The 57,671-nt window shown below is 64.7% G+C and carries 48 protein-coding genes, 2 tRNA genes and 1 pseudogene (1 of these 51 only partly in view); 17 read left to right on the forward strand and 34 right to left on the reverse strand.

From position 1 onward, the window contains the following. Positions 1–18: 18 nt before the first annotated feature. Entirely contained in the window at positions 19–318 is a 300-nt protein-coding gene (locus tag KIH73_RS00225) for a type II toxin-antitoxin system YafQ family toxin (RefSeq protein WP_219079512.1), read from the reverse strand. Beyond that, positions 318–590, reverse strand: coding sequence for a type II toxin-antitoxin system RelB/DinJ family antitoxin (locus KIH73_RS00230; protein ID WP_219079513.1), 273 nt, complete (start codon positions 588–590; stop codon positions 318–320). Before KIH73_RS00230 ends, KIH73_RS00225 begins: the two co-directional genes overlap by 1 nt. A 405-nt stretch (positions 591–995) precedes the next feature. On the opposite strand from KIH73_RS00230, the gene KIH73_RS00235 reads away from it, so the two are divergent. From KIH73_RS00235 to KIH73_RS11150, 4 genes are all read left to right on the forward strand, one after another. Beyond that, positions 996–1,349 carry an MmcQ/YjbR family DNA-binding protein gene (locus tag KIH73_RS00235; protein WP_219079514.1) on the forward strand — a complete coding sequence of 118 codons (354 nt, stop codon included), beginning with the start codon at positions 996–998 and terminating at the stop codon, positions 1,347–1,349. Between the two features lie 403 nt (positions 1,350–1,752). Beyond that, entirely contained in the window at positions 1,753–2,196 is a 444-nt protein-coding gene (locus KIH73_RS00240; protein WP_219079515.1) for a zinc ribbon domain-containing protein, read from the forward strand. Between the two features lie 167 nt (positions 2,197–2,363). After that, entirely contained in the window at positions 2,364–3,347 is a 984-nt protein-coding gene (locus KIH73_RS00245; RefSeq protein WP_236022471.1) for an aldo/keto reductase, read from the forward strand. Further along, positions 3,277–3,594, forward strand: a complete 318-nt coding sequence (locus KIH73_RS11150; RefSeq protein ID WP_420830203.1) for a DUF6920 family protein — start codon at positions 3,277–3,279, stop codon at positions 3,592–3,594. Before KIH73_RS00245 ends, KIH73_RS11150 begins: the two co-directional genes overlap by 71 nt. A 536-nt stretch (positions 3,595–4,130) precedes the next feature. On the opposite strand, the gene KIH73_RS00250 is transcribed toward KIH73_RS11150, so the two are convergent. The 4 genes from KIH73_RS00250 to KIH73_RS00265 all read right to left on the reverse strand — a co-directional run bounded on the left by KIH73_RS00250 (position 4,131) and on the right by KIH73_RS00265 (position 7,938). Continuing rightward, on the reverse strand, positions 4,131–4,382 hold the full coding sequence (locus KIH73_RS00250; protein ID WP_219079516.1) for a DUF3781 domain-containing protein: 252 nt from the start codon (positions 4,380–4,382) through the stop codon (positions 4,131–4,133). Between the two features lie 176 nt (positions 4,383–4,558). Continuing rightward, positions 4,559–5,464, reverse strand: a complete 906-nt coding sequence (locus KIH73_RS00255; RefSeq protein ID WP_219079517.1) for a MerR family transcriptional regulator — start codon at positions 5,462–5,464, stop codon at positions 4,559–4,561. Positions 5,465–6,168: 704 nt separating this feature from the next. Then, a complete protein-coding gene (locus KIH73_RS00260; protein ID WP_219079518.1) occupies positions 6,169–7,485 on the reverse strand; it encodes an MFS transporter in 1,317 nt (438 codons plus the stop codon). Positions 7,486–7,539: 54 nt separating this feature from the next. Then, the gene (locus tag KIH73_RS00265) at positions 7,540–7,938 is read right to left on the reverse strand and encodes an SdpI family protein (RefSeq protein WP_219079519.1); all 399 of its coding nucleotides are present in this window, start codon (positions 7,936–7,938) and stop codon (positions 7,540–7,542) included. 96 nt (positions 7,939–8,034) lie between these two features. Between KIH73_RS00265 and KIH73_RS00270 the strand changes: the two genes are divergently transcribed. Beyond that, positions 8,035–8,568, forward strand: coding sequence for a hypothetical protein (locus KIH73_RS00270; RefSeq protein WP_219079520.1), 534 nt, complete (start codon positions 8,035–8,037; stop codon positions 8,566–8,568). Here the strand turns inward: KIH73_RS00270 and KIH73_RS00275 are convergent. The 7 genes from KIH73_RS00275 to KIH73_RS00305 form a co-directional block, all read right to left on the reverse strand. After that, positions 8,544–8,771 carry a hypothetical protein gene (locus KIH73_RS00275; protein ID WP_219079521.1) on the reverse strand — a complete coding sequence of 76 codons (228 nt, stop codon included), beginning with the start codon at positions 8,769–8,771 and terminating at the stop codon, positions 8,544–8,546. The genes KIH73_RS00270 and KIH73_RS00275 overlap by 25 nt on opposite strands. Before the next feature lie 13 nt (positions 8,772–8,784). Further along, complete coding sequence (locus tag KIH73_RS00280) at positions 8,785–9,129, reverse strand: hypothetical protein (RefSeq protein ID WP_219079522.1); 345 nt, start codon at positions 9,127–9,129, stop codon at positions 8,785–8,787. A gap of 29 nt (positions 9,130–9,158) precedes the next feature. Continuing rightward, the gene (locus tag KIH73_RS00285) at positions 9,159–9,644 is read right to left on the reverse strand and encodes a plasmid mobilization protein (protein ID WP_219079523.1); all 486 of its coding nucleotides are present in this window, start codon (positions 9,642–9,644) and stop codon (positions 9,159–9,161) included. A 280-nt stretch (positions 9,645–9,924) separates the two neighbouring features. Further along, positions 9,925–11,070: an AAA family ATPase gene (locus KIH73_RS00290; protein ID WP_219079524.1), complete on the reverse strand. Its 1,146-nt coding sequence runs from the start codon at positions 11,068–11,070 to the stop codon at positions 9,925–9,927. A gap of 13 nt (positions 11,071–11,083) precedes the next feature. Beyond that, on the reverse strand, positions 11,084–11,455 hold the full coding sequence (locus KIH73_RS00295) for a plasmid mobilization protein (protein WP_219079525.1): 372 nt from the start codon (positions 11,453–11,455) through the stop codon (positions 11,084–11,086). After that, positions 11,452–12,531: a site-specific integrase gene (locus KIH73_RS00300; RefSeq protein WP_219079526.1), complete on the reverse strand. Its 1,080-nt coding sequence runs from the start codon at positions 12,529–12,531 to the stop codon at positions 11,452–11,454. The genes KIH73_RS00295 and KIH73_RS00300 overlap by 4 nt, the downstream gene beginning before the upstream one ends. Further along, positions 12,521–12,721 (reverse strand): helix-turn-helix domain-containing protein, encoded by a 201-nt coding sequence (locus tag KIH73_RS00305; protein ID WP_219079527.1) that lies wholly within the window; start codon positions 12,719–12,721, stop codon positions 12,521–12,523. Before KIH73_RS00305 ends, KIH73_RS00300 begins: the two co-directional genes overlap by 11 nt. A gap of 235 nt (positions 12,722–12,956) precedes the next feature. On the opposite strand from KIH73_RS00305, the gene KIH73_RS00310 reads away from it, so the two are divergent. Continuing rightward, the gene (locus tag KIH73_RS00310) at positions 12,957–14,093 is read left to right on the forward strand and encodes a helix-turn-helix transcriptional regulator (protein WP_219079528.1); all 1,137 of its coding nucleotides are present in this window, start codon (positions 12,957–12,959) and stop codon (positions 14,091–14,093) included. A 412-nt stretch (positions 14,094–14,505) separates the two neighbouring features. Here the strand turns inward: KIH73_RS00310 and guaA are convergent, their stop codons facing one another. Next, positions 14,506–16,068 (reverse strand): glutamine-hydrolyzing GMP synthase, encoded by a 1,563-nt coding sequence (gene guaA, locus KIH73_RS00315; RefSeq protein ID WP_219079529.1) that lies wholly within the window; start codon positions 16,066–16,068, stop codon positions 14,506–14,508. 452 nt (positions 16,069–16,520) lie between these two features. Between guaA and KIH73_RS00320 the strand changes: the two genes are divergently transcribed. From KIH73_RS00320 to KIH73_RS00330, 3 genes are all read left to right on the forward strand, one after another. Further along, complete coding sequence (locus tag KIH73_RS00320; protein WP_219079530.1) at positions 16,521–18,998, forward strand: phosphoketolase; 2,478 nt, start codon at positions 16,521–16,523, stop codon at positions 18,996–18,998. A gap of 197 nt (positions 18,999–19,195) precedes the next feature. Further along, positions 19,196–20,863: a phosphate acetyltransferase gene (pta, locus tag KIH73_RS00325; RefSeq protein WP_219079531.1), complete on the forward strand. Its 1,668-nt coding sequence runs from the start codon at positions 19,196–19,198 to the stop codon at positions 20,861–20,863. A gap of 217 nt (positions 20,864–21,080) precedes the next feature. Next, on the forward strand, positions 21,081–22,310 hold the full coding sequence (locus KIH73_RS00330; protein WP_219079532.1) for an acetate/propionate family kinase: 1,230 nt from the start codon (positions 21,081–21,083) through the stop codon (positions 22,308–22,310). A 313-nt stretch (positions 22,311–22,623) separates the two neighbouring features. On the opposite strand, the gene aroA is transcribed toward KIH73_RS00330, so the two are convergent. After that, positions 22,624–24,060 (reverse strand): 3-phosphoshikimate 1-carboxyvinyltransferase, encoded by a 1,437-nt coding sequence (gene aroA, locus KIH73_RS00335; protein ID WP_219079533.1) that lies wholly within the window; start codon positions 24,058–24,060, stop codon positions 22,624–22,626. 95 nt (positions 24,061–24,155) lie between these two features. After that, positions 24,156–25,313: an ABC transporter permease gene (locus tag KIH73_RS00340; RefSeq protein WP_219079534.1), complete on the reverse strand. Its 1,158-nt coding sequence runs from the start codon at positions 25,311–25,313 to the stop codon at positions 24,156–24,158. A gap of 375 nt (positions 25,314–25,688) precedes the next feature. Here KIH73_RS00340 and KIH73_RS00345 point away from each other — a divergent pair. Beyond that, positions 25,689–25,762, forward strand: a tRNA-Pro gene (locus KIH73_RS00345). A 476-nt stretch (positions 25,763–26,238) separates the two neighbouring features. On the opposite strand, the gene glgX is transcribed toward KIH73_RS00345, so the two are convergent. The 5 genes from glgX to KIH73_RS00370 all read right to left on the reverse strand — a co-directional run bounded on the left by glgX (position 26,239) and on the right by KIH73_RS00370 (position 33,794). Then, positions 26,239–28,380, reverse strand: a complete 2,142-nt coding sequence (gene glgX, locus KIH73_RS00350; RefSeq protein WP_219079535.1) for a glycogen debranching protein GlgX — start codon at positions 28,378–28,380, stop codon at positions 26,239–26,241. Positions 28,381–28,498: 118 nt separating this feature from the next. Then, positions 28,499–29,122 carry an NUDIX hydrolase gene (locus KIH73_RS00355; RefSeq protein ID WP_219079536.1) on the reverse strand — a complete coding sequence of 208 codons (624 nt, stop codon included), beginning with the start codon at positions 29,120–29,122 and terminating at the stop codon, positions 28,499–28,501. 25 nt (positions 29,123–29,147) lie between these two features. Further along, a complete protein-coding gene (locus KIH73_RS00360; protein ID WP_219079537.1) occupies positions 29,148–30,035 on the reverse strand; it encodes a Nif3-like dinuclear metal center hexameric protein in 888 nt (295 codons plus the stop codon). A gap of 110 nt (positions 30,036–30,145) precedes the next feature. Beyond that, positions 30,146–33,007, reverse strand: a complete 2,862-nt coding sequence (gene polA, locus KIH73_RS00365) for a DNA polymerase I (protein WP_219079538.1) — start codon at positions 33,005–33,007, stop codon at positions 30,146–30,148. Then, positions 32,997–33,794: an ANTAR domain-containing response regulator gene (locus KIH73_RS00370; RefSeq protein WP_219079539.1), complete on the reverse strand. Its 798-nt coding sequence runs from the start codon at positions 33,792–33,794 to the stop codon at positions 32,997–32,999. The genes polA and KIH73_RS00370 overlap by 11 nt, the downstream gene beginning before the upstream one ends. 597 nt (positions 33,795–34,391) lie before the next feature. Here KIH73_RS00370 and KIH73_RS00375 point away from each other — a divergent pair. Next, a pseudogene (locus KIH73_RS00375) lies at positions 34,392–34,907 on the forward strand (SspB-related isopeptide-forming adhesin); the annotation flags it as partial. Between the two features lie 413 nt (positions 34,908–35,320). On the opposite strand, the gene KIH73_RS00380 reads toward KIH73_RS00375, so the two are convergent. Both KIH73_RS00380 and KIH73_RS00385 read right to left on the reverse strand, forming a co-directional pair. Beyond that, entirely contained in the window at positions 35,321–35,722 is a 402-nt protein-coding gene (locus tag KIH73_RS00380) for a hypothetical protein (protein WP_219079540.1), read from the reverse strand. Next, positions 35,706–35,918, reverse strand: a complete 213-nt coding sequence (locus KIH73_RS00385) for a helix-turn-helix transcriptional regulator (RefSeq protein WP_219079715.1) — start codon at positions 35,916–35,918, stop codon at positions 35,706–35,708. The genes KIH73_RS00380 and KIH73_RS00385 overlap by 17 nt, the downstream gene beginning before the upstream one ends. A gap of 234 nt (positions 35,919–36,152) precedes the next feature. On the opposite strand from KIH73_RS00385, the gene KIH73_RS00390 reads away from it, so the two are divergent. Further along, positions 36,153–36,395 (forward strand): translation repressor RelB, encoded by a 243-nt coding sequence (locus KIH73_RS00390; RefSeq protein ID WP_219079541.1) that lies wholly within the window; start codon positions 36,153–36,155, stop codon positions 36,393–36,395. Continuing rightward, positions 36,382–36,702 carry a type II toxin-antitoxin system PemK/MazF family toxin gene (locus KIH73_RS00395; RefSeq protein WP_219079542.1) on the forward strand — a complete coding sequence of 107 codons (321 nt, stop codon included), beginning with the start codon at positions 36,382–36,384 and terminating at the stop codon, positions 36,700–36,702. The genes KIH73_RS00390 and KIH73_RS00395 overlap by 14 nt, the downstream gene beginning before the upstream one ends. A gap of 128 nt (positions 36,703–36,830) precedes the next feature. On the opposite strand, the gene KIH73_RS00400 is transcribed toward KIH73_RS00395, so the two are convergent. The 4 genes from KIH73_RS00400 to KIH73_RS00415 all read right to left on the reverse strand — a co-directional run bounded on the left by KIH73_RS00400 (position 36,831) and on the right by KIH73_RS00415 (position 43,226). Further along, entirely contained in the window at positions 36,831–37,334 is a 504-nt protein-coding gene (locus KIH73_RS00400) for a hypothetical protein (protein ID WP_219079543.1), read from the reverse strand. 77 nt (positions 37,335–37,411) lie between these two features. Continuing rightward, on the reverse strand, positions 37,412–37,681 hold the full coding sequence (locus tag KIH73_RS00405; RefSeq protein ID WP_219079544.1) for a hypothetical protein: 270 nt from the start codon (positions 37,679–37,681) through the stop codon (positions 37,412–37,414). Positions 37,682–37,947: 266 nt separating this feature from the next. After that, a complete protein-coding gene (locus KIH73_RS00410) occupies positions 37,948–39,561 on the reverse strand; it encodes an isopeptide-forming domain-containing fimbrial protein (protein WP_219079545.1) in 1,614 nt (537 codons plus the stop codon). Positions 39,562–39,788: 227 nt separating this feature from the next. Then, a complete protein-coding gene (locus tag KIH73_RS00415) occupies positions 39,789–43,226 on the reverse strand; it encodes a SpaA isopeptide-forming pilin-related protein (RefSeq protein WP_219079546.1) in 3,438 nt (1,145 codons plus the stop codon). A gap of 349 nt (positions 43,227–43,575) precedes the next feature. On the opposite strand from KIH73_RS00415, the gene KIH73_RS00420 reads away from it, so the two are divergent. Next, positions 43,576–43,830, forward strand: coding sequence for a hypothetical protein (locus KIH73_RS00420; protein ID WP_219079547.1), 255 nt, complete (start codon positions 43,576–43,578; stop codon positions 43,828–43,830). Between the two features lie 791 nt (positions 43,831–44,621). On the opposite strand, the gene KIH73_RS00425 is transcribed toward KIH73_RS00420, so the two are convergent. Next, positions 44,622–44,698 (reverse strand) — tRNA-Leu (locus KIH73_RS00425). 996 nt (positions 44,699–45,694) lie between these two features. Between KIH73_RS00425 and KIH73_RS00430 the strand changes: the two genes are divergently transcribed. Then, the gene (locus KIH73_RS00430) at positions 45,695–48,259 is read left to right on the forward strand and encodes a right-handed parallel beta-helix repeat-containing protein (RefSeq protein ID WP_219079548.1); all 2,565 of its coding nucleotides are present in this window, start codon (positions 45,695–45,697) and stop codon (positions 48,257–48,259) included. A gap of 283 nt (positions 48,260–48,542) precedes the next feature. Further along, positions 48,543–49,148 carry an NUDIX domain-containing protein gene (locus tag KIH73_RS00435; protein WP_219079549.1) on the forward strand — a complete coding sequence of 202 codons (606 nt, stop codon included), beginning with the start codon at positions 48,543–48,545 and terminating at the stop codon, positions 49,146–49,148. 107 nt (positions 49,149–49,255) lie between these two features. Here KIH73_RS00435 and pyk read toward each other — a convergent pair whose 3' ends face one another. The 5 genes from pyk to KIH73_RS00460 form a co-directional block, all read right to left on the reverse strand. Then, positions 49,256–50,698, reverse strand: coding sequence for a pyruvate kinase (gene pyk, locus KIH73_RS00440; protein WP_219079550.1), 1,443 nt, complete (start codon positions 50,696–50,698; stop codon positions 49,256–49,258). A 165-nt stretch (positions 50,699–50,863) separates the two neighbouring features. After that, on the reverse strand, positions 50,864–51,847 hold the full coding sequence (locus tag KIH73_RS00445) for a TerC family protein (RefSeq protein WP_219079551.1): 984 nt from the start codon (positions 51,845–51,847) through the stop codon (positions 50,864–50,866). 61 nt (positions 51,848–51,908) lie between these two features. After that, positions 51,909–54,020 (reverse strand): excinuclease ABC subunit UvrB, encoded by a 2,112-nt coding sequence (uvrB, locus tag KIH73_RS00450; protein WP_219079552.1) that lies wholly within the window; start codon positions 54,018–54,020, stop codon positions 51,909–51,911. A gap of 34 nt (positions 54,021–54,054) precedes the next feature. After that, on the reverse strand, positions 54,055–54,720 hold the full coding sequence (gene coaE, locus KIH73_RS00455) for a dephospho-CoA kinase (protein WP_219079717.1): 666 nt from the start codon (positions 54,718–54,720) through the stop codon (positions 54,055–54,057). Positions 54,721–54,804: 84 nt separating this feature from the next. After that, on the reverse strand, positions 54,805–55,326 hold the full coding sequence (locus KIH73_RS00460) for an NAD(P)H-dependent oxidoreductase (RefSeq protein ID WP_219079553.1): 522 nt from the start codon (positions 55,324–55,326) through the stop codon (positions 54,805–54,807). A 181-nt stretch (positions 55,327–55,507) separates the two neighbouring features. Here KIH73_RS00460 and KIH73_RS00465 point away from each other — a divergent pair, with 181 nt between their 5' ends. Further along, entirely contained in the window at positions 55,508–56,170 is a 663-nt protein-coding gene (locus tag KIH73_RS00465) for a TetR/AcrR family transcriptional regulator (protein ID WP_219079554.1), read from the forward strand. 389 nt (positions 56,171–56,559) lie between these two features. Here the strand turns inward: KIH73_RS00465 and rpsA are convergent, their stop codons facing one another. Beyond that, positions 56,560–57,671, reverse strand: partial view of a 30S ribosomal protein S1 gene (gene rpsA / locus KIH73_RS00470; RefSeq protein ID WP_219079555.1) — the 3' portion only. It continues 364 nt past the right edge of the window; the window shows 1,112 of its 1,476 coding nt (coding positions 365–1,476); its start codon lies off the right edge, out of view — the gene reads right to left on this strand; the stop codon is at positions 56,560–56,562.

Raw genomic sequence — 57,671 nt, forward strand, 5'->3', positions numbered from 1 at the left:
ATCGTGCATGTCGGGAGGCTATCGGAACAACTCGTCATGGCTGCCAGTTCGTTCAAAGAAAGCGACCTTGTCATTCGATGACCAGATGACGAGCCGATCACCGGCGTTCGCCACATGGCATTCCTTGCGTCCCGACCAATTTCCGGTCAGCGTGTGCATATTGTGCCGTTGTCTCAAAATCGCGAGTGATTCCGGCGTGTTCTCGATAACAAGGTCGATGACCCGTTCCAGCTCCGCGAGGTCCCACCCTCGCCGCTTGGCCTTCTTCTTAAGATCGCACCTGAATGCGGACGCGAAGTCGGCGGTGAGGCGCGCCATCAGGACACGGCCGCCCGGATGAGCGAGCGGGCGTCGGTGAACCGCCCGGCCTTGCCCGAGGCAAGGAACTTGTCTCCTTCGGCGATTGCGGCGCGACTGTCGTCGTTGGGATCCTCGGGGGCGAACGTCAATGGGATGCGGTGTGTGTTGACCATCTGCTTGTAAAACGCGCGCGTGACCGATGAAAGGTCCAGACCATAGTAATCGGCGACTTCAGCCGCCTCGCGCTTGAGCTGCTCGTCTACCCGTATCGTCAACGTCGACATCGTCATCGCTGCTTCTCCATCAATCAATATTGTATGTACGTATTTATTGTATCGTACATACAATCCATTACATCACTGGGGCTACCTTCGACGGACGGCACCACCAACGGCGATTACTCCGCCAGCGGCGCCGATGCCGACGGATGGGCCTCGGAACGGCTTTCACATCGATGACAGGACGGCGAAAATCCACACAAGACGGGTGTCGGGTTGCGCGACATGTCAGAATTGAGGAAACCCGGTCCGCCGGCGCGGGATGCGGGACCCCGCCCGGCGACGCCGCCGGCGGCTCACCCGCCTGTTATGCGGGATGACGGACGGTCTGCGCACGGCGAAACGGCAGACGGTCTACGGCGATTGTGCGGGCTTTGGATAGGCACGGACCCGGAAACCCGGATAAGAAGGAGGGGAATGATGAACTTCCCGACGATAGACGAGCATCTGCGTTCGCTCCCCCATGTCTCCAAGGCGTTCCATGAACAATGGGGATGGATGGTCTACTGGGTGGACGGCAAGCAATTCGCCTGCGAGTTCACGGCGAAGCCCACCGCCAAGGCCCCGTATGCCGGACGGCACCTGCTGTCGCTCAAGTGCGACCCGGAACGGATCCGCCGGCTGCGGACGACGTATCCGGACGTGATTCTGCCGGGATACTATTCCGACGGCCGCACCTGGATATCGATCGACCTCGACGCGGATCTGCCACAGGACCTCGTGCTCGATCTGTGCGACAACAGCCACGAACTCGTGTCCGCCAAGCGCTGAACGCAGAGCATGGCACGACGGATTCGGCACGAAGCGCAGCCACGCGTCCGCCCCCCACAATGGCGGCCGGCCATCCGGCAGAGATCGACGCTGCGACGCCGACGCACGGACATGGGTCCAATCACAACACCCGCCGTGGGTCATCGACCGCACAATGCCGGCGTATGGGCGTAGATTCCATGGGAGTCGTCCCGCGAAACGCATCGTGCCACTACCTTCCGCACGCTGAAGACCACGCGGCCGGAGCCGATCGTATCAACGAATCCCGCCGTCCCGCCCAAAACGCCGATCGGATGCGAACGTCCGCAACAATCCGTTGCGTCCGCAGCGTCGCGCCGCACCCGGCCTGCACAATGTGTATGTAGGGGCACCGACCCGACGGACGATAGGAAAGGGGACAACGATGGCCATCAAGGACAAGCTGGCGAGCCTGCGCCGCGAACGCGGTCTGACGCAGGAGGACCTCGCGCGGAAGGTCTACGTCACCCGGCAGGCGGTGAGCCGCTGGGAGCACGGCGAGACGACGCCCGGCATCGACATGACCAAGCTGCTCGCGAACGCGCTCGGCGTACCCATCACCGAACTGCTGGAGATGCCCGACCACTACTGCGAAAGCTGCGGCATGATGTTCACCGGTCCCGACCAGCGCGGCCACGAGGCCGACGGCTCCGAAACCGCGGAGTACTGCCGCTGGTGCTACGAGGACGGCAGGTACACGTACGAGACGACGATGGACGACATGATCGAGGACTGCGCGCCGCGCATGGCGCACTACATGGGCTGGAGCGTGGACGAATGCGCCTCCCTGCTCGGCGCGGTGCTGCCCACGCTCAAACGCTGGCGGTGAGTGGTCCGCCGGGAGTCTCCGCACGCCCTGCCGCTCCGGCGCCCCGCCGTTCGCCTGCCATGCCGATACCGCATATCCCGCCATATCGCCGAGGAATTGGCCGCCGCGACCGCCGGGCGGCTAGGATGGCGGCGAGCGCCCGCACGGCGCAACGAATCGAGGGAATCATGGCGGAACGCAACGACACGCAGCGGATGGACAACTGGGATGGGCAAGGCATGCGGAAAGCCCGGGATGCATCGCCGGCCGAGGCAACGAAGCAGGCCGATACGGCCATTGCGGCCGAACCGTCCGGCGCGGCGGCGAGCGTCGCCCTGAACAACGGCGTCGCCATGCCGCAGACCGGTCTGGGCGTCTTCCAGGTGACCGACGAAGCGCAGTGCCGCGACAGCGTGCTGGCGGCGCTGCGCATCGGATACCGGCTCATCGACACGGCCGCCTGCTACGGCAACGAGCGCGCGGTGGGTGCCGCCCTGCGCGACGGCGGCGTGCCCCGCGGCGAGGTGTTCCTCACGTCGAAGGTCTGGATCCAGGACGCAGGCCACGACAGGACGCTGCGTTCGTTCGAGCGGACGCTGGAGAACCTCGGCACCGATTATCTGGACCTGTATCTGATCCACATGCCGTACGGCGACTACCACGGCAGCTGGGAGGCGATGCAGGAACTGCTCGCCGCCGGCCGGGTGCGCGCCATCGGCGTGTGCAACTTCCTGCCCGACCGGCTGGCCGACCTGATCCTGTCCCACGACGTGACGCCCGCGGTCAACCAGATCGAGCTGCATCCCTTCTGCCAGCAGCGCCGGCTGCGCGCGCTGATGGAGCGCTACGGCATCGCGCCGATGGCCTGGGCGCCGTTCTGCGAGGGGCGGCGCGGCCTGTTCGCCGACGAGACGCTCGCCGCCATCGGCGCGCAATACGGCAAAACGCCCGCGCAGGTGGTGCTGCGCTGGCTGCGGCAGGAGGGCGTCGTGGCGATACCGAAATCCGTGCACGAGGACCGCATCGCGCAGAACTTCGACATCGACGACTTCACGCTGTCGCCGGCCGACCTGGCGCGCATCGACGCGATGGACGAGGGGCATCCGGTCATCCTCGACGTGCCCGACGTGCTCGAGGTCTACCGACTGCACGGCATCACCTTCGAACAGTGACGGGGACGCGGCGCGCGGCTGGCATACATCCGCATCGGCATGGCCGGCGTACCGTTCGAGGGATACGACTTCTACCGGGACAGCGGCGGCGTGGCGGGCGTGCTCGGCAAACCGGTCAAGCTGTTTCGACCAGCACGGCGACGGCACCGGCATCCGCCATCCGACGAGGTTCCGCGCGGTGTGGCATCTGTCGGACGGCGATTTCACCTATTTCGATGGGGAGATTTCGGAGATCGCCTATCAGTGACTTTGGGTTGTGTTTGCAGATTGAACACCCGGGCACTTCGGCTGGTGCGCGAAGGACTCCACGATACGGGCGGCGCGGCGCATTAACTTCCGGGATATTGCGACGTGCCGGACGGCTTGGGAAACCATCACACTTCGCAGGAGAGCTTCCGGGGGCTTTTCCATCAATCATGTGACATATTCCGACCGGATGAAGGCGCGGACGCCTGCGCGGACCGCTTGCGTACGGGGGTTTCTTGTCTACGTGTAGCGGATTCGGGTCCTTGCGGACATCGATATGCCTTACGTGAGGCTTCTTTTCCGGAAGACCCGGGGTATGATCGGCGGTATTCCGCCATCGATACTCGGAATGCTCCGCCACGGATGCCTCACCTAGCGCATATAGGTGTCCGCAGACCTCCAAAATGACTACAGCTAAGCCATATACGCCCATACGTACACGGCAATCGGACGGTCACACGACGAATATAAGCAGCTTCACCCATATGTTGCCTTACATCCGAAGGCCTCAGTGCAACCGGCCCGGTTCCGGCTTCGTTACTTCCGTCGATGCGCCGTGATGATCGTATAACTGCTCGCATTCACCGTGATCACGCAGTCGTCCACGCTGAGATACCAGTTCTTCCCGATGCGTTCCCCATGCGCCCGCGGAGATGTGATCGCGCTCCTGCACCATCCGACGACATCGTCGACATCCAACGCCAGATTCCTGCGGATACGCCCCTCACCCAGTTCGGTCGTGTGGATATCGTCACGGTGCCGCATCAGCTCATCGATAGTTCGCGCCATCACTCGCATCATACGGCATCAGCAGGGCGGCGTACATACGTTCACAATGCATCCCGACCATGGCGCGCAACGATGATGCGGTCGGCAATGCGACGGTCCCGTGCATGCACGGGTCGGCAACCGCATCATCGCCCTGCGACCCGAATGAGATACGCGCATCTCCCCGGTTTCAGGCGTCAGCTCGCATGCGCGACGATGGCGTCGCGCAGCCACGTCGCACAGCCCGGAACATCGCGGTCGTAGTACGCCGTAAACCGCTCGTCCGACACATACATCCGCGCAAGGCCGCGATGCGCCTCGGCTGAGTAGCTCGGCCAGGTGCGGCCAAGCCATTGCCGGTGCAGATCGCATACGCGGGCGCCCTCCGGCCCCGCCGGATCGGCGCCGGCGCGGACGGAGGACTCCAGCAGGGAGCGGATCCGCGCGTCGCATGCACGCCACGTCTCATGGTCATGTTCGCTCATGTCCAGCACCTTCCGGTTGATTCCGTCGATCGCCGCATCGCCGTAGCGCTCCCGCAGCTCGGCGCCGTAGCGGCGCTCGTTGTCCTCGATCAGTCCGCGTCTGAGTTCGCGGAACTTGTCGCGGTCGGTCATGGTGGTCGCTCCTTTCATATTGGTCAGGGTGCGTTCGGCGACCGCGATCAGGTCGTCGAGCCGGCGCCGTTGCTCCCTGAGTGCGTCGAGGTGACGGTCGAGCGCGGCCTGCCGTTCCATCGCCGACATGCCCAGCAGCGGTCCGATGTCACGCACCGCGAAGCCGAGGCCGCGCAGCAGCAGGATCTCCTGCAGGCGGTCGACGTCGCCGGCGTCGTAGAGCCGGTAGCCGTTCACCGGATCGCGCCGCGGATCGAGCAGTCCCGCCTCCTCGTAGAACCTGAGCGTGCGCACCGACGCCCCGGACAGTTCCGCAAGCTCGCCGATGGTGTAGATCCGTTCCATGGCCGTCACCTCCTTTGCATCACAGGCTAGGCCCTTCCGTAACGGACGGGTCAAGCGGCACGACACGCCGATGCGCTCGAGGGCGTGGCGGTACAACGGACCGGCGCGCTCCAGGGCGGCATGTTCCAAGCCATCGGTCATCCCGTTCACCGTCCGCAAGTCGGCGCCGGCACAGCGGAAGCCTCACTCCAGCGTCGGTTTCGGGTGATAAACAAGGTCAGGTATGCGTTTTACCCGATGCTGAGCCGTCCCTAGCGTCGGTTTCGAAGCACAGCTGCCGCCGCTCCTGCTACGGAACCGACGCCAACGGGCCCGACCACACGGAATTCCCCGCGCTCGTCACGACACCACGGTCTTCATAGCGCCACGCGATCCCGCCACAACCCGAACGAGCATACAAAAAGGGAGGCCAAGCGGCCTCCCTCTCACGCCGACATCACAGGAAACGCACCATGCACGTCTCTTTGCGACGACTCACTCCCACTCGATGATGGAATCCGTGTCATCAGTGCTGCACGACATAGCAAGATGGTATGTCGTCTCCGTCGTGCGTTCTCGTCAGCGTTGCGGTGGTACCCATCCGATACCCATGCGATCCAACACCCGTCTCCGCTACGCATCAGTTTCCCGAAATGAACGGTTCCGTGACAGCAGTGACGGCAGTGACGGCAATTCCGACACCGGTGCATGCTGTCATATCAAACTTCAAATCGTCACCTATGTTGCTCTGCCTGTTCTTGTCGTATACGACTGATTGCACTTAACCAGCGACCATCCAGTCCCGAGTGCTGCGATCATGCCAGTCTTGACGTGTTTCGTCACGTAGGAAAGACAGGGCTGCGGGTTCAACGCTGCCATTCGTCCGGTTTGCAGAAGGACAGGATCCCGTGTTCGCCCAACGCCCAGGCCGTGGATACGGCCAGTCCCACCGCGCACAGGTACAGGGCGATATCCTCTCCGATCATGTCCGCGAACAGTCCGCCCGCCAGCGCGCCGATGGGCTCGGCCGCCAGGGCGATGACGCGCTCCACCGAACTGACCTGCCCGAGCAGCCGTTCCGGGGTGGTGACCTGTTTGATGGATTCGCTCAGGACGAGGTTCACCGTCACGGTGAAGCTCCACACGAACTGGGAGACGCATACCAATGCGATCACCACAGCGTTGCCGTACCCGATCGTGAGGGCCGACAGCGGCACGAGCAGCGCCGCCAAAGCGGGCGCAAGCAGCGTGGCGATGAACAGGGGGCCGGACGCCATGCGCCGGATGAGGGCGCCCGCCGCAACGGAGCTCACAATACCGCCGATGCCGCTGCACGTGGCGGCCAGTCCCACCGCCACGGGATCCATATGCAGCACGCGGACCACGAACACGTAGTAGATCGTGAAGAACGCGGCGGTGAAGAAATTGAACTGGCCCGCGGAGAACGCGATGGAACGGATGATCCCGTTGCCCCAGACGAAACGCAGGCCGCTCAGCACATCACCGTCGCCGTCCCCGTCGGTCTCGGCAGGCGCCGATCCGTCCCGCCGGGACGTATGCTCCGACGCCACTGTCTTCCGCTTCCTGCGTTCGAGCACGTTGAGCAGCACCAGCAGCGAGCTGCACACGTACGTCACGAAATCGAACAGCAGGGACAGGGCGGCCCCGACCGCGTCGAACAGCCACCCGCCGACGCTCGGCCCGATGCCTTCGCCGATCGCGTTGGCGCCCTCGATCAGCGCGTTGGCGTGCGGCAGACGTTCCCTGGGCACGAGTGACACCGTGTAGCCGGTGCGGGAGATGTCGAACCCCAGTTCGGCGAGGCCGACGACCAGCAGCAGCGCCAGGAGCAGCGGGAACGAGAGCACGCCGGCGTGCAGGACGGCGAACAAACCGATCGTGGCGACGGCACCAGTCAGATTGGACACGAGCATGGTCCTGTCGGGGCCGATGCGGTCGCACCAACGCCCGATATGGATGCCCAGAACAGCTGCGGCAAGGGACTCGGCCGCGTTCAGCACACCCACCTCGAACGACGAGGCGTTCAACGTGATGACCGCGATAAGGGGAACCACCACGGCGGTCGCGTTGCTGCCCGTCACCGAGACGACCTGCCCGGCCAGAACCCGCGAGAAAGGCCTCGAAATGAACACCCGGGCAAGCCAGGCCCGCGACCTGCCCACAACATCACTGAATCCGTTCACAATATCTCGAATCCATGTAAGCCGGATATATGGTCATCGATCATTGCAACGGGCGTATCCGTGTTCCCTGTTGTATCGCGCCGCATCGCGGTCAGCCACGATCCCGACGGGAATCACCGTCGCCAACAGCGCCATGCAGCCGACCAGTAGCATAATCCACCATAGATTGCCGTGTCTGCCACTGATGTCACCGGTCACCACTACATATGCCACAAGTGCCATGCACATGATGACGAGGATAATGCCGGCTGCGCAGAAAACCGCACGGTACTTACGATGAATGTAGAGCCACGTCTCCTCGGAAGCCATCGTTGACGAGGTTTTGATACCGGCAATCGCATTCAATGCCAAGCCGTCTTCACGACAGACCCGCCAGAGGTAGAACATCAGCGCCGAGCAGACAGCAAGAACAACGACTATGACAATCAACATTTAGCATCCCCTATCCTGAACTTATATCGTTTGGAAGCGGCAGGATGTTCAATCGAAGCACCCACGATGTCGTATTATTACAATCCTCTCTCAACTATGGACAGGAAATACAGATTCCACCGACTCACCATCATCGACACGGACCGCCGCACCATCCATCGAAAACGGCATCGTCAATCCGCCGTTGCCGCATCCCACGGAGCGATAATCAGAATCGTGTCGAACAGGCACAGCAAGTCGAGCGAAGGCACAGCGGAAATGAGAAGAATCGGCAATGGCATCCGCGCAAGATTGGACATGATGCCCGACGACACACGTATATGCCACGCGCCGGACTGTGCAAATGGCACGATCGGAATACTCGAACTGATGCAATCCGAACGAACCCACCCGGGACGATACGGCGCCGCCTTCCACTGGCCCATTGCCACCGATACAGAAGAAACCGCCAACACCAGGCGATATTTCTGTACTTCGCCGTCCTACCACCTGCACATCAACGGCTCTTCCATCACGCTCGAACGCAACGAGTCCGACGGCGCGACACGACGATACGAGTTCACAATCCTCGACCGTGACATCGCATACCTGTCACATGACAGCGTTCAGCCGATGGAGCAGACCACGTAGCCTTCGTCGCGGTCGTATTCCCAGTCACCGGGCAGTTCGCGGCCGTCCACGTCGATCTCCACCCACCAGTCCTCGATCGGATCGCCCTTGACGATCCATCGGCGATCGCCGTCCACCTCACGCAGCTTGGTTGCCATCCCGGCGGGGCCGTCCACCGGCTCCACCGGAACCTCCTCATTGAGCATCGCCTTAAGTCTCGTCATTGCTCCATCCCTTTCACTCGTCACAGACAAGATGCGGAGAGACCTCGCGCAGCACTTGCAGATAGTCATGTCCTTCCGGCTCGTCGTCCTCGTAGGCTGTCCAGCTCTTCACGTTCTCCATCACCCACTTCGTTCGCGCGAGTCGGGAGAGCGCGGCGCATTGCGCCATCACCTCATCGCCATCTGGCTGCGCCTTCCATGTATCGTGTGCGATGCGTATGTTGCCGAATCGTTCCGCGATTCTGCCGACGCAATCGTAGAGATCGTCCACGCTGTACCAGTGACGCGCGGCCTTGGCTTCGTCGAACTCGATGGTGAAGCACCATGAGCGTTTTGTCGTCGGATCCATGCCCATCATCCGTTTTTCTTCCGCTGCCTTTCGTGTTTTCAGAGGTCGTCATCGTCATATCGCGGATGCGTGACATAGATGTGTTCGGTCTCCAGTTCCTTTTCGATCGCGATCATCGCGTCGCCAATCCGCAAATATAGCTCGCCGCACTCATTAAGAAGGCGATTCACCTCTTCGCGATTGTAAGCGTCCGCGCCATAGGTGTTCATCATCCGCGCGAGCTGGTTGAGGTTCGTGCCCTGCTTGGTTAGCTCATAACATAGTTCACGCAGCGGGGCGACATCGATCGATATGACCGTCAGCAGGTCGCTGTGGATGAGCGCCAGTCGCACGAGTTCTGACATTGGCATGCGGAATTTCCGCGCCTTGCGCTTCAGCGTCGCGCGTTCCTTCTCGGTGACGCGTATCAGGATCGCCTTGTCCTTGCTCTCCAGCATGAGCCGTTTCCTGTTTCCTTTCATGATCGTTTTGGACGGTGCCGCCATCGTCAATCGTCGGGAAGCGCCGCCGCTTCCTTCGGCCATCGTGTTCCGTAATCCTCCGATTGCGGACCGGGGCTGTTGAAAAAACAAGATTGAAGCGTGTGCAAACCGGCATCCCCTGATGTCGGTTTGTATATACGCTTCATACATCTTGCAAGTGAGCGGAATCCTCGATTCCGCGAGAGCGCCGGAGGCGTGGATTCGGGGGTGCCGCCACCCACGAAGACACGCCACCGGCGCGGAGACACTTACGGGGGTTTGAATCATACGATGCCTTGACAACGTGGATCGATCGTCAAAACCGTCACGGTGTCAGCACCGTTCAGTTCGGTCGTGGTGCATCGATATCGACGGAACCGGTATCGGCCGGGTCGATTTCCGTCACGGGCGTAAGGGTCACAATGCGCGCGGCGGAGGCTCGCTTGTATGAATATTCAACCCCATGCTCACGCATCCAGTCCGCGTGCTGTGCGAGGAATTTCCCCAGTACGGAAGGCGTCACGTTATCCAGACCGAGCTTGTCGAGAAGTTCCGATGCGGTGCCGGACCATTGCTTTGCGTCGTTAAGGATGTAGCTGACGACCGTTTTGATGCAGTCGGGGACCTCGCTTGCCGTCAATTCCTCATCGGTGAAACTCTCGATCAGTTCCCACAGGCCATTATTGTTTCGCCGGAGCTTGAGTCTGGTGTCCGGCACGTCCCTTCCCGTGATGTCCAGAATGCTTTCCGGCGCGGTGCGTTTCTTTTTGCGGAGCACCATCATCTGATCCGACGCGCCGGAGATGCCGTTCGTGCCAGTGATGTTCGTGAACACGTCGGCTTTGCTGAACATTTTGCGCAGATGGGTCAGGACGAGCAGACATACTTTGTGCTCGTCCGAGAATGCTTTGAGTTTGCGGATGTCTCCGTAGTCGGATGAGTAGTGGCAGTCGTTGCCTTCGCCGCGCACGACCTGCAGCGTGTCGATGATGAAGAGTTTGGTGTCGGGTTTGCGTGCGATGTATTCGTCCAGTTCGTCGATAAGACCGTTGCTCAGTTCAAGGATCTTGGTCTCGATCTCGAAATCGTCCGAGAGTTCATCCGCGATTGACCATAGACGATGCCTCACCCGGTTGAATCGATCCTCGAGCGCGAGGTAAAGGACGCTGGCCTTCCGGGTCTCGTATCCGAAGAACGGCGTTCCCGTCGATACCGCATGGCCGAGTTGCAGTGCGAGGTAGCTCTTTCCCGCCTTGGGTGCCGATGCGAGGACGCAGAGCGACTCGGTGCACAACAGTTTGTCCACGAGCCATTCCGGTTCGGAGAGCGTCATTTCCGCAAGCGTCTGTGCCCCGATGCCGTTGATGTGCATCGGCAGTTTAGGCTTATGACCAGTTCCTGATGTTGCGTTAGACTTGTCGTTGGGGCGGAGGCTTGAGGTACAGCTCAAATACTCCTGGGTCTCAGCCCCATATTGTTTTTCGTACATGGTTTTTTCCTTTCTACCTGAGTGTTTTGATGAGCATGTCCTCATGCTCGACGTCTGATGGTTTGTCGATGGTTCCGAGTGCGTGGAATTCACATGCCAGAAGAGCGATCACCTCCTCGAGTTCGGGACTGATATCCGACCCGTCCCGGATTCGCCGCAGTTCGCGGTAGACCCGGTTCATCTGCTCGCTGAGCGCGCGCTGTACGCGGCTGCTCGGGATGACCTTCACCTCCCAACCAAGCAGGCGGTCGATGATGTACGACTGTTTGCTCAATCCGCTGGCTGCGACCTTGGCGTCGATGAGTGCCGCTTCCTCGGGTGACGTCCGGAATGAGATCGTGACATTGCGCCAACGGCCATGACGGTCGAGATTCCGTTCACTCATTTCCCATCACCTCTCAGGTTCTGGAGCGCGTCCGCCATGTCCCTCTGGACGGACGGGAAAAGATGCGCGTACCGGTAGGTGACATCCACCGCCTCGTGTCCGAGACGGTCCGCAATGGCGAGAGCGGTGAATCCCTTGTCGATAAGGAGCGACACGTGGCTGTGTCTCAGATCATGCACGCGGATGCGCTTCACACCCGACCGTTTGCAACCGCGTCCCATCTCCCGATAGAGGAATGACTTCGTGAACGGAAAGACACGTTCCCCGTCCCCGACGCCGAATAGAGCGATGTACTCCTCGACCTCTTCGGCCAAACCGTCCGGCATCGCAATGACCCGGTTCGACTTCGGGGTCTTCGGCGGCGTGATCACGTCCTCGCCCCGTATCCGTTGATACGACTTGGTGATGCGCAGCAGGCCTTTCCTGAAATCGAAATCGCCGGGGGTCAATGCGAGCAGTTCGCCCTCGCGGATTCCCGTCCAGAACAGCACCTCGAACGCCGTGAACGCCTGCGGCTTGTCCATGATCGCCTCCGAGAAACATCCGTACTCCTCCACGGTCCATATCTGCATCTCGTCGGCATCACGTTTACCGATCTTCCCGACCTGCCGCATCGGGTTCTCGCCAAGCCCGTAGTAGCGACAGGCATGATTGAACACAGCCGACAGCTGATTGCAAACAGTACGGACATACGTCATGCTGTACTTCCTGCCCGTCTTGGGATTAGTCGCGTCCCCGAGCCGCCCCTGCCACCGAAGCACGTCCGATGGAGTGATTTCGTTCAGCTTCATCTCGCCGAAGACCGGCACCAGCTTGGTGTCCAAGATGTGCGCTTTCGTCAAGAACGTATTACGCTTGAGAAGCGGCCTGACATCCTCCTTATATAGGCCAACGAAATCGGCGAAGGACATCGACGGCGAACCGTTGGCACGAAGCAGAAACTGACGCTCCCAGTCCCTGCCGGCACTTTTCGTCTTGAAACCCCTCCTATGCTTCTTCTTCCTCGCCCCCTCATAGGTGCGATACCAAACCTGAACATCCCAAAGTCCGGTCTTGGGGTTCCTGTTAACGGACATCTGACACACCGCCCTCCCCCGGCAAGGCGAAATACTTTTCCTCGAAGAAGGCCAGATTCACCTTCCCGGGAATCGTTCGAATGCCCGACGATTCGAGTTCAGCGTTGAGTTCACGAATGACGCGGTACGCCGTAGCTCGGGAAACATCCAGAGCTTCCATAACGTATTCAGCATCGACCATTTTCGACATGCGAACCTCCTTGGCTCATTCGGATGGTTGTCGGCACAACGCCCTACGCAGCCATAAAGCCCACGATGCATTGAACCTTCTGACAGCTTAAATATGTCTCACATTTTTACAGTAATACAATTTTTAGCTGTTCTGCATCATGGGCGTCACCCTTCACAAATAAGACAAAAATAAGATCACTGGCGTCTTCTGTATAATGCCCTTAACGTACATCTCCAGAAAGGGCGGGTATCTTATGAGCCTGTACGACGTAGCGCAGATGCTTACGAATGAGTACAGGCGCACCCAGTCGGGCAAGTACTGGCAGTCGTATCTGCTCGCCGCGAAGTTACGCGATCTGCGCTCCCGCGAACATCTGACGCAAGCAGAAACAGCGAAAAGAGCCGGCATCAGCGAATCCACCTTGCGGAACTACGAGCTGCAAAAGTCCTCGCCGAAGCAATCCCACCTCGAAGCACTCAGCAAGACGTTCGATGTCAGACCGGAGGCCCTACGCCTCTACGACATCGACATGTTTCCGGCCAACGCGCTTTTCGAACTGGGCGAGACCTACGGACTCATGCCCCGCACCAGCGGTTCGGACGGCCGGAGGGATGAAAGATTCGCAATCTTGGAGCCGAAGAACGGGTATATGGCCTCCGTATTGGCCGAGTGGGCGGAAAAGTACCATGCGCTCGATCATGACGAGATCAGCCGCGATGACTACGAGAGGTGGAAAGACCGGTTTTCCGAGGGCTTTGACCCTGCTGATTTTCCACTTCGATACAGTCGATCAGATAATGGTTTCGCAGCAATCGAACCATGGCGGAACGTACAATTTGCCAACACACTGCAACGCCTAAGGAAAAACAAAGGGTTGACGCAGGAGGAACTTGGACTGATCAGCGGCTGCGCCAAAACTGCGATACGTGCCTATGAACAGAGAAGGCGACTGCCCAAAAGCGTTCAGATCAAGGCATTGGCACTGGCCCTCGATGTCACCGAAGGTGCGTTGGTCTTCTTTGACTTCGGTAGCCCCGTCCAGGCCGTTCACGCGCTCTTTCAGGTAGCAAACCAGCACGGGCTTATCCCCCAGATTGTGGACGGGATTCCCGTGCTGCGTACGATACAGCCGGACTTGGAACGCTATATCGACCAGTGGGCATGGGCATTAGAAGGTCGCTATGAGAATGCCGAAGTCAACGGAAAGGCACCAGAATCCTATCAGCAATGGAAGGATCGATACAATCCCGACAATCTTTCCGGAACTGAATGGGAAAGCCGATATCACCCCTATTTCGACGCTCCGAACCGGTTCAACGGGGCCATGGATAGCCTTAATGACCCCTTCAACGAACGCTACACGGAACAAGGCGGCTTCCTAAGAGCATGACCGCAATGTATAGCGTGACGGAACCCATCGGTATCGAAATTGCCGTCATTGCTGTCATTGCTGTCATTTGCAGCGCAATCAACGGTTCAACACGACAGGCAGCAAAGCTAAAACGCACAGTCAATGGGTACCAATTCACAGCGCGGGTACCAAATGGGTATCACCAGACACGATAAGGCCGAGTCTTTCACACCTTCAGCCTTGTCAACATCTCCGACCAAACCACGTGCAGCCAGCGGACAGATACATCACGCCATGGCGGCTGAATATGGTAGAAAACTAGCATCCTACAAAGAAAGTCAACGTTTCTGCACCGTACGGCTAGCAGGTCTGAACCCGAAACATATGAGACGGGGTGCATCCCGCGAACACAGGATGCACCCCTGAATAGTAAGACGTTTTTAAGAGCAGATTACTCCCACTCGATCGTCGCCGGCGGCTTCGAGGTCACGTCGAGCACCACGCGGTTGATCTGGCGGCATTCGTTGGTGATGCGCGTCGAGATCGTGGCGAGCACGTCGTAGGGCACGCGCGACCAGTCGGCGGTCATCGCGTCCTCGGAGCTGACCGGGCGCAGCACGATCGGCGAGCCGTAGGTGCGCTCGTCGCCCTGCACGCCCACCGAATGCACGTCGGCGAGCAGCACGACCGGGCACTGCCAGATGTCGCGGTCCAGTCCGGCCTTCGACAGCTCCTCGCGGGCGATCGCGTCGGCCTCGCGCAGCACGTCCAGGCGCTCGCGCGTGATCTCGCCGATGATGCGGATGCCCAGGCCCGGGCCCGGGAACGGCTGGCGCCAGACGATCTCGTCGGGCAGGCCGAGCTCGGTGCCGATGGCGCGCACCTCGTCCTTGAACAGGGTGCGCAGCGGCTCCACGAGCTCGAACTTGAGGTCCTCGGGCAGGCCGCCGACGTTGTGGTGGCTCTTGATGTTGGCCGCGCCGTCGCCGCCGCCGGACTCCACGACGTCCGGGTACAGCGTGCCCTGCACGAGGAACTTCACCTCCTTGCCTTCGGCGCCCGCCTCGGCGATGACCTGGCGCTGCGCCTTCTCGAAGGTGCGGATGAACTTCTCGCCGATGATCTTGCGCTTGCGCTCCGGCTCGGTCACGCCCTTGAGCGCGTCGAGGAAGTCGTCGGCCGCGTCCACGGCGATGAGCCTGATGCCGGTGGCGGCCACGAAGTCGTGCTTGACCTGCTCGACCTCGCCCTTGCGCAGCAGGCCGTGGTCCACGAACACGCAGGTCAGCTGGTCGCCGACGGCCTTGTGCACCAGCGCGGCGGCCACGGCGGAGTCGACGCCGCCGGACAGGCCGCAGATCACCTGCGCGTCGCCGACCTGGGCGCGGATCTTCGCCACCTGGTCCTCGATGATGCTCGAGGCGTCCCAATCGGAATCCAGGCCGGCGCACTCGTGCAGGAACGTCTCGATCAGCTTCTGGCCGAGCGGGGTGTGGCGGACCTCCGGGTGCCACTGCACGCCGTAGAGCCTGCGGACCGGATCCTGCATCGCGGCGACGGGCGCGCCGTCGGTGTGCGCCAGCACCTCGAAGCCCTCCGGCGCCTGCTCGACGGCGACGCCGTGGCTCATCCACACGCTCTGGTCGGCCGGGGAGCCGGCGAGCAGGCCCTCGGCGTCGTCGATGACGGCGGCGGTCTTGCCGTACTCGCCCAGCGCGGCCTTGTCGACCTTGCCGCCGAGCTCGTGGGCCATGACCTGGAAGCCGTAGCAGATGCCCAGCACCGGCACGCCCGCGTCGAACACCTTCGGGTCGATGCTCGGCGCGCCCGGCTCGTACACCGAGGCGGGGCCGCCGGACAGGATGATGGCCTTGGGATCCTTGGCCAGCATCTCGTCGACCGGCATGGAATGAGGGACAAGCTCCGAATAGACGTTCGCCTCGCGCACGCGGCGTGCGATCAGCTGTGCATACTGGGCGCCGAAATCGACGACGAGCACCGGACCTGTTGCCATGAACCACTCCCCTTATCAATTCGTCGGGTGGAATACAATGCATCCATTGTGGCGTGTCAAGCAGACAACGAGGGCGCCGCAAAACGCCGCCAAAACCGGTTTGACAAAGTTACAACACGCACCACGCCGGGACTCAACACGCCGCCTTTCGGCCCTCGAAACGAACGCGCAGACACCGTCGAAAACCCTGATAAACGTTGATATGACGCCGTTTTTCATCACTTTCGCACAGGTTTTCGTCTTCACAATCCGACCACGCGAGATGAACATTTCGGTAAATTTTTCTAACAATTTAGAACGCGCTCGCAAAAAATCGCCACAAAGTCGCACGTTCCTCGTAGAATCGAGAACGATTGGGAGTGGACCATCCGCGGAATCGCAAGGTTTCTCGGGGCTCGCACCCGATGACAATTATCAATCGCACAACACCGTGCAGGAGTACAGGAGTACATATGACGAGTCCTGTTATTGGCACCCCTTGGAAGAAGCTTGACGCTCCGGTTTCCGAGGAAGCTCTCGAAGGCGTCGACAAGTACTGGCGCGCTTCGAACTATCTGTCCATCGGCCAGATCTATCTGCGCAGCAACCCGCTGATGAAGGAACCGTTCACCCGCGACGACGTGAAGCACCGTCTGGTGGGGCACTGGGGCACCACTCCGGGCCTGAACTTCCTGATCGGCCACATCAACCGACTGATCGCCGATCACCAGCAGAACACCGTGATCATCATGGGACCGGGCCACGGCGGACCGGCCGGCACCTCGCAGTCCTATCTCGATGGCACCTACACGGAGTACTTCCCGAACATCACCAAGGATGAGGCTGGCCTCCAGAAGTTCTTCCGCCAGTTCTCCTACCCGGGCGGCATTCCGTCCCACTACGCCCCGGAGACCCCGGGCTCGATCCACGAGGGCGGCGAGCTCGGCTACGCGCTGTCCCACGCGTACGGCGCGGTCATGAACAACCCGAGCCTGTTCGTCCCGGCCATCGTCGGCGACGGCGAGGCCGAGACCGGCCCGCTGGCCACCGGCTGGCAGTCCAACAAGCTGATCAACCCGCGCACCGACGGCATCGTCCTGCCGATCCTGCACCTCAACGGCTACAAGATCGCCAACCCGACGATCCTGGCCCGCATCTCCGACGAGGAGCTCCACGAGTTCTTCCACGGCATGGGCTACCAGCCGTACGAGTTCGTCGCCGGCTTCGACGACGAGGATCACATGTCGATCCACCGCCGCTTCGCCGAGCTGTTCGAGACCGTCTTCGACGAGATCTGCGACATCAAGGCCGCGGCCCAGACCGACGACATGACCCGCCCGTTCTACCCGATGATCATCTTCCGCACGCCGAAGGGCTGGACCTGCCCGAAGTTCATCGACGGCAAGAAGACCGAGGGTTCGTGGCGCGCCCACCAGGTGCCGCTGGCCTCCGCCCGCGACACCCAGGAGCACTTCGAGGTCCTCAAGGGCTGGCTCGAGTCCTACAAGCCCGAGGAGCTGTTCGACGAGAACGGCGCCGTGAAGCCGGAGGTCACCGCCTTCATGCCGAAGGGCGAGCTGCGCATCGGCCAGAACCCGAACGCCAACGGCGGCCGCATCCGCGAGGACCTGAAGCTGCCGAAGCTGGACGACTACGAGGTCAAGGAAGTCGCCGAGTACGGCCACGGCTGGGGCCAGCTCGAGGCCACCCGTCGCCTCGGCGTCTACACCCGCGACATCATCAAGCTCAACCCGGATTCGTTCCGCATCTTCGGACCGGACGAGACCGCGTCGAACCGTCTGCAGGCCGCCTACGAGGTGACCAACAAGCAGTGGGACGCCGGCTACCTGTCCGCCCAGGTCGACGAGCACATGGCCGTCACCGGCCAGGTCACCGAGCAGCTTTCCGAGCACCAGATGGAAGGCTTCCTCGAGGGCTACCTGCTCACCGGCCGTCACGGCATCTGGAGCTCCTATGAGTCCTTCGTGCACGTGATCGACTCGATGCTGAACCAGCACGCGAAGTGGCTGGAGGCCACCGTCCGCGAGATCCCGTGGCGCAAGCCGATCTCGTCGATGAACCTCCTGGTCTCCTCGCACGTCTGGCGCCAGGACCACAACGGCTTCTCGCACCAGGATCCGGGCGTCACCTCCGTCCTGCTGAACAAGACGTTCAACAACGACCACGTGGTGAACATCTACTTCCCGTGCGACTCCAACATGCTGCTGGCCGTCGCCGAGAAGTGCTACAAGTCCACCAACCAGATCAACGCGATCATCGCCGGCAAGCAGCCGGCCGCCACCTGGCTGACCCTCGACGAGGCCCGCGCCGAGCTCGAGAAGGGCGCCGCCGAGTGGAAGTGGGCCTCCAACGTCGAGTCCAACGACGAGGCCCAGATCGTGCTGGCCTGCGCCGGCGACGTCCCGACCCAGGAGATCATGGCCGCGGCCGACAAGCTGAGCGCCATGGGCATCAAGTTCAAGGTCGTCAACGTCGTGGACCTCATCAAGCTGCAGTCCGCCAAGGAGAACGACGAGGCCCTGACCGACGAGGAGTTCGCCGAGCTGTTCACCGAGGACAAGCCGGTCCTGTTCGCGTACCACTCCTACGCGCACGACGTGCGTGGCCTGATCTTCGACCGTCCGAACCACGATAACTTCAACGTTCACGGCTACAAGGAGCAGGGCTCGACCACCACGCCGTTCGACATGGTCCGCGTCAACGACATCGATCGCTACGAGCTCGTCGCCGAGGCTCTGCGCATGATCGACGCCGACAAGTACGCCGAGAAGATCGACGAGCTCGAGGCCTTCCGCCAGGAGGCCTTCCAGTTCGCGGTCGACAACGGCTACGATCATCCGGACTACACCGACTGGGTGTACTCGGATGTCAAGACCGACAAGCAGGGCGCCGTCACCGCCACCGCCGCCACCGCCGGCGACAACGAGTGACGCTGACCTGACCACATCGGTCGGTTGAACCACCAAGGGGGTTCCGGGATCCGTCCCGGAGCCCCCTTCGTCGTATCCCGGACCGGACGCGAGGCACACCGCGGCGCCGTGTTCCGGGAATCCCCCATGACGCACTAGAATGACAGATGGCGTGAACGCAGTGGTCACGCCATGGCCGACCTCGAATAGGAGACACCGTGAGTCTTACAACCGTCACTATCATCAGCCCCGAAGCCGCCAACGGCCGCAACGTCGTCGCCTACGGCGTCGTGCGCGCCCTCGCCTCGCTCAGGCGCACCGGCGTGTTCCGTCCGGCCGCCTGCAGGAAGGAGACGTTCACCGACGTGCTGCTCGGCGCCGCCACTGCCGACGAGACCCGCGAGCAGGCCGTCGGCGTCTGCCTGAAGCGCGCCCGCACCGACAAGGACGGCTCCCGCGCCGACATCGTCGCCGCCTACGAGGAGACCGTCGCGGCCATCGCCCCGGAAGCCATGGTGATCGTCGGCACCGACCGCTCCGCCGTCAACGATCCCGCCATGTTCGCGTTCAACGCCGACGTCGCCGCCGACCTCGCCTCCCCCGTCTTCCTGGCCGTGTGCGCCGCCGAGCGCACGCCGGACGAGGTCCGCGCGACCGTGGAGGCCTGCGCCGTCAGCGTCGCGGACGCCTGCACCAAGGTGATCGGCGTGTTCGTCACCGGCTGCGACGACGAGAAGGCCGCCGCCGTCAAGGACGCCCTGGCCGGCGACGTGCCGGTGTGGACGGTCCCGGCCGTCGAGTTCGCCGACGAGGCCGGCGCCGCCGCAGCCGCCGAGGCCTTCGACGCCAACGTCCCCGCGGAGCAGGTGCTCGACGCGCTCGACGCGCCGTTCGACGCCCCGGTGACCCCGTACGCGTTCCAGCACAGCCTGCTGGGCAAGGCGAAGGCCGACCGCAAGACGATCGTGCTGCCCGAGGGCGAGGAGGACCGCATCATCAAGGCCGCCGACTACCTGCTGGAGCGCGACATCGTCGACCTGATCATCGTCGGCGACCGCGACGCGATCCTCGCCCGCGGCGCCGAGCTCGGGCTCGGCTCGCTGGACAAGGCGACGTTCCAGGCCATGGACGACGAGGAGGTCCTCGCCCCGATGGTCGCCAAGCTGTGCGAGCTGCGCGCCAAGAAGGGCATGACCGAGGAGCAGGCCCGCAAGACGCTCGCCGACCCGAGCTACTTCGGCACGATGCTGGTCGTGCTGGGCAGGGCCGACGGCCTGGTCTCCGGCTCGGTGAACTCGACGGCCAACACCGTGCGCCCCGCGCTGCAGGTCATCAAGACCAAGCCGGGCGCCTCGCTGGTCTCCGGCGCGTTCCTGATGTGCTTCCGCGACCACGTGGCCGTGTTCGCCGACTGCGCGATCAACCTCAACCCGAACGCCGAGCAGCTCGCCGACATCGCCATCCAGTCCGCCGAGACCGCGAAGTCGTTCGGCATCGACCCGAAGGTCGGCATGCTGTCGTACTCGACGCTCGGCTCCGGCAAGGGCCCGGACGTCGACCTGGTCGAGGAGGCCACCGCCATCGTCCGCCAGAAGGCCCCGGAGCTCGCCGTGGTCGGCTCCATCCAGTTCGACGCCGCGTGGTCCCCCACCGTCGCCGCCACCAAGGCCAAGGGCAACGACGTGGCCGGCCACGTCAACGTGTTCGTCTTCCCGAACCTGTGCGCGGGCAACATCGGCTACAAGGCCGTGCAGCGCTCGTCCGGCGCGGTCGCGGTCGGCCCGGTGCTGCAGGGCCTGAACCGCCCGGTCAACGACCTGTCGCGCGGCGCGCTCGTGCAGGACATCATCAACACCGTCGCGCTGACCGCCATCGAGGCGCAGTGACGCGCTGACGGCCGCCGCTCCCGCCCGGTCCCGGGACGTGCGCGAAGGGCCGCGGCGGGCGTCGTACCACGATCCGGCTCGACGCCCGCCGCGGCCCTTCGCGTCGCCCGGCCCCGATTCCGCGTTTGCTGCCGCTTTTGTAGCCGTCAGCGAGTAATCTAGGTACTGGCAACCCGCTTCATCGGGATCAATGCAGAACACAATGGAGGATGCCCCAATGGCGAAAACCGTCCTTGTTATCAATTCCGGCTCCAGCTCGATCAAGTATCAGCTGGTCGACCTCGAATCCGGCGAAGGCATCGCCTCGGGTCTCGTCGAGAAGATCGGCGAGCCGGTCGACGGCCACTACAAGCACGAGTACAACGGCGAGAAGCACGAGCTCGAGGAGCCGATCCACGACCACGAGCAGGGTCTGAAGCGCGTGCTCGGCTTCTTCGACGAGTACGGCCCGAACCTGGCCGAGGCCGGCATCGTCGCCGTCGGCCATCGCGTCGTCCAGGGCGGTTCCCTCTTCCCGAAGCCGGCGCTGGTCACCGACAAGACCATCAACCAGGTCAAGGACCTCGCCGTCCTGGCCCCGCTGCACAACGGCCCGGAGGCCACCGGCGCCGAGGTCATGCGCGCGCTGCTGCCGGACGTCCCGCAGGTCTTCGTGTTCGACTCCTCGTTCTTCTTCCAGCTGCCGAAGGCCGCCAGCACCTACGCGCTGAACAAGGAGATCGCCGAGCAGTACCACATCCGCCGCTACGGCGCCCACGGCACCAGCCACGAGTACATCTCCTCCGTGGTGCCCGAGGTGATCGGCAAGCCGGCCGAGGGCCTCAAGCAGATCGTGCTGCACATCGGCAACGGCGCCTCCGCCTCCGCCGAGGTCTCCGGCAAGCCGGTCGAGACCTCGATGGGCCTGACCCCGCTCGAGGGCCTGGTCATGGGCGGCCGCACCGGCGACATCGACCCGGCCGTGGTCTTCCACCTGATCCGCAACGCCCACATGAACGTGGACGAGCTCGACGCGCTGTTCAACAAGCGCTCCGGCATGATGGGCATGACCGGCCACGGCGATCTGCGCGAGGTGCACAAGCTGGTCGAGGCCGGCGACGAGGACGCCAAGCTCGCGCTCGACATCTACGTGCACCGCATCGTCGGCTACATCGGCAACTACACCGCCCAGATGGGCGGCGTGGACGTCATCACCTTCACCGCCGGCGTCGGCGAGAACGATGAGATCGTGCGCAAGATGGTGTGCGACAAGCTCGCCCCGTTCGGCGTCAAGCTCGACGAGGAGAAGAACAACACCCGCTCCAAGCAGCCGCGCGTCATCTCCACGCCGGACTCCTCGGTGGTCATCGCCGTCATCCCGACGAACGAGGAGCTGGCCATCGCCCGCAAGTCCGCCGCCATCGCCGAGGAGGGCCAGGACACCTACGGCAACGTGTTCGCCAAGTGAGCGACCGCTGACACGGTGAACGCCGGCCGTCGCCAACGACGGATATAGAGGTTCCCGCGGCGGGCCGCGCCATCGCATCGTCGGATCATCGGATTCGGCGATCGGTGCGCGGTCCGCCGCGGGAACCTTTGTCATATGCTGCGGTATCCGCGGCACCTGCGGCATCCACGGTATCCGCGGTTCGCGGCGGGACGTTGCGCCCGACCGCCCGCCGCGAGCCATGCGCCGCATGTCGGCACGCGGCGAACGCCCCGGACCGCACGGCCGGCTTGCGGCGCACATGCGGTCCGGAATGCGAGCGGGCCGGTACGCGCTACTCCCCCAGCATCGCCGTCCACATGCCGACGAAGTCGGGGATCGTCTTGCTCGTGGTCTGCACGTCGACCACGTCGACGTCGGGGACGGCCAGGCCGATCATCGCCGCGAACGTGGCCATGCGGTGGTCCGCGTACGTCTCCATCGTCGCGCCGTGCAGCCGCCCGCGCGGCGCCGGCGCAATGGCGATGCCGTCCTCCAGTTCGTCCGCCTGCGCGCCGATGCGGCGGATCTCGGCGACCAGCGCGGCCAGCCGGTTCGTCTCATGGCCGCGCAGATGGGCGATGCCCACCAGCTGCGTCGGCGAGTCGGCCAGCGCGGCCAGCGCGGCGATGCTCGGGGCGATCTCCCCCGCCGCGGACAGGTCGAACCGCCCAAGCCCGTGGATGGCGCCGTCGCCGGTCACCGTCAGCGTCCCGGCGTCGGGGGCGTTCGCGGCCGTCGCCGCATCGCCGGCGGCGTCGCCGGTGCCGACCGCCGGGCCGTCGCCGTCCCAGGCCATGGCGTTCCAGGTGATGCGCGCGCCCATGCGCTGCAGGATGCCGGGCAGCAGACCGCCGGGCTGCGTGGTGCGCCGCGGCCAGTGAGGCACGCTGACGGAGCCGCCCGCGATCATCGCCGCGCCGAGGAACGGCGCCGCGTTGGACAGGTCCGGTTCGATCACGACGGTGTCCGGCAGCTGCACCGCGCCGGGGTGCACGCTCCAGCGACGGGCCGCCTCATCCGCCTCGGCGCGCACGCCGGCGCGGCGCAGGTCGTCGACGGTCATGCGGACGTGCGGCAGGCTCGGCAGACGCTCGCCGGTGTGGACGAGCCGCAGTCCGCCCGGCAGCCGGGAGCCGATCAGCAGCAGGCCGGAGATGAATTGCGAGGATCCGGACGCGTCGATCGACACCGTCGCCGGCCCGGCCCCGGTCCCGCCGTCCGGCGGCGCGGCGGACGCGGGCGGCGTGATCGTGAACGGCAGGCGGCCCGGTTCGCCGTGGTACTCGATGCGGGCGCCCAGCTGCTCCAGCCCGTCCAGCACCGGTCCCATCGGCCGGGCGTAGGCCTGCGCGTCGCCGTCGAAGCGCACGGGGCCGTCGGCGAACATCGCCAGTCCGGGCACGAAGCGCATCACCGTGCCGGCGAGGCCGCAGTACACGTCTGTGCCGCCACGGAACCGGCCGTCCGCGGGCGGGACGACGCGCACGGTCGTCGGCTCCGCGGCGTCGGGCTCGCAGCGGACCCCGAACGATTCCAGCGCCCCCATCATCAGCTCGGTGTCGCGGGAGCGCAGCAGTCCGACCAGCGTGACCGGCCGGCCGCCCAGCGCCGCGAGGATCAGGTAGCGGTTCGACAGCGACTTGCTGCCGGGGATGACGACGGTGGCGTCCAACGGGCGCCCGGCGAGGGGCGCGCGCCACGGATTGTGTGCTTGCATGGTTGCGTTCATGCGTTCCATCGTATCCGCTCGCCGCCGCGCGCACACGGCGCGACTTGCATCGCGGGCGGTCCGGTCGATGATGCGCCGCGCGCGGCGTCCGCTGCCTACTTGTCGATGGCGAGACGCGACTCCGGCGGCGCTTCGGCGTCGTCGCCGCGCGAGGGCAGGGCCGCCTGGATGTGCAGGATCTGCTCCTGGATGCGGTCGGCCTCGATCGCGGCGATCTGCCGGGAGAAGACGACGAACCAGCCGAAGAACAACATGATCAGCAGCAGCTCGAGATTGGTCATCGAGATCTCGTCGCGCAGCCACAGGTTCACCGACACGATGCCGATCACCACCATCAGGTCGGAGACCACGTAGGTCGCCTTGGAGAACAGCGGCGCCAGCCACGGCAGTGCGAGCATCAGCACGCCGGTGATGCACGGCAGGCTGAAGGCGAACGCGTTGTGGGCGATCGGGTGCGGCGACTGGCGGAACGACCCGATGCCGATGAAGCAGACGCCGGACGCGGCGAGCAGCAGGGACAGGCACGCCAGGCGCGTGCGGAACAGCCGCATGTGGGTGTCCTTGCCGGCGTCGCGCGCACCGCTCCACATGGCGTGCTGGCGGTAGGTGGTGATCAGCTCGGCCACGGAGAAGTAGCTGATGACGATGACGCACAGACCGGCCAGGATCACCGTGGTGTTGAACATCCCGGCGGCGAAGGTGGTGCGGTCGCCGAGCCGCGAGAAGTTGTTGACGAACCAGTAGGGGTCGTCGGTGGTCATGCCGGCGCCGCCCACGCCGGAGATCACGAAGAACGGCAGCAGGGCGGCCAGCGTCTTCGCGCGCATGGCCTGCGACTGCACGTAGGTGAGATAGCCGACCACGCCGGACATCCCGGCGCACACGCCGACCAGGTAGCCGACGAACATCTGCGTGCCGATGATGCCGTTCGCCACGTTGAGGATCAGGAACGAGGTGAGGAACGCGGTGGCCGCGTACACCACGGACAGCGCCAGGATCTCCAGCGAGCGCCGCACCGGCACCAGCCAGCCGCGTCTGAGCGTGAACGAGCTGGAGCCGCGCGCATAGCCGATGCAGAACGACACCACCGCGCATGCGGCCACGATGGCCGAGCACGCGGTGAACATGCGCAGACTGACCAGCCAGATCGCCGGGGCCAGCGTCATGTACAGGTTCATCGCGCCGCCGCCGACCAGCGCGCAGAACAGGAACGATACCAGGCCCGCGGTTTCGGCACGTTGATGTCGCCCCATGTCGCCTCTCCTTGATTCCCGTATACAACCCCTTCATTGTAGTCATGCATCGCCGGACCGCACCCCGTACGTTCATGGGTCGGGGGCATGCGGACACTGCGGCGTCACGTCGTGTCGGCCGACGACCGGCACGATGCCGGGGCCGACGATCCCGCTGATGTCCGCGCTGCGTGCCCCAGTTACGGGGCAATTGTCCGCATCGGGAAGTTCCGCCTGCGGGGCCGCCGATGTCCGCGCCTGCATACCCGGTTGCACAAGCGGGTGGGCCGAAGACACGCGACCGTCCGCGCTGCTCGCCGCGGTGGACGGCATGGGTTAGAATGGCGTACTGTGCCGGTTCCGGAGCCGCTTTCGGATATGCGGGCCGTGGCATAACGGGCTGTAGCGCAGTTTGGTAGCGCGCCTGCTTTGGGAGCAGGATGTCGCAGGTTCGAATCCTGTCAGCCCGACCGTAATCCCTTGCAGCCGATATGGTACGCAAGGGATATGTCGTTTCTGGGCGGCTGTTCCGCTTGACATGCGCCGGCGGATGCCCACCGGCGAGGCCATTCAGAGCCATATCTTCGTTATGTGTAGCGGATTCGGGCACCTGCGGACATCCATTTGCCCTAGCTGAGGCAGGCTTGCCGCCTCAGTCGCACTAGCATGCCCGGAATGACGCCGTTCGTACTCGCGGCCACGCCGGCCGGCCGCCTCACCTAACGCAGATCGATGTCCGCAATGCCCGAAAACCGCCACAGCTAGCGCAGATGCACCGGCCTTCGACCGGCCGGCGACGGAATGCAACATCGTCGGCGCTTGGTGATGGCCGAGGACGTCGCCTCGGCGACGCACTGACGCACGAACACTCCTGACACACGCGTGGGGCCTGCACGCCCCGGCGAACCGGGACGGCAGGCCCCACGGGCAGGCCGGCGGATGCGGACTAGTCCTCGACGCTGACCTTGCGCTTGTCGGCGCTCATCAGCAGCAGGAAGCTGCGCGACTGCGCCGTGATCGCGAACCCGGCCTCGTAGTTGAGCTCGGGACCATCCGGGTTGAACGTGTCGACGATGAGCTTCCACTTGCGGCCGTAGCGTTCGTCGGGCAGCGTGAACTGGATGGGCTCGTAGTGCGCGTTGAAGATCAGGATGAAATCGTTGTCGACCATCTGCTTGCCGTACCAGTCGACCTCGGGGATGTCGGCCCCGTTCAGGAAGATCATCACCGAGAACGCGTGGGTGTTCTGCCAGTCGGCCATGTCCATGATCGAACCGGTATGGTCGAACCATTCGGCCTGCGGGATCTTGTCGCTGGCGTCGCCCGGGGCCCTGCCGGTGAAGAACCGGCGCCGGTGCAGCACCGGGTGGTTCAGCCGCAGGTGGATCAGCTTGGAGACGAACTCCAGCATCTGCTTCCGCGGTTCGTCGAGGTCCCAGTGCGTCCACGAGATCTCGTTGTCCTGGCAGTAGGCGTTGTTGTTGCCCTGCTGCGTGCGCATGACCTCGTCGCCGCCGCAGATCATCGGGATGCCCTGGCTGACGAGCAGCGTGGAGAACATGTTGCGCATCTGGCGCTGGCGCAGCTCGTTGACGTCCCTGATGGTCGTCGGCCCCTCGACGCCGCAGTTCCACGAGCGGTTGCCGTTGTCGCCGTCGCGGTTGCCCTCGCCGTTGGCCTCGTTGTGCTTGTCGTTGTAGCTGACCAGGTCGTTCATCGTGAAGCCGTCGTGCGCGGTGATGAAGTTCACCGACGCCACCGGCCGGCGGCCGTTCATCTGGTACAGGTCGGAGCTGCCCATCAACCGGCTGGCGAACTCGGGCAGCGTGGACGGCTGCGAGCGCCAGAAGTCGCGCACGCAGTCGCGGTAGCGGCCGTTCCATTCGGACCAGCTCGACGGGAACCCGCCGACCTGGTAGCCGCCGGAGCCGACGTCCCACGGCTCGGCGATGAGCTTGACGCGGGAGATCACCGGATCCTGCTCGACGATGTCGAAGAACGCGGAGAGCTTGTCGACGTCGTGGAACTGACGGGCCAGCGTGGCCGCCAGATCGAAGCGGAAGCCGTCGACGTGCATCTCGGTGACCCAGTAGCGCAGGCTGTCGGTGATGACCTGCAGGGCGCGCGGCGAGCGCATGAGCAGCGAGTTGCCGGTGCCGGTGGTGTCGAAGTAGTGCTGCGGGTCGCCGTCGACCAGACGGTAGTACGCCTGGTTGTCGATGCCCTTGAAGCTCAGGGTCGGACCGTGGTCGTTGCCCTCGGCGGTGTGGTTGTACACCACGTCGAGGATGACCTCCATGCCGGCGGCGTGGTACGCCTTGACCATCGACTTGAACTCGTTGACCTGCTCACCGCGCTCGCCGGAGCTCGAGTAGGCGTTGTGCGGGGCGAAGAAGCCGATCGTGTTGTAGCCCCAGTAGTTGCTCAGGCCCTTCTCCTGGAGGAAGGTGTCGTTGACGTACTGGTGGATCGGCATCAGCTCGATGGTGGTCACGCCGAGGTTCTTCAGGTATTCGATCACCGACGGGTAGGCCAGGCCGGCGTACGTGCCGCGGATGTCGGGCGGCACGTCGTGGTTGAGGTTGGTCATGCCGCGCACGTGCGCCTCGTAGATCACCGAGTCGTGGTACGGGATGTTCGGGTGGCGGTCGGCGCCCCAGTCGAAGTACGGGTTGACGACGACGGACTTCATCGTGTGCGCCGCCGAGTCCAGCGTGTTCATCGCGTGGTTGTCGTCGGGACTCTTGAACCAGTAGGAGAACAGGCTTTCGTCGCTGTCGATCTGCCCCTCGATCGCGTAGGCGTAGGGGTCGAGCAGCAGCTTGTTCGGGTTGCACCGCATGCCGCGGTTCGGGTCGTACGGGCCGTACACCCGGTATCCGTAGCGCTGCCCGGGCTGGATGCCCGGCAGGTAGTTGTGCCAGACGTACGAATTCTGCTCGGTCATCTCGATGCGGGTCTCGTTGTCCTGATCGTCGAACAGGCACAGCTCGACCTTTTCCGCAACCTGAGAGTAGATGGCGAAGTTCACGCCTGCCCCATCGTAGCGTGCTCCAAGAGGATACATAGAACCAGGTCTGATCTGCATGCTTCCAGTATCTCACGCCACCCCCGTCATGACACGGCAATGACGCGAACGACCACACAACCCGCATGGCCGCGTCGGCGCGGGGCGTCCTCGACGCCGGCCCCGCGCCGACGCCCCGTCACCGAGTCCCGGCGGCAAGCCCTTCGCGCAGCCGGCGCATCGCCTCGTGCTGGATGGCGATGATCGAGTTCGACGCCGTGACGCCGACCGCGTTGAGCTCCTCCCAGTCGACCCACGCCGACCAGACGTGCTCGTCGCGGTCCAGATGCCGGGGCACCGCCCGCCACCGGTCCAGGTGGATCACCATGATGTGCGCCAGCTCGTCGGACATGCCCTCGGACGAGTAGTAGTCGCCGACCATGTCGACGCGCATCGCCGCCTCGTCGGCGGGCGCGACGCCGGTCTCCTCGCGCAGTTCGCGCAGCGCCGCCTGCAGCACGTCCTCCCCCGGGTCCATCAGCCCCGCGGGGATGCCATAGGCGTAGCGGTCCGAGCCGACGCGGTACTCGCGCTCCATCAGATAGCGGTCGGCGGCCGTGTCGTGCACGAGCATGACCACGCACGGGGCGTGCCGGACCACCTGCCGGCGCACGGGGATGCCCCCGCCGTCGGCGGCGGGCAGCTCGATGCGCATGTCCTCGACGGCGAACACCGCGCCTCGGTACACCGTCTCTCGCGCCAGCACGGTGACCGGGCGGTCCATGTCGACCACGTCGCCGTGCAGCTCGTCCTCCTGCATCATGCCTCCATTCCGGCCGCGCCGCCGCTCAGCGCAGCGACAGCGTCCACGGGTCGGTGTTCGTGCGGTTCCAGTGCACCTGCGGCCGCTCGCCGGTGGCCCGTTCGACCGCGTCGGGCACGTCGTCGATCGCGTAGTGGAACCACAGCGATTCGATGGCGCTGTGCGGCGTGTTGATGAGCATCGGCCGCACCCGCGCGTCGCCGTCGCCCAGCGCGACGCCCCGCGCGCGCATCGCGGCCTCGTACCGCGCCTGCTCGATCGCGTCGGTGGCCGGGTGGTGGCGCAGGTCGCTGGTCACGTACACGTCGACGCCGGCGGCGCGCACCTCGTCGAACAGCGAGTCGCCGGATCCGGGGAGCACGGCGACGGTGCCGACCTGCGCGTCCAGCGGACCGCACACCTGCACGCCCAGCTCGGTGCGCGGCAGCACGTCGACGACGCGGCGGGCGAACGCCTCCAGGGTCATCGGCTCGGGCAGTCGGCCGACGCGCCCCAGCCCGACCGGATGCCCGGCCCGCGGGTCGTCGATCGGCACCAGCGGCCGCTGGTCGACCAGGCCGAACAGGTCGGCCGCGGCCGTGCCCACGCCGCGGTACGAGGCGTCGGCGTTGGTGTGGCCCACCCACAGCGCGCAGTGCGCCTCGCTGAGCCGGCGGACGATCTCGCCGTGCACGCCGAGCCCCGAGACCTCGTGCACGGCCCGGAACAGCAGCGGGTGGTGGCAGATCAGCAGGTCGGCGCCGCGGCCGATCGCGTCCTCGACGATCCGCATCGTGGGGTCGGCGGCGAATTCGATGCGTCCGACCTGCGCCGTCAGGTCGCCGACGATCAGCCCGGGCGCGTCCCACGACTCCGCGTACCGCAGCGGATACAGCGTCTCCAGGACGTCGACGACCTGCTTGAGCGTGGCCATGGCTCCTCCGTTTCCTTGGGTTTCCCGTGATGTGCATATGCCGAGATGCCGCGCGACCCGTCGCCGCGCGGCACCCCGGTCCCGTCCCCGCCCGCCGGGGCGGCCGCCGGTCAGTGGGCGGCCAGCTGCCAGTCGGCGCCGATGCCGGTCGACACGTCGAGCGGCACCGCCAGGCTGACGGCGTGCTCCATGGCGTCCTTGACGACGGCGGTCACCGTCTCGGCCTCGCCGGGCGCGATCTCCACCACGAGTTCGTCGTGGATCTGCATGATGATCCGGCTGGCGACGCCGGCCTCGCGCAGCGCGTGGTCGGCCTTGATCATCGCGATCTTCATGATGTCGGCGGCTGTCCCCTGGATAGGCGCGTTGAGCGCGCCGCGCTCGGCGGCCTCGCGGGCCGCGCGGTTCGGTGAGCGCAGCGCCGGGAAGTAGCGCCGCCGGCCGAACATCGTCTCGGTGTAGCCGTTGACGCGGGCCTGCGAGACCAGCGACTCCAGGTAGTCGTGCACCTTGCCGAACGTGGCGAAGTACTGCTCCTTGAGCACGTCGGCGGCGGCCGGGCTGATCTTCAGCTGCTGCGCCAGGCCGTACGTGCTCAGCCCGTAGGCCAGCCCGTAGCTCATCGCCTTGACGTGGCCGCGCTGGTCGGCGGTGATCTCGTCGACCGGCACCCGGTACACCAGGCTCGCCACGTACTTGTGGAAGTCGGTGCCGGACTGGAACGCCTCGATCAGCGCCTCGTCGCCGGACAGGTGCGCCATGATGCGCAGCTCGACCTGCGAGTAGTCGGCGCTGAGCAGCGACTCGTACCCCTCCCCGGGGACGAACGCCGAGCGGATCTCGCGTCCGGCGGCGTTGCGGTTGGGGATGTTCTGCAGGTTCGGATCCACCGAGCTCAGCCGGCCGGTCGCGGCCACGGTCTGCTCGTACGTGGTGTGGATGCGCCCGTCGTCCGGGTTCGTCGCGTCGATGAGCGTCTGCACGATCTGCTTGAGCTTGTTGGTCTCGCGGTGCCGCAGCAGCGCGCCCAGGAACCCGTTGGCCCGCTCGTTGTGCACGGACTTGACGTACAGGTCCTGCAGCGCTGCGGCGCTGGTGGTGTACGAGCCGGACTTGGTGCGCTTGGTGGGCTTGAGTCCCATGTCTTCGAACAGCACCTTCTGCAGCTGCTTGGGGCTCTGCAGGTTGACGCGCGTGCCGGCGTGCTCCCAGGCGATCTCCTGGGCCTGGCGCGCGTCGGCGGCGAACTGGTCGCGCATCGCGGTCAGCCGCATGTCGTCGACGCGGGCGCCGGCGTGCTCCATGCCCTGCAGGATGCGCGAGGTCGGCAGCTCGATCTCGCGCAGCAGGCCGTACTGCCGCCGCTGGTCGAGCATCGGCGACAGCGTGTCGGCCAGCGCGCGGACGATCGCGGCGTGCATGACCATGCGCGAGTCCGCCATCTGCTCCTCGGAGGGGACCGCGTCGCCGAGGTCCAGCTGCCCCTGCGTGGCCTCCTGCTCCTCCTCGACGTGCAGGTCGAGGAAGTGCGCGGCGGCCTGCTCCAGCGTGTCCGCGTGGAAGTCGGGGTGCACCAGGTAGCCGGCGAGCTTGGTGTCGAACGCCGGCAGGCCGGAGGCGAGCCCGACCGAGCCGAGCAGGTGAAGGTGCTCCTTGTAGCCGTGCACCACCATCGAGGCGTGGCGACCGTCGATCAGCCGCTGCAGGCACGCGGTCATGGCCTCGTCGAACGGCGGGACCATCACGGCCGCATGGCCGTCGGCCACCACCGCCAGCGAGGCGAGCGCCGGCCGGCCGGGCTTCGCCACGCCCTCGGCGTGCAGCACCCAGCCGTCGCGCACCGCGGGGGCGCTGCACTGGCCGTGGTCGATCGCCACCGGGTCGCAGGGCCGGGACTCGGGTTCGCCGTCGCTCACCGGGACGGCCCCCATATGCGCCGCGACCCAGGCGTCCAGGGCTTCGGCGTCGCCGATGCGCTCGGCCTGCGGGACGACCAGCTCCTGCCTGGTCTCCTCGGTCTCCCCTGCGCCCGCGTCGCTCAGCTGCGGGCGTTCGCCGCCGTTGAAGGTCTTGAGCACGCGGCTCTTCGTGCGCGCGCCGAACTCGAGCTTGGTGAACAGCGCGTTGACCTTGTCGGCGTCCAGGGCGCCGAAGGTCAGGTCGTCCACGCCCAGGCCCAGGTCGATGTCGCGCACCAGCGCGTTGACCTTGCGGTTGAGCCTGACCTGGTCGAGGTTCTCGCGCAGCGCCTCGCCCTTCTTGCCGCCGATCTCGTCGGCGTGCTCGACGATCTGCTCGAGGCCGCCGAACTGGTTGATCCACTTCGCTGCGAAGCCGTCGCCCACGCCGGGCACGCCGGGGATGTTGTCGGCCGTCTCGCCGCGCAGCGCCGCCAGGTCGGGGTACTGCGCGGGGGTCACGTGGTACTTCTCTTCGACGGCCTGCGGCGTCATGTGCTTGAGGTCCTTGAAGTGGTGGCCCGGATACAGCACGGTCACGTGCTCGTCCACCAGCTGGAACGCGTCGCGGTCGCCGGAGAGCACCAGGACGCGGTAGCCGTCGCGCTCCCCCATCGTCGCCAGCGTGCCGATGACGTCGTCGCCCTCATAGCCGGGCTTCTCGATGTAGGTGACGCCCAGCGCCGCGAGCATCTCCTGGATCAGCGGCAGCTGGCTGAGCAGCTCCTCGGGGGCGGCCTCGCGGGTGCCCTTGTACTGCGGGAGCAGCTCGTTGCGGAACGTGCCGCCCTTGACGTCGAAGGCGACGGCCAGATGGTCGGGCTTCTCGGCCTCGATCACCTGGGAGAGCATCGTCGCGAAGCCCCAGACCGCGTTGGTCGGCTGGCCCGTGGACGTGCTGAAGTTCTCGACCGGCAACGCAAAAAAAGCGCGGAACGCCAGCGAATGGCCGTCGACGACCAGTAGCGTTCCGCGGTAGGTGCCGTCATCCATCAGATCGGGATTAGCGCTCATCCTCAACTTCCGGCTTCGGGTCGCCGTACTTGGCGATGATGGCCATGGCCAGGCGCTTCTTCGGGATGCGCTGGTCCATCGAGGTCTTCTGGATCCAGCGGAAGGCGCCCTGCTCGGAGAAGTCGGCCTTGTCCATCAGCAGGCCCTTGGCTCGGTCGACGAGCTTGCGCTCCTCCAGCGTCTCCTCGGTCTTCTTGAGCTGCTCCTCCGTCTTCTTGAGCTGCTCCTCGGTCTCGCGCAGCTTGTTCTCGCTGCGCTCGACGTTGTCGAGCAGGTCGTTGATCTCGGCGAAGCGGCCCATGGCGACCTCGAGCGCGGGCAGCAGCTTCGACTCCTCGTACGGCTTGGTCACGTACGCCATGGCGCCGGCGCCGGTGGCCTGCTTGACCAGGTCGGGCTGCGAGAACGCGGTGAGCATCACCACCGGGGCGATGTTCTCGTCGCAGATGACGCCGGCCGCGGCGATGCCGTCCATGCGCGGCATCTTGACGTCCATGCACACCACGTCGGGGCGGTGCTTGCGGGTCAGCTCGACGGCCTCCTCGCCGTTGGCCGCCTCGCCGACGACCTCGTAGCCGTTGTCCTCCAGCATGGCGACCAGGTCCATGCGGTTCACCGACTCGTCCTCCGCGACCACGACGGTGCGCTTGCGCGGGGAGGCGGGCTCGTGGGACGGCGCGGCCACGGCGTCGATGTCGCCTTCGGCTGCGGCCTTGATCTCCTCGTCCGTCAGCACAACCCCCTTCGCCTCGTCATCCGGTTCCGTGGACTTCTTCTTCGCAGCCATGTCAACCTCTTTTCGTTTCAGTTCCTGCTGTGAATCAGGGCAACGCCCGCCTCGGGCCGGCGTTTCGAATCACTATCGAGTATATTCACAGCGCCGTACCTCCCCGGCGGAGCGTGGCCCCCGCCCGGTGGCGCGCGGCGCCGCGACGTTGCATCCGCAACCGGCCCGCCGACCGGGCCGTCTGCCGGGCCGCCGGACGGCGCCCGGCAGGCCGAATGTCGTATCAATGATACGGGATGGATTCCGCTCCTCGTGGTTATCGCCGATTTTCGGCAGGGTCTCGGCGTTTCCCGCCGTTTCCCGCGGCGGATTGCGGCCGGCGGGGTCGCGTTTTCTCGGCGGGCATAACCGGCGGACGCCGGGTTCGGGCGTCGGACAGGCGCATCGGATGCGCACGACGACGCAAGGCATCGGACGACGATCGAAGAAAGAATAAAGAAGCGGAAGACCGAAGGTGCCCCGGTGGGACTCACATCATGAGTTTCAACTTTCGCAAGCCGACGGACCGCATCGCCGGCCCGCCGCGATGAGCGCGGTCGCCCCGGCATCTGGATCGGCCCGTGGGGCGGCGAAGACCCCGACCGGTTCATCAACCAGGCGCTGACCGACGACCTCGACGAGTACCTGCACCGCGACCTCGACCCGCTCGCGGACCCGTCCATCGACCAGTCCGTGCTCGGCCGCGCGTACACGCTCGTGCTGCCGATGACCGTGATCCGCGTGGACGACGGGTACGTGGTCGAGAACACGGCCACGCAGATCACGAACGACCGCAAGGACGTGACCCACACGGTCACGAACCCGTTGGCGCCGATCAACCCCGCCAAGGACGTGATCGTCACGGTGGGCAGCGACAGCGTCGACGGCGACCCGACCATCGTATTCACGATCACGAACACGAGCTCGGTGGATCCCGACACGGGCGTGGGCGCCTGATTCAAGGCGTCCGACCTGAAGCTGGAGGACCAGACCATCGTCGGCGACGGCGAGGTCGTGGACCTGCAGTATCCCGACGATTGGGACACGCTCGTGCTCAAGCCGGGCGACATCGTGGACGTCCAGGGCACGCTCAGGGGCGTGAGCGACGTGCACACCGACCGCGCGTCGGTGTCCGACGAGGACCGTTCGACGTAATCGCAGCGAGATATTCACGGATCCATGACCATCAGTGTGTGCAATACAATATTTAGTTGTTCGTGTGCCATTAAATAATGACTCGAAGGAAGACAATATAGAATATTATATCTGTCCCATACATCAAGTCCCTTTATAGCACCAGGCCTTTGTTAGATCGTCTTTTTGTAACCGTATGGATATATTCCTCTGGTGTAGGCGTTTTGTTTCCAAAATATCGCTTGAAGTTCGCCTTTACCTCCGGGTCTGCACCGTTTACAGTTTCATCAATGATAGCCTGTATTTCTACTCTCAGTTCCGATACAGGAACACCGCTTGTCTTTGCCTCAGCCTTTAACAATTTATTTCATCTCTTGTTTCTTTAATCCAATCATAATCAACACATCTTATTTCTACATTTGTTTCTCAAGCATATTGCTGATAGTAATCAATATAATAGGCTGAATTACAACAATAACACCAATAACAATCGCTGGAATTACGTAACCCAAGCAAATAAATACGACGGTTGTTAAACCTAACAACATGGTATTAACCATATTTGTCACATTACCCGCCTTTTCTTTAATCATGATATTACGTTCGTCCATAACATTGATTTTATAATCAGCATCATTTTTCATCATTTTGTTATGCAAAACTTGAACATGAGAAACACTAAATACCACGCTAGATAAAACTGCAAGCCCAACATCCACCATTTTTGGAAAATCCGTAAAAAGAATGATAAGGACTAACAATAATGAAATAATATATCCAATGTACCAAATTTGATTTTTATTCTTCATCTTCATTTCCCTCCTCATAGATAAAGATTTCTTCAATGCTCATGTGAAAGTATCTTGCAATTTTAAAAGCCAATATGATAGAGGGATTGTATCGTCCGTTTTCCAAAGAACCTATTGTTTGGCGAGATACTTCCAGTGCAGTAGCTAAATCTTCTTGCTTGACACCTCTCTGCTTTCGTAATTCTTCTAATCGGTTTTTCAAAACACCCCCTTCCCATGGAAAGTAAACTTTCCATATATTTGTTATAGCAAATATAGCTCTAATGTCAAGCGTGCTTTCCATTTCGCTGATCAACTTATCGTTATAGGTAATTGCGCGCACCTTGGCCATGTTCGTCGCAACAGTGCCCGTATCCACGTTGCCATATAGGTGCAGAAAGGTAGTGTAGAGGTGTAAAATGCTATATATCGTAACCGATATAGAGGCAGGTGAGCTATGACCGTCCAGGTATCCACACGGGTGAGCGACCAGCAGGCGGAGCTGTTCAAGGACACGGCCGCCCGATTGGGGACGACCGCGTCCGACGTGCTGCGCATGTTCATCGCCAGTTTCAATGCGGCCGGCGGGTTCCCCTACGCGGTACGAGTCCGGCAGGACGCGGAGCCCTTCGACTCCGAACGGGAGGCCACGGACTTCGCCGACGACATGAGCATGAGGATGCTCGATGAGACGCGGTGAGATCTGGAGCGTGGCCGGCCGCGGCTACGCCTCGAAGCCCCGTCCCGTGCTGGTCGTCCAATCCGACGGCACGCTGCCGTCGTATGATTCCGTCGTGGTCTGCCTGCTCACCTCGGTGGAGCGGGACGACGCATGCCGCGTCCGGATCGAGGATCTGCCGGAAACGGGACTGAGGCGCGCAAGCTGGGTCATGGCGGACAAGATCCTCGCCGTCCGCAAGGACGAGCTCGGCTCCCGGATCGGGAAACTCCCCGACGCCGACATGACCCGGGTCTCACGTGCGCTGAGAACCGTTCTCGGACTCTGACCTCGGCTCCGCCGCATGACGAGGAGTGACCCGGGTCCGCCGCCGTACCCGGCGTGACGGCGGACCGTGACAAGCAGGGGCCCCGGAACCTGATGGTTCCGGGGCCCCTGCTCGTCGTGGCGTCCGTGCTAGCCGGCGGACGGTTCGCCAGTTCCGTCCAGCCGGTGCTCCAAACGTCGGATCTTGCTTTCGAGTTCGTCGATGCGTCTGGCCTGCTGGGTGATGACCAGCTCGTACGCGAACCGCGTGTCGCTATCCAATCTCGCATCACGTTCCCTACCGTATCTCGCGTCGCCCGTCGGCGGGGTGCCGGAGCCCACCCATCGCTCGTCCTCCGGGATGTCGAACGACGTGGGCTGCATGGCGTCGACTCGTGGTTCCGGGCCGTCGGGTTCGTCCCGCCATCGGGCCATGCAGCGTTCGATGCGCTTGTAGCCGATCAGCGACGAGTCGAGTCCGGCCTTGCGGAAGATCTCCACGGGTGATTCCCCGTTCCTGTATCGGCGGATGCAGTCGTCGCGGAACGCCTTGGTGTATCTGATCCGTTTCTGCGTGACGCTCTGGACCGCGGGCAGGGAACGCAGATAGCGAATCTCCCGCTCGCTGAACATCGTTTCGGATCTGTTGGCCATGATGCTCCCCTTGTCTCTGGCTCGACCTCGATCCCGTTCATCCCCATCTCACCGCCGCCCGCCCACGACCGTGGTCATCATCGTTTGCGTGTCCCGGACATGCGGTGGATGCGCGCCGACTCATGTTCGGACTTGCGTTTGACGCGTTTGCGGGTCAGCGCGGTCTCTTCAACGAGCGTGTCGAGCAGGCCCCCGCTTTCGCGTTCGACCTTCCATTTCCAGCCGAACCGGCTACGTCGAATCGCGATCCTCAGCCCGGGATCGGGATGGCTGATCAGCCAGCCCCCCGTTGTCGTTCCGGTGCAGCCATGCGACATCTCTACTTCTTCATGTTGTAAGTTGCTCATGCAGGTGTTCTTCCGTGTGTTCCAGTCCGTGGGTCCGCTGTTGCCGAATCCCGTCCGCCGTTCCGTAGCGACCGCAGGTCCGTGACGGTCCGAACAGCCCCGGCGCGCCCGTCTTATGCCGCCGGCGGCTTCACGATAGGTGAGGCCCTTCGTCGTTTGGCGTGGCGGAACGGGTGGGCCCCGCCGCGATTGGCGTTCGATTCGCCATCGCGGCGGGGTCACCCGGACAACTCGGGCCGGCCGGCCTTCCTGTCCGGTGTGTCGGATCAGGCGCGCATCATGTTGCGCACGCCGCGGGACTTCATGTACACCGCGATGCCCGCGCCCGCGATCAGCAGGCCCAAGACCACGAACATGGTGATGCCGGCGGCGCCGGTGATGGGCAGCTCGGTCACATTCTTCGCGTTCATGACCGTGGTGCCACTCTCGGACGTCACCACCAAATCAGCCCACTTACCAGCACCCTGGAACGACGGGCCGCTCTCGCCGAGAGTAACGGTGAACTCAGGCTTGACGCTCTGCATATAACCAGTGGGCACCGTAGTCTCAACAACGGTGTACTTACCAGCCGCCAATCCCTTGAACGAGTAATTGCCGCCATTGCCGAAGAACTCGGTGGCGTCGTCTTCAGTCTCGCCATCCTCGTTCGCATCTTTGGCAACGGCCCAAGCACCGGTCGATTCCTCGTACTTCAGCCACTGTCCCTGCTCGTTCTTGATCTTGAAACCAGCACCCGGCAGCAGCACACCGCCCTTGTTGGTCTTCGTGAACTCGAAGCCGTACAGATGCACGGTCGTTTCCGTACCGGGAATGGTCGTACCGTTCTCATCGACCAGACGGTTGTGGACCATCTGGTTCAGGGTGCCCTCGGCGTACGGAGCATTCTGCGTCACGGTGGCCGTGTACGTGACGGTGATGATCGTGTTGGCATGCTCCGACGGCTGGTTCAGACGGACCTCGAACTGTGCGATATCGCTACCCTCAAGAGTGTTTTCGGCCGTCTGATTGTTCATCAGCACGGAATAGGTCCCCGCCTCGGGCGACGCATTATCGTCACGCGTCAGAGGAGTGGCGGCAGTGCCTTCTTCCGCGTCGACGCCCATTGCGGTCACGGTCAGATGCGCAAGGTCCGCGGTCTGGCCGAGACCCAGCTGGTCGCGGAACGAGAGGGTGTATTCGCTGGTGACGAACTCGGGAATGGTCGCGGTCAGCGTGTACGTCACGGTATCGCCAACCGAAACCGTGTTCTTGTCCACTGTCTTCTTCTGCGTGGTCGTGTCGGGCTTGACCTCGGCCCTACCCAGCGGGGTTTCTCCAAGCGTTTCATACTTCTGGCCGCCGATGGTCACCGAGGTGCCGATGATGGTCAGCGGGAAGCCATTGGAATCGACGATCAGGTACAGGCCCTCTTCGAGGTCCGCAAACTCCACAGCCGCATCATCCTTGCTGACGGGCTGGGTGCTTGCAACGGGCTTCCCCGCGACATGGCTCGCGAGATACTGCGCGAACTGGTTGAGTTCGGCGCCCCGGTCCATGAACGACGCCGCGGCGTAGGCGACCGGATCGCCGTACTTCGCGTAAGCATCCGTCGAGGTCGCACCCGTACGTGCGGCGTCCACCGCGTCCGCCGCGTCTTTTTCCCACTCAGTGACGGTATCGACCACGATGCCGGTCAGGTTTCCGTCGTCGTCAAACGTTACCTTGTTCGTGTCGTACGTGGCGATCTTGTACGCAGTGTACGTGTGCCCGCCGACGGTGTCGCCGCTGAGTTCAAGACTGGCGGCGTTGGCGGCGCCGGTCATGGCGGCCATGCCCGTCACCGCGAGAGCGGCGGCGGCCACACCGGCCAGGCACCTCTTCAACATGCCCTTCATCATCATGGTTCTTTTCTCCTTAACTCCCCCACCCCCACAAAAGCAGGAGCGGGATGACTATTGGAAAAATGGATTCTTCAGTTATCTGGTTTTTCGTCCCTCCTGACAACACCCCAACCCATCCGGAAGGACGAAGACAGGCGGGAAACCCTGAATAGTTAATGGGACAAGGGCCAGCCGGAACAGCCGGCCCCGAGACCAGGCGGCGAAAGCCGCCCGGCCAAGCACTCGAATCAGACCCTCTTGCGGCGGGCCAGCAGCCACGCCGCACCCGCCAGCAGCAGCACACCACCACCCGCCAGCAGCAGGTTCCGCGCGGTCGCGTCGCCACCGGTCAACGGCAGACTCGAGACGGTCCGGTAGTAGTTGGCGAACGTCACCGTGCCGTCTACAGCCGTATCGTCGCTTGTACCGCCAGTTTTCTTGACGGTCACCTGCGGGTCGACCGCCAGATCGGTCACCTCCACGGTCACCTCGAACACGGCGTCCGAATAGCTGACGCCGGGAATGTCACCTTCCACTTCCTCAACCGTGAACTCATACTTGCCGATCTTCGTGAAGACGATGGAACCGTAGGACACCGTATGTTTCTCGGTGCTGCTTGAGATGACCACCGGATTGGTCTCGGTTCCCCAAGTGGTGCCATTACTCGACGGCAGCACGACATTTTCAGCATCGCCACTGTCCAATGTCACGGTGAACGAGAACGTGTCGGTGTCCTCCCATTTACGGCCGTCCAGTGTCTTGGCGATCGAGAACGACGCCTCGGCCCTGCGGTTGGTGACGTTGATGGTCACGTCACCGGTAAACAGGTGGTTCAGGTTGCTTACCGGCGGCTCCCACTTGGACAGATCCGTTTTGACGGAATCGGTGCCGTGAATCATGCACTGCTGGATGTTGAGACGCGACCATCCGGCGTGGGCCGTGTAGGAACCATCGCCGTTATCCTTAACGTCTTCGGTCGGCGTATAGTTCAATACCTTGTCGTTATCGTCTATGTACTGCATATGCGTGAGCGTGCCGACGTTCTGCCAGCTCGCGTCAGAGGCCGGATATTCTTGCTCCGTGGCATTCTGCGGCTGAACCGCGATGTCGTGCAGGGTCGCGTCGACCTGGTCGTTGGCGGCAAAGCCCTTCATGCTATACAGGAGCGTGCCCGGCTTCGTGGTCACAGTCACGTTGTCGTCCGCCGTGCCTGCGTTCACGTGCACGCCGTCGTCGTCCACGATGATCGGAATCTGCGTGGACTCCGGCGCATAGTTATCCGGAGCCTTCGTTTCGACGAGCACGTACTTGCCCTCCGGAAGCATGCCGGAGCTGTTGGCGATGTCGATTTCACCGTTGTCATTGGTCGTGAACGTGTTGATGACATCCGAGGTGATGGCGCCGTTCTCGTCCGCATGGTAGAGCGTGAACTCCGCGTTGGCAAGCGGTTTGCCACCCTCGTCCGTCTTGACGAGCTTCAGCTCGTTCTTCGGGTTCGTCAGGTTGACCGTCACCGAGAAGACGCGGGTAAACTCGCTTCCGCTGACCTCTGGATTCATCTCGACAGCATCGGTGAGGTCGCCGGTCGTATAGAAGTACTTGACACGGTACTGAGCGTCATTGGCGCTGCCGCCGTGATGCTTCAGCATGTACTCGTACGTGGTGATGTCGCCCGGCAGGTTCTCGATCGTCACCTCGTACGCGCCGCTGGTGCCGGGAATGAAGATGTTCCGCGCCCCCGCCGCGGCCAAGGAGTTCACGCTCTCGTCCTTTGCGAACTGCCATCCCCCATACGGATCCCCGTACACGGGCAGCCAGCCGCCATCGACCTTCTTCTCGACGACGGCGAACATGGTACCCTCGGCCAGACTATGGGACGCGCCATCGATATCCGTCACCGTCGAGTCGGCCTGCACGGTCACATGCGGTTCGGAGTATGCGCCGGAATCCCACTGATTGCTCACCAGCAGCGGGCCAGTACCCTTATTCGTCGTATCATCGCCGTAGGCGAACCTGAGTTGCACGTCCCCGTTGCTGCGATAGCCCTCGGGCACATTCGTCTCCTTAAGAACCCAGTACTGGCTGACCTCGCCAAGTTCGTTCAGCGAAACGGGGGTGCCCTGCGACGTGCCGGCATCCGGATGGCGGAAGATCAGGTTGCCGGTGCTGTCGGTCGTGGCGGTATACGGGTTCAACTCATCCTTGATTGTGTAATTGGAGTCGGCGGGGTACAGGTTGAAGTTGACGCCGTTCAACGGAGTCCCGACGGCATCGACCTTCATCACGCCGGACTCGGGGATGTTCACCAGGTTATACTTCAGCGACATGTTCGAGTCGACGTTGCCTCGCTCCATGTAGAAAAAGCTGAGCGTGTGGTACGTGTTGTCGGGAAGGGTGTCTCCGTTGAACTTCGAGGTGTCCACGCCCGCATCGACGAACAGCTTTTTCAGCGTTGTCTTCGTCTCCGTATAGACCGTCTCGCCGGCATCATAGTGGTTGTTGCCGTTATCAGGGTTGGTCGGATTGGGCACCTGTTTGTCGCCCTCCTGGATTTTTGCGCTGTTGTCATCGAAGATGATGACCTCGCCCGTTGAGAAGTCGATCTGCAGGGCGGTCGCGTCGTGGATGCCGCCAAGATCGCCCACCAGCACGCCGTCGACGAACACCCACACATCGTCGTCGCCCGAGAAGTTATAGGTAACCGGCTGCTTTCCGTCTTTATCGACGTGGCCGCCGTACTGCTGGACGAAATTCGTCTGCATCGTCAGGCCGAAGTAGTGGTTGATCACGGAATTGTTGGAGTTTATGTCCTTCGCCGTGCCGTCTTCGTTGAACACATCGGCGCCTTTGTTGAACGGGAAGAACTGGCCGTCAGGAGAGGTGCCGCCGTGTTTGACCGCATTTTTGTTGTAGAGGACGAAGTCGTTGTTCTCTCCGTCAACGTATGACGCGAAGTTGTCGTGGCTGTTGTAGTAGTAATAGCCGTCGCCATCGACCTGAAGCAGCCCGCCCACGTTGGTATGAGTGGCGCGAGCGCCCTCCTCTGTGTTGGGATCGAAGAGGTAATCGAGGGACTCCCCCTCACTCCCCGTTGCTTCTGACAGCACTGGATATCCATTGCTCAGACCACTCTGAACGATACCGGTACGGGGACTTGCGTTGCCCGTATACTGATTGATGTTGGTGAAGCTGGCGGGCCCGGACGTATTGCCGCCACCGCCGAACTTCAGGGTATGGCCCTTATTAATTCCATTGCTCTGATTGGTTCCGTTGTTCGCCGGGTTCTCGGCCGTGCCGTCGACCCAGTAGTCGAACAGGTTGATCGTCGTGCCGCGCGGCGTCACGCCCTGCACGGTATGCTCGTCAAGCGCCTGCGTGGCGACGCCCGTGTCGTCGGACTGCAGCGCGGGCTGAGAGCCGGAGTCACCGTCCTCGGACGGCTCGCCGGATTGTCCGTTTGTGGTCGTCCCGCCGTCCGTGGTTTCGGGGGCATCGCCGTTCTGCGGGTCGGCGTCGGCCTGGCCGTCGTCGATGGTCGCGTCGTCCGCCCCGTCGTCATCATCGTCGTCGCCGATGGTCTGTGTGGTTTGGGTCTGGGTGGTGTCTGTGGCGTCGGCTGGCTCGTCGTCCGCCGCGAGGGCCGTGCCGGCGGCCACGGAGGTGCAGAGCATCGCCAACGCGGCCACGACGGCTATGAGCCTAAAGCGGTTACCCCCCCCCCCGGGTCGTTTTTTGCTTCATGTCTGTCCCTTCCTGTTCGGTTGGTCGCCCCGGTTGTCGTGGGCCTCTTCTCCTTGAACACCTTCAGGTCGCCAAGATACCCCTTGTCATCCCCCCTTACCCCCGTTTTGTCTCACGTCGAACCCCCTGTTCGGATTGTTCCGGTGTTTCGGGAGTAGGGGTTTGCGTGTCCGACTCGCCACCACTTTCCGCGTGTCCGTTCGTCGTGTCCGATATCGGTGCGGTGCGGGGTGGTGTGTTCGGATCGTCGTGTGTCGCGGCGGTCCTGGTTTCGTGTTCGAAGGAGCGTGTGTCATGGGTGTGGTCCCGTCGTTGGTCGTGGCGGTCCTGGTGGTGGGCGCGGCATGTTTCGCGTATCGGATGCTGGCGTATCTGGTGGTCTCGGAGCGGAGCGTGGTGTTCGGCCGTGGGTTGAAGCGTCGTGTGCTGGCGTTGAGCGGTCGGCAGCGGCGTATGGCGGCGTTGTGGATGGCGTTGGGCGTGTTGGCGTGTCTGGTGGTGTTGGTCGTGTTCGCGTTAGTGTTAGCGTCGGGTGGTTATCCGGTGTGATCCGGCCGGCCGGGCGTCGTCGTTCGATCTGGGGATGACCAGGAGTCCGGATGTGCTGATCAGCGGGTTGCGCGGTCTGGGCAAGTCGTTCCTGGCGAAGGTGATGGCGGTGCGGGAGATCGAGTACGGGCGCCATGTGATCGTGCAATCGGATCGTCAGGGCGAGTGGGCGCGTGTGGCCGGGCATGTGGGCGAGCAGGTGGTCGCCCCAGGGCGTGGCAGGGTGATCAATCCGTTCAAGCCTCCGGGGCATCGGGTGGCCGGGGGCGAGCAGGCGTCGTGGGCGTCGGAGGTGATGGCCGCGCGCAGGAAGGCGATCACGACGATCGCGGAGGCGTTGTCGCCGGATGGCCGGCCCGTGTTGGACAAGGACATGGGCACGATCGTGGACGCGGTGGTCGCCTCGTTCGGCGCGGGGCCGATGACGTTGACGGCGTTGGTGGACCGGCTCGCGGATTGGGAATGGGTCGGCGGGCATCATCGGGAGTTCCGCGGGTTCGAGTTCCAGGAGTCGCTGCTGGCGCGTCGTTTGGCGGCCGCGATCCCGCTTCGGGTTCGTGTTCGGCGCGTTGGCGTTCCTGGCGTCGGGCGGGAGCGTGGCATGGCGGGCGTGCTGGCGTTGCCGGTGTGGCTGCTCGCGTTGGCGGGGGTGGCCGGCGTGTGGGTGTTCTGGGACGCGTACCGGGATTCCGACGAGCGGATCATCGCCCCGCCCGAGGAAAAGGACGGGGAAAACAAGAGGCGCGGGGGCTCCGCCCGTCCCCGGACGATCGTCGCTCCCGCGCCTTGGATGGTGCCCCCGGTGGGACTCGAACCCACACTGCGCAGATTTTGAGGCTGCTTCCTCTACCAATTGGGATACAGGGGCCAACTGTGCGACGTAGGGAAATATATCACACGACACGCCCCAGCGCCATCGTTCCGTTGGCCCGCGACGGGATCGTCGCACCCTGACGGAGCGACGAATGCCAAGCTGACCGGCCTCGGTGCCGGCCGCTTCGTCCTCGACGCCGCCGACGAGATGTGCGCCGCATTGGACATCTGACGATGCGCAAACGGAATACACCAAGGCGTCCAAGCGGGACGCGAAGCGATCCAAGCGCCGCCACGCCGACCTCGCCGAGCTCAAGGAGGTCATCCGCCTGGCGTTCGAAGACACGCGGGAGTCCAAGGAGACGCCGCGCCGACGGCATCGGACGCACATGCCGACCGGCGATCTGGACGGCGTGTTGGAATGCCACGTCGGCAACGCCGGTAACTGGCTGGCGATCCGAATGCTCGGCGTTGGCATCGCCATGTTGGCACCGTCGCCCGCCATCCGTCGCCCGCCGGCGCCATCGCCGCAGCGAATCCACGACGCACCTCAGCGGACACGGCAACGGGCCCGCCGCCATGGCACGGAAACGACCACGCTCATTCCATGCCGCCATGACGAACCCGTCGCCGGAACCGGCGACCGTCCCGCCGGGCGACGGCCGCCGCCCTCCCTTACCTCAGCCGCTCATCGTACCGCGCACGCCGCGGCCATCATCCCCCGCCCCGACCCCAATCGGCCACGACGCCGACCGCCCGGAACGCGCGGCTCCGGGACGGCGTATGCCGCGGGTTCACGGCATAGGCGGCCACAGGCCGGGCGGGCCCGGTGCCCCCGTCGTATTTCCGGTGCGAGTAAGGCGCGTGGGATGCTGGGGGCGTTGACGTTTCGTCATCCGGCGGCCCGGAGCCGTCCACGGCGCAGGCCCGCCGGCATCACCACAGAAGAGAACGAGGCAGTATGTTCACAAGAAAACCTTGCCGTGACGGAGCATCCGCGAGGCCCGCGCGCCCCGCGGCCCTGGCGTGGTGCGCGGCGCTCCTCGCCGCCATGGTCTGCGTCGGGCCGTTCACCGCGTACGCCGCCGACGCCACGGCCACGGGCGGCACCGATACGCTGCAGGCCGCGATCGACACGGCGAACGACGGCGACACCGTCACGCTGGCCGACGACATCACCCTGACCCGGCAGGTGACCGTATCCAAAGGCGTCACGATCGATCTGAACGGCCACGCCATGCGCTTCACCCCGAACGAGAACGACGCCACCGTGGCCGGAGGCGAGAGCGACGCCACGCCGACCGCGCTGGTCGTCACGGCCACGCAGCCGGTGACCGTGCGCAACGGCACGATGCTCGGCGCCGGCGGCGGCCGCTGGAACGGCAGGGACACGACCGGCAACGGGGCGTCGCGCGCCCTGTACGCCGCGCAGGGCTCGGACCTGAGCGTCCAGGGCGTGACCTTCGGACAGTTCGGCGTGGCGAAGGTCTCCAGGCGCGGCGGCGGCGCGGCGATCAAGGCGTGGAAGGCCACGCTCTCGGTCAAGGACAGCGTGTTCGGCGGCGAGGACGCCGCCATGACGAACACGTCGGCGTCGGGCGGCGCGGGCATCTACGCGTACGCGTCGCAGATGACGGTGCAGGGCTCGCGCTTCGAGCGCACCTACTCGGCGTACGGGACCCCGCAGACCGGCATCCCCTACGCCGGCGGCGCCATCGTGGCGGAGGACGACCTCGCCAACCCCAGCCCCTACTCGTTCAAGGAGGCGATGAAGGGGTCGGGCGCCACCCTCGAGGTCAGCGATTCCGTGTTCCGGGACAACTACAGCGCCGACGGCGGCGGCGCGCTGCTCGCCTGGGCGATCACCAAGGTGCGGGTGGACGGCAACGAGTTCACCGGGAACCATGCGTTCGTCCGCTCGGGCGTCGCGTCGCGGGGCGGGGCGCTGCGGCTGGTGTTCGGAGACGAGTCGACCGTGGAGGACAACACCTTCGACTCGAACGTCTCCGAATCCGACGGCGGCGCGTTCTTCGTCAGCACCGCGGCGAGCTCCGCGGTCGTCCGCGGCAACAGGTTCACCGGCAACAGCGCCACGGCCGTGCCCCGCAACGGCGGCGCGGTGTACGCCGAGGTGAACGAGGACACGACCCTCGAGCTGGCCGGCAACGTCTTCACCGGCAACTCCGCCTACCGGGGCGGCGCGGTGACGCTCTCGCAGACCGCGCCCGGCACCGCCGTGCTGGACGGCAACACGATGGACGGCAACACCGCGATATCCCGCGGCGGCGCGCTCAGCAGCAGGTCCTGGACGACCGCGGCGACGATCCAGATCAAGAGCGGCACGTTCACCGACAACAAGGCGGGCGATTTCGGCGGGGCCATCGACTACACGGGCGTCACCTCGCCCACGCTGGAGCTGTGGAACGCGCTGATCACCGGCAACACCGCGGTGCGCGGCGGCGGCGTGTGGGCGTGCCCGAGCTCGCAGACCGAGATGTACGCCACGTTCGGCGGCGCGATCTACGGCAACACCGCCACGGGCGTCATCCCCTCTCCCGGGGCGGTGAACGTCAGGATGCTGGACGGCAGCACGCAGCGCGTCGACGTCCCCACGCTGCAGGCCTCGGGCGACGACATCCAGTACGAGAACGCCGACGACACCGACGACGTCCTGATGAAGTACGGCCAGCAGGACGGCAGCACCGTGGAGAAGGATTCCGGATACCACGCGCAGTCGAAGGCGACGGTTCTCGAGCGCAGCCTCGGCGGCGCGGCCGCGACCTGGTACCGGGACGTCGCGGGCGCCCGGTACTCCGACGGGGACGAGCCGATCGACGCCTCGGACTACCGCGACGCCAGGAGGTCCTTCGGCCTGCACGCCGAGCTCGACGACATCGGCAAGCGGCTCGCCGCGTCCGAGGCATCCCTCGTGTTCACCGGCAACTCCGCCGCGCGCGGCGGCGCCATCGCGACCAACACCACCGTGCTGTTCGGCCTGCCGACCGGGGAGGACACGACGCTGAACATCGCCAAGACCTGGGGCGACGACGTGGAACAGCACCCCGCGTCCGTCTCCGTGGACCTGTACCGCGTGGACGAGCAGGGCGGCGAGACGCTGCTCCAGAAGGACCTGGCCATCGACGAGGAACACGGCTGGACGCTGAGCGTCGAGCATCTGCCGTCGGCCTACCTGGACGCCGACGGCGGCCGGCACCGCTACACCTACCGGGTCGACGAGCACGAGCCCGGCTACGTCGCCTCCTACGAGACCTCGAGCGAGGACGACGGCGCGCGGACCGTCCAGACCATCACGATTACCAACCACCCCGACCCGAACGCGCCGGACCCCGGCACCCCGGGCGACCCCGGTCAGACCGGCCAGCCCGGCGCCCCGGAACAGCCCACGAAGCCCGCTGACGCGGCCTCGAACGCGGGATCCGGCCAGCAGGGCACGAAGCGCCTCGCCGCAAGCGGCTCCGCGTCCGCGGGCATGGCGCTGGCCGCGGTCCTGTGTCTCGCCGGCGCGGTCGCCGTGTCGGCCGTCTCCGCGGCGACGACGCGCCGACGCCGGTCATCGCTCCCCGGTCCGGCCCGGCATGGACGCTTGACGCGCTGACGGACCGATGACGAATCGATGACGAACGAGTGGGGCGGGCACCGCGGTGTCCGCCCCACTCGTATATCGCGGCATGCGGAATGCCGCCGCCCCGCCGGCGACGTCGGCCGCGACGCCCCGCCCGCTCCCTGGGTCGTCCCTTCCCCGGCCACCCCTGGTCGCACCGCTCCCCCGATGCCCGTCGGGGCCGGCACCCGATGTTCTCGACCGGCGATTACCCGGTTTCCGGCCGTTGCAAGCCTAGAATGGGTCGTGATCACCAGGTTGTGCCAAGGAGGGCATCATGAGCACCGATAACTACCGCACCTTCGATCCGTGGCGTCCGGCGCCGGTACGCGAGGGCGCACGCAAGCAGATCGTCGAAAGCCACTATTTCAACGTCGATCGCGTGTCGTTCGAATCGCCCGGCATCGGCCAGTTCGAACGCTATGTGCTTCAGGAGAACAACGGCGACACCGTGGGCGTGCTCGCCGTGACCGACGAGGGCACGATCCCCTTCGTCGAGCAGTATCGCGTGCCCACCCACCGCTGGACGCTGGAGATCCCCGCCGGGCACGCCAACTCGCACTCCGAGCGCCCACTGGACGTCGCCAAGCGCAAGCTCAGGGAGGAGGCCGGCTTCGAGGCGGGCCGCATGGCCCAGTTCTGCCGGTTTGTCAACACGCCGAGCTTCTCCAACCAGCACACCGCGTTGTTCTACGCCACCGGCCTGACCCCGACGGTGCGCGAGCCCATGGGCCCCGAGACGCCGCGACCCCGAGTGCGGTTCTACACGCTCGACGACGCCTACCAGATGGTCATCAACGGCACGATCATCGACGCGAAGTCCGTGATCGCCGTGCTGCAGGCCCGCTGCGGCATCAAGGCCGTCGAGGACGACCAGGCGTAGCGGGCGGCGCCGCATACGGATATGGCAGTGGCCGGACCTCCCTGATCGGAGATCCGGCCACTGCCATGTCATCGCTCCAGGCGACGGGGCCTGGACGAAGGGGCGAATCAGTCGCCGACGCCGACGGTGTGCACGTAGATCGTGTCAGTGCTGCCCGGCTTGTGGTCGCCCTGCGCGGAGCTGAGCACGACGATCTTGTCGCCGTCCACGACCTTGCCGGCGTCCTTGAGGACCTTGTCGGTGAAGGCCATGAGCTCCTTGCGGCTCTTGTCGTGGTAGTCCTCGTCGAGCAGGAACGCCTCGGTGCCCCAGCTCAGAGCCAGCCAGTGGTAGGTGTGCTCGTTGTTGGTCAGGCCGTAGATCGGGGTGGCCGGGCGCTCGCGGGAGACGCGGTGCACGGTGGAGCCGGTCTGGGTGTAGGCGACGATGGCCTTGGCGTTGAGCTTGTCGGCCAGGTCGACGGCGGCCGAGGAGACGGCGCCGGTGCTCGACATGTCGAGGTTCTTCAGCTGCGGGATGCGGTCGTAGCCGTGCTCGGTGGCGTAGCCCGAGATGCGGCTCATCGTGTTGACGGACTCGACAGGGTACTCGCCGACGGCGGTCTCGTTCGAGGTCATCGTGGCGTCGGCGCCGTCGAGCACGGCGTTGGCGCAGTCGGAGGCCTCGGCGCGGCTCGGCACCGGGGAGTGGACCATGGAGCCGAGCACCTCGGTGGCGACGATGACCGGCTTGGCGTACTGGCGGGCGACCTCGATGCAGCGCTTGGTGATCAGCGGGACCTCCTCGAACGGCATCTCCACGGCCATGTCGCCGCGGGCGACCATGATGCCGTCGAACGCCTTGACGATCTCCTCGAGGTTCTCCACGGCCTGCGGCTTCTCGATCTTGGCGACGACCGGGATGCGGCGGCCCTCCTCGTCCATGATCTCATGGGCGCGGTCGATGTCCGAGGCGAAGCGCACGAAGGACATGGCGATGATGTCGGCACCGGTCTGGATGGCCCAACGCAGATCGGACTCGTCCTTCTCGGTCAGCGCGGGCAGGCTCACGGCCACGCCCGGCAGGTTGATGCCCTTGTGGCTGGAGACCGGGCCGGCCACGATGACCTTGGTGTACACGTTGTTGCCCTCGACCTTGGTGACCTCGAGACGCACCTTGCCGTCGTCGATGAGGATCGGATCGCCGGGGTGGCAGTCGGCCGGCAGGCCCTTGAACGTGGTGGAGGTGATGTGCTCGTCGCCCTCGATGTCGTCGGTGGTGATGACGAACTCCTGGCCCGGGGTCAGCTGGACCTTGTCCTCGCCGTCGGCGTTCTTCTTGAACCAGCCGCAGCGGATCTTCGGACCCTGCAGATCGACGAGGACCGCGACGTTGCGGCCGGTCGCCTTGCCCGCCTCGCGAACGTTGTTGTACACGCGGAGGTGGTCCTCCGGGGTGCCGTGCGAACGGTTCAGACGGGCCACGTCCATACCGGCCTCGACGATCTTGGTCAGGTTCTCGAGGGACTCGGTAGCGGGACCGATGGTATCTACAATCTTGGCTCTACGCATGTATGGTGCCTGCCTATTCCTTGTTGACTTGTTCGGATCTTGCGACCCAGTTGCCACTGGATAGTCTACTAGTAAATCCTTGGCGGAGCGAGTTTTTGGGCAGGTGTGTTGTTAGCGCTCACAATACCGGGCGCGGCGCACGCCGGACGCGCCGCGCCCGCGACGTCACTTCGCGGCGCCCTCCACCGAGCGCGTCCGGACGATGCTGGCGACCGCGGCGCCGCCGATGGCGACGACGATGACCGCCAGCGACAGCCACGTGGGCACCTCGGGCACCCAGTCCAGGTGCCGCCCGCCGTTGATGAACGGCAGCGTGTTGCCGTGCAGCGCCTCCAGGATCAGCTTGACGCCGATGAACGCCAGCACGACCGACAGCCCGACCGGCAGATACACCAGCCGGTCCAGCAGCGCGCCGAGCAGGAAGTACAGCTGCTGCAGGCCGAGCAGCGCGAACACGTTCGAGGTGAACACGATGAACGGGTCCTTGGTCAGGCCGAAGATCGCCGGGATCGAGTCGAAGGCGAACAGCACGTCGGTGGTGCCGATGGCGAGGAACACGACCACCAGCGGCGTCCAGAACGGCACGCCGTCCCTCACGGTGCGCAGATGCGTGCCGTCGTATTCGTCGGTGATGCGCATCACCCGGCGCAGCGCGCGGATCAGGCCGTTCTCGTGGTACTCCTCGTCGTCGTCCCCGCCGGCCACCAGCTTGACCGCGGTGACGATCAGGAACGCGCCGAACAGGAAGAACACCCAGGTGAACCGGGTGATGATCGCCGAGCCGACCAGGATGAAGCACCCGCGCAGGATCAGCGCGACGGTGATGCCGACGCTGAGCACGTACTTCTGCATGATCTTCGGCACCGCGAAGTTCGACATGATGATGACGAACACGAACAGGTTGTCGACGCTGAGGCTGTATTCGGTCAGCCAGCCCGAGTAGAACTCGATCGCGGGGCCGGAGCCGGCGACCGCCCACATCAGCGCGCCGAAGACCAGCGCCATCACGACGAAGAACGCGATGTGGCGCACGCACTCCGCGGTGCTGGGGACATGCGGCTTCCTGCCGATGACGAACAGGTCGACGACGAAGAACGCGGCGAGCACGACGAACGTGGCCACCATGAATGCTGTGGGTGTTTCGGACATACCTCCACAGCCTACGCAGGGCATCGACACCGGAGCTTCGGCGGGCCCGCCGGGCGCTCCCCTACCGCTTGGCCTCGGTGATCTGCCGCAGCTCCTTCTTCAGGTCGCGGATCTCGTCGCGCAGGCGGGCCGCGAGCTCGAACTGCAGCTGCTCGGCCGCCGTGTGCATCTGCTCGCTGAGCTGGCGGATGAGCTCGGCCAGGTCCTGGGCCGGCAGCCCGGCGCGCAGCAGGGCCTCGCGGTTGCGCTTCGACTCCTCGTCGCCGATGGCGGGCACGCCCAGATGCGAGTTGCCGGCCTTGCCGGCGTTGCGGTAGCCGCCCTCCAGCAGGGTCTGCGTGTCGACGTCCTCCTTGGCGAGCATGTCGTTGACGTCGCTGATCTTCTTGATCAGCGGCTTCGGATCGATGCCGTGCTCGGTGTTGTAGGCGATCTGCTTGTCGCGGCGGCGGTTCGTCTCGTCGATGGCCAGGTGCATCGCCTCGGTGATCTCGTCGGCGTACATGATGACCGTGCCGGACACGTTGCGCGCCGCGCGGCCGATGGTCTGGATCAGCGAGCGGTACGACCTGAGGAAGCCCTCCTTGTCGGCGTCCAGGATGGCGACCAGGGAGACCTCGGGCAGGTCGAGGCCCTCGCGCAGCAGGTTGATGCCGACGATCACGTCGATCTTGCCCTCGCGCAGCTCGCGCAGCAGCTCGACACGCCGCAGCGTGTCGACGTCGGAGTGCAGGTACTCGACCTTGATGCCGCGTTCGAGCAGGTAGTCGGTCAGGTCCTCGGCCATCTTCTTGGTGAGTGTGGTCACCAGCGTGCGCTCGTTGCGCGCCACGCGGTCCTTGATCTCGGCGAGCAGGTCGTCGACCTGCCCCTCGACCGGCCTGACCTCGATCCTGGGATCGACCAGGCCGGTCGGGCGGATGATCTGCTCGACCACGCCGTCGGACAGGCCGAGCTCGTAGTCGCCCGGGGTCGCGGACAGGTACACGGTCTGGCCGACGCGGTCGAGGAACTCCGGCCATTTGAGCGGGCGGTTGTCCATCGCGCTGGGCAGGCGGAACCCGTATTCGACCAGCGTGCGCTTGCGGCTCGCGTCGCCCTCGTACATCGCGCCGATCTGCGGGACGGTGACGTGCGACTCGTCGATCACCAGCAGGAAGTCGTCCGGGAAGAAGTCCAGCAGCGTGTGCGGCGGCGTGCCGGGGTCGCGGCCGTCGAAATGCCGCGAGTAGTTCTCCACGCCGGAGCAGGTGCCGATCTGCGCGAGCATCTCCAGGTCGTAGTTGGTGCGCATGGTCAGGCGCTGGGCCTCCAGCTCCTTGTTCTGCCGGCGCAGCTCGGCCACGCGCTCGTCCAGTTCCTGGCGGATCTGCTTGATCGCCCGCTCCATGCGCTCCGGGCCGGCCACGTAGTGCGAGGCCGGGAAGATGTGGGTTTCGGCGACATGCTCGATGACGTCGCCGGTCAACGGGTGCAGCGTGGAGATCCTGTCGATCTCGTCGCCGAAGAACTCGATGCGCACGGCCAGCTCCTCGTACACGGGGATGATCTCGACCGTGTCGCCGCGCACGCGGAACGTGCCGCGGGTGAAGGCGATGTCGTTGCGCTTGTACTGCATGTCGACGAAGGTGCGCAGCAGCGTGTCGCGGTCGAGCTGCTGCCCCTCCTTGAGGAAGAGCATGCGCCCGGCGTACTCCTCCGGCGTGCCCAGGCCGTAGATGCACGAGACCGTGGCCACGACCACGCAGTCGCGCCGCGTGAGCAGGTTCGCGGTGGCCGCGTGGCGCAGGCGCTCCACGTCGTCGTTGATGTTCGAGTCCTTCTCGATGTACGTGTCGGTCTGCGGGATGTACGCCTCGGGCTGGTAGTAGTCGTAGTAGCTCACGAAGTAGCTCACCGCGTTGTCCGGCATCAGCTCGCGGAACTCGGCGCACAGCTGCGCCGCCAGCGTCTTGTTCGGCTCGATGATCAGCGTCGGGCGCTGCAGGCGCTCGATCAGCCACGCCGTCGTCGCCGTCTTGCCGGTGCCGGTGGCGCCCATGAGCACGACGTCGTTCTCGCCGTTCTCGATGCGCGTGGCCAGCTCCTCGATGGCCTGCGGCTGGTCGCCGGACGGCTTGTACGGCGATTTGACCACGAACGGCCTGTTGCTGCGCTCGATGTTGAATCCCATGCCCTGCCTCTCGTAGTTCGACGCCGCGACCGGATCACGCCCGCGGCCGCCACGCGGCGGCGGGACCGGCCTGCCGCGCCCGCTCCGCCTCGCCCCGCCAGCGTGCGACCAGTGTATCAATAGATTCGAACATTTGTTCCATCGGCCGCGTCGAATCGACGACGGCGTCGGCCACGGCCTCGCGCTCGGCGCGCGTCGACTGGTGGCGGATGCGGCCCTCGGCCTGCCCGCGCGTCATGCCCCGGGTGGCCATCATGCGTTCGACGCGCGTGCGCTCGGGCGCCTCCACCGTGACGATGTGGTCGAAGGCGAACGGCATGTCGCCCAGCACCTCCGCCAGCAGCGGCACGTCGTGCACGACGACCCCCCCGCACCCCACCGCGACCAGCCCGCGCTCGGCGCGCGCCGCCTCGGCGTAGATCAGCGGATGCTCGATGGCGTCGAGCCGCTCGCGCGCATCCGGCGCGGCGTCGGGGCCGAAGACGCGCTCGGCCATCCAGGCGCGGTCGAGCCGGCCGTCGGCCCCGATGCAGCCGGGGCCGAACTCCGCGGCGATGCGCCGCAGCCCCTCCCCGCCGGGTTCGACGACGCGGCGGGCCAGCTCGTCGTAGTCGACGACGGCGACGCCCGACTCGCGCAGATGGCCCGCCACCGTGCTCTTGCCGGCGGCGATTCCGCCAGTCAGGCCGATCCGTATGATGCGTTCCACGCAAAAAATCGTACATCCCGATGCGGGGATGCACGATTCGGCGATTCGGATCCGGATGCGCCGCGGCGCGGCCGCCTAGGCGGTCAGGCGCGCGGCGTACTCGGCGGCGGCGGATTCCAGCTCGGCGTCGCTCAGGTTCAGCGCGCCGTGGATCGCGAACGGCCTGAGCCAGGTCATGCCGATGTGCCGGGCGGTGGTCTCCAGCGGCTTGAGCAGCTCGGGGCCGGTGACGCCGAACTCGCCGTCGTGGCGGTACTTCTCGATCGGACCGCCGACGCTGACGGCCACCATCAGCTCCTTGCCGTGCAGCCTGTCGCCGCCGGCGCCGTAGGCCCAGCCGTGCTCGAGCACCACGTCCTCCCACTGCTTGAGCAGGGCGGGGGTGCTGTACCAGTAGAACGGGAACTGCCACACCACGCGGTCGGCGGCGAGCAGCGCCTCCTGCTCGGCCTTGACGTCAATGTCGAAGTCGGGGTACAGCGCGTACTCGTCGCGCACGGTGACGCCGTCGAGCCCCTGCGCCTCGGCGACCAGTCGCGCGTTGACGCGCGAGCCGTCATGCAGATGCGGGTGGAAGGCCAGCACCAGTGTCGTCATTGTCGTCCTCCTTCGGCGACCTGCGTCGCCACGATGATTTTAGTTACACTCTGTAACCTAAAAAGATGATATAACTCGTTGTGTTTCCTGTCAACGCTGTCGACCGCTATAATCGTCAGCGTCACGACGAATGGCGGGCGGCGGCGGGCGCCGCGCCGCACCAGCGAAGGAGAGGACGGGGATGGCGGATTTCGTCCGGGCGCGCAGCGCCGAACACAAGCGGGAGCGCATGGGCGAGATCAAGGCCGCCGCGCGCGACCTGTTCGCCACGCGCCCCTACCACGAGATCACGCTGTCGACGATCGCCGAACGGCTGTCCTGGACGCGCGCGAACCTCTACAAGTACGTGACGAGCAAGGAGGAGGTCTTCCTGGAGCTGTGCGCCGACGCGATGGGGGCGTACTTCGACGCGCTCGACGCGGCGTTCCCGACGGGGTGCGGATACGGGCCGGACACGATCGCGCAGGTGTGGACCGGCATCATCGCCGCGCACCGCGACTACCTGCGCTACTGCGACATCCTGCCCTCGATCATCGAGACCAACGTGTCGGTGGACCGGCTCGCCGCGTTCAAGACGCGCTACTACGGGTGGACGGACCGCTTCGCCGCCACGCTGCGCGGGCTGCTCGGCATCGACGCCGAGCGGGCCTACGACCTGTTCCTCGCGGTCCACTACCATGCGGTCGGCATCGACGGCCTGGGGCGATGGAACCCCTTGGTCGAGGACGCGCTGCAGCGGGCGGGCATCGTCCCGCCGGCCATCGATTTCCGGGACAACGTCGCCGAATTCATCCGCGCGATGATCGCCCACTACGCCCCGGAGCGCCGAGCGGGCGAGGTCTGACGAGGGGCCGACGACACAAGTCCCGGGGCGCATGGACCACCCGATTCATCGGCCCACGGGGCGACGCCGCAAGATTCGGCCGGCCTGCGGCGACGGGTCCGCGCGGGGCGGACGACCGACACCGCGACACGCCGAAGGCGGTCGCAGACTTCGCATGATGGTCCGCGGGCAATGGCGGATTGCGGCCGATCGGCGCAGCTTATACCCCGAAGTCCGCGGAGCCCCGCACCGGACACCCCACCGGCGCCCCCATGCCAGGCATTCCGCCACTCCGCACCGGACCGCTACCCCGCCCCCCAGGCCGGCCATCCGGCCATCGGGTCCCGGTCACAGACGACAAAAAGACCCCCGACCAAAGCGGTCGGGGGTCCGTTCAGTCAGCTATCGGCTCACTTCTTGCCGAGCAGCTGGTCGCGCAGGGCGGCGAGCTGATCGGAATCGGCGAGGGTGCCGGTGGAGGTGGACTCGGACGAGTAGTTCGAGACCTCCTCGACACGCTCCTGACGGGAGCCCTGGCCATCGGCGGCGGCGGACTCGGCCGCGTGCTCGATCTCCTTGGCCACGAACTCCTTGTGCTCCTCCCACAGGTCGTGGGCGGCCGCGTACTGCGACTCCCACTCCTCGCGCTGCTTCTCGAAGCCGGCGATCCACTCGTTGGTCTCCGGGTCGAAGCCCTCGGGGTACTTGTAGTTGCCCTGCTCGTCGTACTCGGCCGGCATGCCGTACAGCGCCGGATCGAAGTCCTCGGAGGCCGGGTCGACGGAGTCGTTGGCCTGCTTGAGGGACAGGGAGATGCGGCGGCGATCCAGGTCGACGTCGATCACCTTGACGAACACGATCTCGCCCGGCTTGACCACGGTCTCCGGGTTCTCGACGTGGCGGTTGGCCAGCTCGGAGATGTGGACCAGGCCCTCGATGCCGTCCTCGACGGAGATGAACACGCCGAACTGGACGATCTTGGTGACCTTGCCCTTGACGATCTGGCCGGGGACGTGGGTGCGGGCGAAGCGCTGCCACGGATCCTCCTGGGTCGCCTTGAGCGACAGCGAGATGCGCTCGCGGTCCAGATCGACGTCGAGCACCTCGACGGTGACCTTGTCGCCGACCTTGACGACCTCGGACGGGTGGTCGATGTGCTTCCAGGACAGCTCGGAGACGTGGATCAGGCCGTCCACGCCGCCCAGGTCGACGAACGCGCCGAAGTTGACGATGGAGGACACCACGCCCTCGCGGATCTGGCCCTTCTTGAGCTGCGAGAGGAAGGTCTCGCGCACCTCGGACTGGGTCTCCTCGAGGTACTGGCGGCGGGACAGGACCACGTTGTTGCGGTTCTTGTCGAGCTCGAGGATCTTGGCCTTGATCTTCTGGCCGATGTACGGGGACAGGTCGCGCACGCGACGCATCTCGACCAGCGACGCCGGCAGGAAGCCACGAAGGCCGATGTCGACGATGAGGCCGCCCTTGACGGCTTCGATGACGGTGCCCTCGACGACGCCGTCGG

Source organism: Bifidobacterium phasiani, assembly GCF_019331775.1.
Classification (GTDB): Bacteria; Actinomycetota; Actinomycetes; order Actinomycetales; family Bifidobacteriaceae; genus Bifidobacterium; species Bifidobacterium phasiani.

Bases quoted from the DNA above. Each gene is read 5' to 3' on its own strand.
- KIH73_RS00225 (WP_219079512.1), bottom strand. From the start codon at position 318: ATGGCGCGCCTCACCGCCGACTTCGCGTCCGCATTCAGGTGCGATCTT.
- KIH73_RS00230 (WP_219079513.1), bottom strand. From the start codon at position 590: ATGACGATGTCGACGTTGACGATACGGGTAGACGAGCAGCTCAAGCGC.
- KIH73_RS00235 (WP_219079514.1), top strand. From the start codon at position 996: ATGATGAACTTCCCGACGATAGACGAGCATCTGCGTTCGCTCCCCCAT.
- KIH73_RS00240 (WP_219079515.1), top strand. From the start codon at position 1,753: ATGGCCATCAAGGACAAGCTGGCGAGCCTGCGCCGCGAACGCGGTCTG.
- KIH73_RS00245 (WP_236022471.1), top strand. From the start codon at position 2,364: ATGGCGGAACGCAACGACACGCAGCGGATGGACAACTGGGATGGGCAA.
- KIH73_RS00250 (WP_219079516.1), bottom strand. From the start codon at position 4,382: ATGGCGCGAACTATCGATGAGCTGATGCGGCACCGTGACGATATCCAC.
- KIH73_RS00255 (WP_219079517.1), bottom strand. From the start codon at position 5,464: ATGACCGATGGCTTGGAACATGCCGCCCTGGAGCGCGCCGGTCCGTTG.
- KIH73_RS00265 (WP_219079519.1), bottom strand. From the start codon at position 7,938: ATGTTGATTGTCATAGTCGTTGTTCTTGCTGTCTGCTCGGCGCTGATG.
- KIH73_RS00270 (WP_219079520.1), top strand. From the start codon at position 8,035: ATGGACAGGAAATACAGATTCCACCGACTCACCATCATCGACACGGAC.
- KIH73_RS00275 (WP_219079521.1), bottom strand. From the start codon at position 8,771: ATGACGAGACTTAAGGCGATGCTCAATGAGGAGGTTCCGGTGGAGCCG.
- KIH73_RS00280 (WP_219079522.1), bottom strand. From the start codon at position 9,129: ATGATGGGCATGGATCCGACGACAAAACGCTCATGGTGCTTCACCATC.
- KIH73_RS00285 (WP_219079523.1), bottom strand. From the start codon at position 9,644: ATGGCCGAAGGAAGCGGCGGCGCTTCCCGACGATTGACGATGGCGGCA.
- KIH73_RS00290 (WP_219079524.1), bottom strand. From the start codon at position 11,070: ATGTACGAAAAACAATATGGGGCTGAGACCCAGGAGTATTTGAGCTGT.
- KIH73_RS00295 (WP_219079525.1), bottom strand. From the start codon at position 11,455: ATGAGTGAACGGAATCTCGACCGTCATGGCCGTTGGCGCAATGTCACG.
- KIH73_RS00300 (WP_219079526.1), bottom strand. From the start codon at position 12,531: ATGTCCGTTAACAGGAACCCCAAGACCGGACTTTGGGATGTTCAGGTT.
- KIH73_RS00305 (WP_219079527.1), bottom strand. From the start codon at position 12,721: ATGTCGAAAATGGTCGATGCTGAATACGTTATGGAAGCTCTGGATGTT.
- KIH73_RS00310 (WP_219079528.1), top strand. From the start codon at position 12,957: ATGAGCCTGTACGACGTAGCGCAGATGCTTACGAATGAGTACAGGCGC.
- guaA (WP_219079529.1), bottom strand. From the start codon at position 16,068: ATGGCAACAGGTCCGGTGCTCGTCGTCGATTTCGGCGCCCAGTATGCA.
- KIH73_RS00320 (WP_219079530.1), top strand. From the start codon at position 16,521: ATGACGAGTCCTGTTATTGGCACCCCTTGGAAGAAGCTTGACGCTCCG.
- KIH73_RS00330 (WP_219079532.1), top strand. From the start codon at position 21,081: ATGGCGAAAACCGTCCTTGTTATCAATTCCGGCTCCAGCTCGATCAAG.
- aroA (WP_219079533.1), bottom strand. From the start codon at position 24,060: ATGAACGCAACCATGCAAGCACACAATCCGTGGCGCGCGCCCCTCGCC.
- KIH73_RS00340 (WP_219079534.1), bottom strand. From the start codon at position 25,313: ATGGGGCGACATCAACGTGCCGAAACCGCGGGCCTGGTATCGTTCCTG.
- glgX (WP_219079535.1), bottom strand. From the start codon at position 28,380: ATGCAGATCAGACCTGGTTCTATGTATCCTCTTGGAGCACGCTACGAT.
- KIH73_RS00355 (WP_219079536.1), bottom strand. From the start codon at position 29,122: ATGATGCAGGAGGACGAGCTGCACGGCGACGTGGTCGACATGGACCGC.
- KIH73_RS00360 (WP_219079537.1), bottom strand. From the start codon at position 30,035: ATGGCCACGCTCAAGCAGGTCGTCGACGTCCTGGAGACGCTGTATCCG.
- polA (WP_219079538.1), bottom strand. From the start codon at position 33,007: ATGAGCGCTAATCCCGATCTGATGGATGACGGCACCTACCGCGGAACG.
- KIH73_RS00370 (WP_219079539.1), bottom strand. From the start codon at position 33,794: ATGGCTGCGAAGAAGAAGTCCACGGAACCGGATGACGAGGCGAAGGGG.
- KIH73_RS00380 (WP_219079540.1), bottom strand. From the start codon at position 35,722: ATGAAGATGAAGAATAAAAATCAAATTTGGTACATTGGATATATTATT.
- KIH73_RS00390 (WP_219079541.1), top strand. From the start codon at position 36,153: ATGACCGTCCAGGTATCCACACGGGTGAGCGACCAGCAGGCGGAGCTG.
- KIH73_RS00395 (WP_219079542.1), top strand. From the start codon at position 36,382: ATGAGACGCGGTGAGATCTGGAGCGTGGCCGGCCGCGGCTACGCCTCG.
- KIH73_RS00400 (WP_219079543.1), bottom strand. From the start codon at position 37,334: ATGGCCAACAGATCCGAAACGATGTTCAGCGAGCGGGAGATTCGCTAT.
- KIH73_RS00405 (WP_219079544.1), bottom strand. From the start codon at position 37,681: ATGAGCAACTTACAACATGAAGAAGTAGAGATGTCGCATGGCTGCACC.
- KIH73_RS00410 (WP_219079545.1), bottom strand. From the start codon at position 39,561: ATGATGATGAAGGGCATGTTGAAGAGGTGCCTGGCCGGTGTGGCCGCC.
- KIH73_RS00420 (WP_219079547.1), top strand. From the start codon at position 43,576: ATGGGTGTGGTCCCGTCGTTGGTCGTGGCGGTCCTGGTGGTGGGCGCG.
- KIH73_RS00430 (WP_219079548.1), top strand. From the start codon at position 45,695: ATGGTCTGCGTCGGGCCGTTCACCGCGTACGCCGCCGACGCCACGGCC.
- KIH73_RS00435 (WP_219079549.1), top strand. From the start codon at position 48,543: ATGAGCACCGATAACTACCGCACCTTCGATCCGTGGCGTCCGGCGCCG.
- pyk (WP_219079550.1), bottom strand. From the start codon at position 50,698: ATGCGTAGAGCCAAGATTGTAGATACCATCGGTCCCGCTACCGAGTCC.
- KIH73_RS00445 (WP_219079551.1), bottom strand. From the start codon at position 51,847: ATGTCCGAAACACCCACAGCATTCATGGTGGCCACGTTCGTCGTGCTC.
- uvrB (WP_219079552.1), bottom strand. From the start codon at position 54,020: ATGGGATTCAACATCGAGCGCAGCAACAGGCCGTTCGTGGTCAAATCG.
- KIH73_RS00460 (WP_219079553.1), bottom strand. From the start codon at position 55,326: ATGACGACACTGGTGCTGGCCTTCCACCCGCATCTGCATGACGGCTCG.
- KIH73_RS00465 (WP_219079554.1), top strand. From the start codon at position 55,508: ATGGCGGATTTCGTCCGGGCGCGCAGCGCCGAACACAAGCGGGAGCGC.